This window comes from Falsirhodobacter sp. 1013 (assembly GCF_051195255.1).
Classification (GTDB): domain Bacteria; phylum Pseudomonadota; class Alphaproteobacteria; order Rhodobacterales; family Rhodobacteraceae; genus Falsirhodobacter.
In genome coordinates this window covers 1-54,318 of the sequence record NZ_JBNJLK010000013.1, presented here as the reverse complement: position 1 = coordinate 54,318, position 54,318 = coordinate 1, and the positions used below count along the sequence as shown (strand labels likewise).

57 protein-coding genes and 1 tRNA gene (1 of these 58 only partly in view) are annotated in these 54,318 nt (G+C 66.1%); 27 read left to right on the top strand and 31 right to left on the bottom strand.

The genetic code is table 11. The features are described from left to right. A protein-coding gene (gltA, locus tag ACSHZY_RS15145) for a citrate synthase (protein ID WP_435170521.1) crosses the window boundary here: on the top strand, positions 1–1,216 show its 3' portion. The gene continues 71 nt to the left of window position 1, outside the view; only the last 1,216 of its 1,287 coding nucleotides appear in the window; its start codon lies off the left edge, out of view; the stop codon is at positions 1,214–1,216. Positions 1,217–1,247: 31 nt separating this feature from the next. Here the strand turns inward: gltA and ccmE are convergent, their stop codons facing one another. From ccmE to ACSHZY_RS15130, 3 genes are read right to left on the bottom strand one after another with little or no spacing between them, the layout of a single operon-like run. Further along, a complete protein-coding gene (gene ccmE, locus ACSHZY_RS15140; protein ID WP_435170520.1) occupies positions 1,248–1,688 on the bottom strand; it encodes a cytochrome c maturation protein CcmE in 441 nt (146 codons plus the stop codon). Between the two features lie 24 nt (positions 1,689–1,712). Continuing rightward, the gene (argC, locus tag ACSHZY_RS15135) at positions 1,713–2,741 is read right to left on the bottom strand and encodes an N-acetyl-gamma-glutamyl-phosphate reductase (protein ID WP_435170518.1); all 1,029 of its coding nucleotides are present in this window, start codon (positions 2,739–2,741) and stop codon (positions 1,713–1,715) included. Positions 2,742–2,768: 27 nt separating this feature from the next. Continuing rightward, the gene (locus tag ACSHZY_RS15130) at positions 2,769–3,581 is read right to left on the bottom strand and encodes a glutamate racemase (RefSeq protein ID WP_435170516.1); all 813 of its coding nucleotides are present in this window, start codon (positions 3,579–3,581) and stop codon (positions 2,769–2,771) included. Positions 3,582–3,719: 138 nt separating this feature from the next. On the opposite strand from ACSHZY_RS15130, the gene ACSHZY_RS15125 reads away from it, so the two are divergent. From ACSHZY_RS15125 to grxD, 4 genes are all read left to right on the top strand, one after another. Further along, complete coding sequence (locus tag ACSHZY_RS15125; protein ID WP_271976226.1) at positions 3,720–4,616, top strand: LysR family transcriptional regulator; 897 nt, start codon at positions 3,720–3,722, stop codon at positions 4,614–4,616. Positions 4,617–4,842: 226 nt separating this feature from the next. Continuing rightward, positions 4,843–6,999, top strand: coding sequence for a phosphoribosylformylglycinamidine synthase subunit PurL (gene purL, locus ACSHZY_RS15120; protein WP_435170514.1), 2,157 nt, complete (start codon positions 4,843–4,845; stop codon positions 6,997–6,999). 73 nt (positions 7,000–7,072) lie between these two features. Beyond that, the gene (locus ACSHZY_RS15115; RefSeq protein ID WP_435170512.1) at positions 7,073–7,312 is read left to right on the top strand and encodes a BolA/IbaG family iron-sulfur metabolism protein; all 240 of its coding nucleotides are present in this window, start codon (positions 7,073–7,075) and stop codon (positions 7,310–7,312) included. 97 nt (positions 7,313–7,409) lie between these two features. After that, a complete protein-coding gene (grxD, locus tag ACSHZY_RS15110) occupies positions 7,410–7,778 on the top strand; it encodes a Grx4 family monothiol glutaredoxin (RefSeq protein ID WP_435170510.1) in 369 nt (122 codons plus the stop codon). 28 nt (positions 7,779–7,806) lie between these two features. Here the strand turns inward: grxD and ACSHZY_RS15105 are convergent, their stop codons facing one another. From ACSHZY_RS15105 to ACSHZY_RS15095, 3 genes are read right to left on the bottom strand one after another with little or no spacing between them, the layout of a single operon-like run. Further along, positions 7,807–8,136, bottom strand: coding sequence for an MliC family protein (locus ACSHZY_RS15105; protein WP_435170508.1), 330 nt, complete (start codon positions 8,134–8,136; stop codon positions 7,807–7,809). After that, entirely contained in the window at positions 8,133–8,507 is a 375-nt protein-coding gene (locus tag ACSHZY_RS15100) for a cell division protein ZapA (RefSeq protein ID WP_435170507.1), read from the bottom strand. Before ACSHZY_RS15100 ends, ACSHZY_RS15105 begins: the two co-directional genes overlap by 4 nt. Next, on the bottom strand, positions 8,500–8,904 hold the full coding sequence (locus ACSHZY_RS15095) for a hypothetical protein (RefSeq protein ID WP_435170505.1): 405 nt from the start codon (positions 8,902–8,904) through the stop codon (positions 8,500–8,502). The genes ACSHZY_RS15100 and ACSHZY_RS15095 overlap by 8 nt, the downstream gene beginning before the upstream one ends. Positions 8,905–9,026: 122 nt before the next feature. Between ACSHZY_RS15095 and tkt the strand changes: the two genes are divergently transcribed. Beyond that, positions 9,027–11,081: a transketolase gene (tkt, locus tag ACSHZY_RS15090; RefSeq protein ID WP_435170504.1), complete on the top strand. Its 2,055-nt coding sequence runs from the start codon at positions 9,027–9,029 to the stop codon at positions 11,079–11,081. A gap of 15 nt (positions 11,082–11,096) precedes the next feature. Here tkt and ACSHZY_RS15085 read toward each other — a convergent pair whose 3' ends face one another. Further along, positions 11,097–12,032, bottom strand: coding sequence for a DUF808 domain-containing protein (locus ACSHZY_RS15085; protein ID WP_435170502.1), 936 nt, complete (start codon positions 12,030–12,032; stop codon positions 11,097–11,099). Between the two features lie 180 nt (positions 12,033–12,212). Between ACSHZY_RS15085 and gap (ACSHZY_RS15080) the strand changes: the two genes are divergently transcribed. From gap (ACSHZY_RS15080) to ACSHZY_RS15065, 4 genes are all read left to right on the top strand, one after another. After that, positions 12,213–13,217: a type I glyceraldehyde-3-phosphate dehydrogenase gene (gene gap, locus ACSHZY_RS15080; RefSeq protein ID WP_435170500.1), complete on the top strand. Its 1,005-nt coding sequence runs from the start codon at positions 12,213–12,215 to the stop codon at positions 13,215–13,217. A gap of 12 nt (positions 13,218–13,229) precedes the next feature. After that, positions 13,230–13,370, top strand: coding sequence for a hypothetical protein (locus ACSHZY_RS15075; RefSeq protein ID WP_435170498.1), 141 nt, complete (start codon positions 13,230–13,232; stop codon positions 13,368–13,370). 67 nt (positions 13,371–13,437) lie between these two features. Beyond that, the gene (gap, locus tag ACSHZY_RS15070; protein ID WP_435170496.1) at positions 13,438–14,439 is read left to right on the top strand and encodes a type I glyceraldehyde-3-phosphate dehydrogenase; all 1,002 of its coding nucleotides are present in this window, start codon (positions 13,438–13,440) and stop codon (positions 14,437–14,439) included. 76 nt (positions 14,440–14,515) lie between these two features. Beyond that, positions 14,516–14,719, top strand: a complete 204-nt coding sequence (locus ACSHZY_RS15065) for a DUF3072 domain-containing protein (protein WP_435170494.1) — start codon at positions 14,516–14,518, stop codon at positions 14,717–14,719. 9 nt (positions 14,720–14,728) lie between these two features. Here ACSHZY_RS15065 and lepA read toward each other — a convergent pair whose 3' ends face one another. Further along, positions 14,729–16,528: a translation elongation factor 4 gene (lepA, locus tag ACSHZY_RS15060; RefSeq protein ID WP_435170492.1), complete on the bottom strand. Its 1,800-nt coding sequence runs from the start codon at positions 16,526–16,528 to the stop codon at positions 14,729–14,731. Between the two features lie 175 nt (positions 16,529–16,703). On the opposite strand from lepA, the gene ACSHZY_RS15055 reads away from it, so the two are divergent. After that, positions 16,704–17,003: a hypothetical protein gene (locus tag ACSHZY_RS15055; RefSeq protein ID WP_435170490.1), complete on the top strand. Its 300-nt coding sequence runs from the start codon at positions 16,704–16,706 to the stop codon at positions 17,001–17,003. 67 nt (positions 17,004–17,070) lie between these two features. On the opposite strand, the gene rpmB is transcribed toward ACSHZY_RS15055, so the two are convergent. Then, on the bottom strand, positions 17,071–17,358 hold the full coding sequence (gene rpmB / locus ACSHZY_RS15050) for a 50S ribosomal protein L28 (protein ID WP_435170488.1): 288 nt from the start codon (positions 17,356–17,358) through the stop codon (positions 17,071–17,073). Between the two features lie 158 nt (positions 17,359–17,516). Between rpmB and ACSHZY_RS15045 the strand changes: the two genes are divergently transcribed. From ACSHZY_RS15045 to ACSHZY_RS15030, 4 genes are read left to right on the top strand one after another with little or no spacing between them, the layout of a single operon-like run. Then, entirely contained in the window at positions 17,517–18,218 is a 702-nt protein-coding gene (locus ACSHZY_RS15045) for a DUF3108 domain-containing protein (protein ID WP_435170487.1), read from the top strand. Between the two features lie 51 nt (positions 18,219–18,269). After that, on the top strand, positions 18,270–19,571 hold the full coding sequence (gene hisD / locus ACSHZY_RS15040; protein ID WP_435170485.1) for a histidinol dehydrogenase: 1,302 nt from the start codon (positions 18,270–18,272) through the stop codon (positions 19,569–19,571). Continuing rightward, the gene (locus ACSHZY_RS15035) at positions 19,568–19,993 is read left to right on the top strand and encodes a UPF0262 family protein (RefSeq protein WP_435170483.1); all 426 of its coding nucleotides are present in this window, start codon (positions 19,568–19,570) and stop codon (positions 19,991–19,993) included. Before hisD ends, ACSHZY_RS15035 begins: the two co-directional genes overlap by 4 nt. Continuing rightward, positions 19,990–20,445 (top strand): low molecular weight phosphatase family protein, encoded by a 456-nt coding sequence (locus tag ACSHZY_RS15030; protein WP_435170481.1) that lies wholly within the window; start codon positions 19,990–19,992, stop codon positions 20,443–20,445. Before ACSHZY_RS15035 ends, ACSHZY_RS15030 begins: the two co-directional genes overlap by 4 nt. Here ACSHZY_RS15030 and ACSHZY_RS15025 read toward each other — a convergent pair. Next, positions 20,433–20,846 (bottom strand): GFA family protein, encoded by a 414-nt coding sequence (locus ACSHZY_RS15025; protein ID WP_435170479.1) that lies wholly within the window; start codon positions 20,844–20,846, stop codon positions 20,433–20,435. The two genes, ACSHZY_RS15030 and ACSHZY_RS15025, sit on opposite strands and share 13 nt — an antisense overlap. 109 nt (positions 20,847–20,955) lie before the next feature. On the opposite strand from ACSHZY_RS15025, the gene infA reads away from it, so the two are divergent. Genes infA through ACSHZY_RS15005 form a run of 4 tightly spaced genes read left to right on the top strand, consistent with a single transcriptional unit; the run spans position 20,956 to position 22,948 of the window. Then, on the top strand, positions 20,956–21,174 hold the full coding sequence (infA, locus tag ACSHZY_RS15020) for a translation initiation factor IF-1 (protein WP_045389309.1): 219 nt from the start codon (positions 20,956–20,958) through the stop codon (positions 21,172–21,174). 6 nt (positions 21,175–21,180) lie between these two features. Continuing rightward, positions 21,181–21,756 (top strand): Maf family protein, encoded by a 576-nt coding sequence (locus ACSHZY_RS15015; RefSeq protein WP_435170477.1) that lies wholly within the window; start codon positions 21,181–21,183, stop codon positions 21,754–21,756. After that, positions 21,753–22,781: a ribonuclease E/G gene (locus ACSHZY_RS15010; protein WP_435170475.1), complete on the top strand. Its 1,029-nt coding sequence runs from the start codon at positions 21,753–21,755 to the stop codon at positions 22,779–22,781. The genes ACSHZY_RS15015 and ACSHZY_RS15010 overlap by 4 nt, the downstream gene beginning before the upstream one ends. Further along, positions 22,778–22,948, top strand: coding sequence for a DNA gyrase inhibitor YacG (locus tag ACSHZY_RS15005; protein WP_435170473.1), 171 nt, complete (start codon positions 22,778–22,780; stop codon positions 22,946–22,948). Before ACSHZY_RS15010 ends, ACSHZY_RS15005 begins: the two co-directional genes overlap by 4 nt. Here the strand turns inward: ACSHZY_RS15005 and ACSHZY_RS15000 are convergent. From ACSHZY_RS15000 to ACSHZY_RS14975, 6 genes are read right to left on the bottom strand one after another with little or no spacing between them, the layout of a single operon-like run. Next, complete coding sequence (locus ACSHZY_RS15000; protein ID WP_435170471.1) at positions 22,945–23,922, bottom strand: bile acid:sodium symporter family protein; 978 nt, start codon at positions 23,920–23,922, stop codon at positions 22,945–22,947. The genes ACSHZY_RS15005 and ACSHZY_RS15000 overlap by 4 nt on opposite strands. A gap of 57 nt (positions 23,923–23,979) precedes the next feature. Further along, entirely contained in the window at positions 23,980–24,963 is a 984-nt protein-coding gene (locus ACSHZY_RS14995) for a c-type cytochrome (protein WP_435170469.1), read from the bottom strand. After that, complete coding sequence (locus ACSHZY_RS14990; protein WP_435170467.1) at positions 24,960–25,529, bottom strand: cytochrome c oxidase assembly protein; 570 nt, start codon at positions 25,527–25,529, stop codon at positions 24,960–24,962. Before ACSHZY_RS14990 ends, ACSHZY_RS14995 begins: the two co-directional genes overlap by 4 nt. Then, on the bottom strand, positions 25,526–25,936 hold the full coding sequence (locus ACSHZY_RS14985) for a hypothetical protein (RefSeq protein ID WP_435170466.1): 411 nt from the start codon (positions 25,934–25,936) through the stop codon (positions 25,526–25,528). The genes ACSHZY_RS14990 and ACSHZY_RS14985 overlap by 4 nt, the downstream gene beginning before the upstream one ends. A 7-nt stretch (positions 25,937–25,943) precedes the next feature. Beyond that, positions 25,944–28,490, bottom strand: a complete 2,547-nt coding sequence (locus ACSHZY_RS14980; RefSeq protein WP_435170464.1) for a cbb3-type cytochrome c oxidase subunit I — start codon at positions 28,488–28,490, stop codon at positions 25,944–25,946. Beyond that, positions 28,487–29,485 carry a cytochrome c oxidase subunit II gene (locus tag ACSHZY_RS14975; protein WP_435170462.1) on the bottom strand — a complete coding sequence of 333 codons (999 nt, stop codon included), beginning with the start codon at positions 29,483–29,485 and terminating at the stop codon, positions 28,487–28,489. Before ACSHZY_RS14975 ends, ACSHZY_RS14980 begins: the two co-directional genes overlap by 4 nt. 95 nt (positions 29,486–29,580) lie before the next feature. On the opposite strand from ACSHZY_RS14975, the gene ACSHZY_RS14970 reads away from it, so the two are divergent. Continuing rightward, positions 29,581–30,558 carry a serine hydrolase domain-containing protein gene (locus tag ACSHZY_RS14970; RefSeq protein ID WP_435170460.1) on the top strand — a complete coding sequence of 326 codons (978 nt, stop codon included), beginning with the start codon at positions 29,581–29,583 and terminating at the stop codon, positions 30,556–30,558. A gap of 78 nt (positions 30,559–30,636) precedes the next feature. Here the strand turns inward: ACSHZY_RS14970 and ACSHZY_RS14965 are convergent, their stop codons facing one another. Next, complete coding sequence (locus ACSHZY_RS14965) at positions 30,637–31,710, bottom strand: acyltransferase family protein (RefSeq protein WP_435170458.1); 1,074 nt, start codon at positions 31,708–31,710, stop codon at positions 30,637–30,639. A 455-nt stretch (positions 31,711–32,165) separates the two neighbouring features. Next, positions 32,166–32,252 (bottom strand) — tRNA-Leu (locus ACSHZY_RS14960). Positions 32,253–32,356: 104 nt separating this feature from the next. Between ACSHZY_RS14960 and lipB the strand changes: the two genes are divergently transcribed. Both lipB and ACSHZY_RS14950 read left to right on the top strand, forming a co-directional pair. Continuing rightward, positions 32,357–33,055 carry a lipoyl(octanoyl) transferase LipB gene (lipB, locus tag ACSHZY_RS14955; protein WP_435170533.1) on the top strand — a complete coding sequence of 233 codons (699 nt, stop codon included), beginning with the start codon at positions 32,357–32,359 and terminating at the stop codon, positions 33,053–33,055. 36 nt (positions 33,056–33,091) lie between these two features. Next, positions 33,092–34,357, top strand: a complete 1,266-nt coding sequence (locus ACSHZY_RS14950; RefSeq protein WP_435170456.1) for a cbb3-type cytochrome c oxidase subunit I — start codon at positions 33,092–33,094, stop codon at positions 34,355–34,357. Here ACSHZY_RS14950 and ACSHZY_RS14945 read toward each other — a convergent pair. Further along, complete coding sequence (locus ACSHZY_RS14945; protein WP_435170454.1) at positions 34,354–34,539, bottom strand: DUF3008 family protein; 186 nt, start codon at positions 34,537–34,539, stop codon at positions 34,354–34,356. The two genes, ACSHZY_RS14950 and ACSHZY_RS14945, sit on opposite strands and share 4 nt — an antisense overlap. 77 nt (positions 34,540–34,616) lie before the next feature. Next, a complete protein-coding gene (locus ACSHZY_RS14940) occupies positions 34,617–35,072 on the bottom strand; it encodes a GatB/YqeY domain-containing protein (RefSeq protein ID WP_435170452.1) in 456 nt (151 codons plus the stop codon). Between the two features lie 132 nt (positions 35,073–35,204). Here ACSHZY_RS14940 and carA point away from each other — a divergent pair, with 132 nt between their 5' ends. Beyond that, the gene (gene carA / locus ACSHZY_RS14935) at positions 35,205–36,356 is read left to right on the top strand and encodes a glutamine-hydrolyzing carbamoyl-phosphate synthase small subunit (protein WP_435170450.1); all 1,152 of its coding nucleotides are present in this window, start codon (positions 35,205–35,207) and stop codon (positions 36,354–36,356) included. A gap of 52 nt (positions 36,357–36,408) precedes the next feature. Further along, positions 36,409–38,250: a glycosyltransferase gene (locus tag ACSHZY_RS14930; RefSeq protein ID WP_435170448.1), complete on the top strand. Its 1,842-nt coding sequence runs from the start codon at positions 36,409–36,411 to the stop codon at positions 38,248–38,250. Here the strand turns inward: ACSHZY_RS14930 and ACSHZY_RS14925 are convergent. Continuing rightward, a complete protein-coding gene (locus ACSHZY_RS14925) occupies positions 38,247–38,882 on the bottom strand; it encodes a GntR family transcriptional regulator (protein WP_435170446.1) in 636 nt (211 codons plus the stop codon). The two genes, ACSHZY_RS14930 and ACSHZY_RS14925, sit on opposite strands and share 4 nt — an antisense overlap. 109 nt (positions 38,883–38,991) lie before the next feature. On the opposite strand from ACSHZY_RS14925, the gene ACSHZY_RS14920 reads away from it, so the two are divergent. Further along, positions 38,992–39,654, top strand: a complete 663-nt coding sequence (locus ACSHZY_RS14920; RefSeq protein ID WP_435170444.1) for a pyrimidine 5'-nucleotidase — start codon at positions 38,992–38,994, stop codon at positions 39,652–39,654. After that, the gene (locus ACSHZY_RS14915) at positions 39,644–40,810 is read left to right on the top strand and encodes a UbiH/UbiF family hydroxylase (RefSeq protein WP_435170442.1); all 1,167 of its coding nucleotides are present in this window, start codon (positions 39,644–39,646) and stop codon (positions 40,808–40,810) included. The genes ACSHZY_RS14920 and ACSHZY_RS14915 overlap by 11 nt, the downstream gene beginning before the upstream one ends. Here ACSHZY_RS14915 and ACSHZY_RS14910 read toward each other — a convergent pair. Together ACSHZY_RS14910 and ACSHZY_RS14905 are read right to left on the bottom strand one after the other, a co-directional pair. Beyond that, positions 40,807–41,262: an Lrp/AsnC family transcriptional regulator gene (locus ACSHZY_RS14910; protein WP_435170440.1), complete on the bottom strand. Its 456-nt coding sequence runs from the start codon at positions 41,260–41,262 to the stop codon at positions 40,807–40,809. The two genes, ACSHZY_RS14915 and ACSHZY_RS14910, sit on opposite strands and share 4 nt — an antisense overlap. Continuing rightward, positions 41,259–41,714, bottom strand: a complete 456-nt coding sequence (locus ACSHZY_RS14905; RefSeq protein WP_435170438.1) for an Lrp/AsnC family transcriptional regulator — start codon at positions 41,712–41,714, stop codon at positions 41,259–41,261. Before ACSHZY_RS14905 ends, ACSHZY_RS14910 begins: the two co-directional genes overlap by 4 nt. A 128-nt stretch (positions 41,715–41,842) precedes the next feature. Here ACSHZY_RS14905 and ilvC point away from each other — a divergent pair, with 128 nt between their 5' ends. Continuing rightward, a complete protein-coding gene (gene ilvC, locus ACSHZY_RS14900) occupies positions 41,843–42,865 on the top strand; it encodes a ketol-acid reductoisomerase (protein ID WP_271976166.1) in 1,023 nt (340 codons plus the stop codon). A gap of 202 nt (positions 42,866–43,067) precedes the next feature. Here ilvC and glmM read toward each other — a convergent pair whose 3' ends face one another. The 8 genes from glmM to ACSHZY_RS14860 form a co-directional block, all read right to left on the bottom strand. Continuing rightward, positions 43,068–44,408, bottom strand: a complete 1,341-nt coding sequence (gene glmM, locus ACSHZY_RS14895; protein ID WP_435170436.1) for a phosphoglucosamine mutase — start codon at positions 44,406–44,408, stop codon at positions 43,068–43,070. Next, positions 44,405–45,379, bottom strand: a complete 975-nt coding sequence (folP, locus tag ACSHZY_RS14890) for a dihydropteroate synthase (protein ID WP_435170434.1) — start codon at positions 45,377–45,379, stop codon at positions 44,405–44,407. The genes glmM and folP overlap by 4 nt, the downstream gene beginning before the upstream one ends. A 36-nt stretch (positions 45,380–45,415) precedes the next feature. Next, a complete protein-coding gene (locus tag ACSHZY_RS14885) occupies positions 45,416–46,165 on the bottom strand; it encodes a dihydroneopterin aldolase (protein ID WP_435170432.1) in 750 nt (249 codons plus the stop codon). A 19-nt stretch (positions 46,166–46,184) separates the two neighbouring features. After that, complete coding sequence (locus tag ACSHZY_RS14880) at positions 46,185–46,796, bottom strand: cell wall hydrolase (RefSeq protein WP_435170430.1); 612 nt, start codon at positions 46,794–46,796, stop codon at positions 46,185–46,187. 121 nt (positions 46,797–46,917) lie between these two features. Beyond that, the gene (locus ACSHZY_RS14875; RefSeq protein ID WP_435170428.1) at positions 46,918–49,494 is read right to left on the bottom strand and encodes a putative PEP-binding protein; all 2,577 of its coding nucleotides are present in this window, start codon (positions 49,492–49,494) and stop codon (positions 46,918–46,920) included. Positions 49,495–49,540: 46 nt separating this feature from the next. Further along, entirely contained in the window at positions 49,541–51,805 is a 2,265-nt protein-coding gene (glyS, locus tag ACSHZY_RS14870) for a glycine--tRNA ligase subunit beta (RefSeq protein ID WP_435170426.1), read from the bottom strand. Between the two features lie 12 nt (positions 51,806–51,817). Then, on the bottom strand, positions 51,818–52,738 hold the full coding sequence (locus tag ACSHZY_RS14865) for a glycine--tRNA ligase subunit alpha (protein ID WP_435170425.1): 921 nt from the start codon (positions 52,736–52,738) through the stop codon (positions 51,818–51,820). A 53-nt stretch (positions 52,739–52,791) separates the two neighbouring features. Then, positions 52,792–54,270 carry a TrkH family potassium uptake protein gene (locus ACSHZY_RS14860; RefSeq protein WP_435170423.1) on the bottom strand — a complete coding sequence of 493 codons (1,479 nt, stop codon included), beginning with the start codon at positions 54,268–54,270 and terminating at the stop codon, positions 52,792–52,794. Positions 54,271–54,318 lie beyond the last annotated feature (48 nt).

The window sequence follows — 54,318 nt, the reverse complement described above, 5'->3', positions numbered from 1 at the left end:
ACCGGACGTGCTCGACATCCGCAAGCTGTATAGCGAGCTGGACGTGTTCACCTACGATCCCGGTTTCACCTCCACCGCATCCTGCGACAGCTCCATCACCTTCATTGATGGCGACAAGGGCGAACTCCTGCACCGCGGCTACCCGATCGAGCAGCTGGCCGAACAGTCCTGCTTCCTCGAGGTGTGCTACCTGCTGCTTTACGGCGACCTGCCTTCCAAGGCGGCGATGGAGGAGTTCCGCACCACGGTCACGCGCCACACGATGGTGCATGAACAGATGCACAACTTCTTCCGCGGCTTCCGCCGCGACGCGCACCCGATGGCGACGATGGTCGGCGTCGTGGGCGCCATGTCGGCCTTCTATCACGACTCCACCGACATCACGGACCCGCACCAGCGCGAGGTGGCCTCGTTCCGCCTGATCGCCAAGCTGCCGACGATCGCCGCGATGGCCTACAAATACGCGATCGGCCAGCCTTTCGTGTATCCGCGCAACGATCTGGATTACGCGTCGAACTTCCTGCACATGTGCTTCTCGGTCCCGGCCGAACCCTATGAGGTCAACCCGGTTCTGGCCAAGGCCATGGACCGCATCATGATGCTGCACGCGGATCACGAACAGAACGCGTCGACCTCCACCGTGCGTCTGGCGGGATCCTCGGGCGCGAACCCCTTCGCCTGCATCGCGGCAGGCATCGCCTGCCTGTGGGGCCCGGCCCATGGCGGCGCGAACCAGGCCTGCTTGGAGATGCTGCGCGAGATCGGCACCGTCGACCGCATCCCCGAATTCATCGAGCGCGCGAAGGACAAGAACGATCCCTTCCGCCTGATGGGCTTCGGCCACCGCGTCTACAAGAACTTCGACCCGCGCGCGAAGGTCATGAAGGAATCGGCCGACGAAGTGCTGGAGCTGATGGGCATCCACAACAACCCGACGCTGCAGGTCGCGAAGGAGCTGGAGCGGATCGCGCTGGAGGACGACTACTTCATCTCCAAGAAGCTGTATCCGAACGTGGACTTCTATTCGGGCATCATCCTGGACGCGATGGGCTTCCCCACGTCGATGTTCACGCCGATCTTCGCGCTGTCGCGCACGGTGGGCTGGATCAGCCAGTGGAAAGAGATGATCTCGGACCCGTCGCTGAAGATCGGCCGTCCGCGCCAGCTGTATACCGGCCCGGCGCGTCGCGACTACACGGATCTGGAAACGCGCTAAATCAAAGGACCGGCACAAGGGCCGGTCCTTTTCATTTCGGAGCCTCGTAGACGCCCTGTTCCTTCAGGGCGTTCACAACTTCCTTCGGCATGTACGTCTCGTCATGTTTGGCCAGGATCTCGGTGGCGACGAAGGTGTTACCTTCCATCTTGCCGGTGCCGACCACGCCCTCCCCTTCCCCGAACAGGTCGGGCAGCACGCCGGTGTATTGCGCGGGCACCAGCACCGATCCGTCCGTGACGTTGAAGGTGATCGCCTCCCCCTGGCCGCGGATCAGGCTGCCTTCCGCGACCAGCCCCCCAAGGCGAAACACCTCGCCGGGCTTCGGCGGATCGCTCAGCACCTGGCTGGGGGAGCGGAAGAAGTTGATGCCCGATTGCATCGACCAGCCGACAAGCGCCGTCGATGCCGACAAGGCGACGAAGGCCAGCGCAATGATCTGGATGCGCCGGCGTTTTTTCAGACCCTTCATGGTGTCCCCAAAGGTGGCTCGTGATCAGGGGAAGACGGGGGCCAGCGTCAGTCCGGCGGTTTCCTCGATCCCCAGCATCAGGTTCGCGTTCTGCATCGCCTGACCGCTGGACCCTTTGCACAGGTTGTCGAGGGTCGCAACCACCAGCGCGCGTCCCGGAATGCGATCGCCGATCACACCGATGTGCACATGGTTCGACCCGCGCACGTCATGGCTGGACGGCAAGGTGCCGAAGGGCAGGACGTGGAGGAAGGGCTCCGCAGCGTAACGATCGGCAAGCGCCTTGTGGATCGCCGCAGGCTCCCCCCGCACATAGACGTCGGCGAGGATGCCGCGGTTCATCGGCACGAGGTGCGGCGTGAACTGGATCAGGACCGGGCGGCCCGCCAGCTTCGAGAACTCCTGATCGAACTCCCCCAGATGGCGATGCTTTCCACCTGCGCTGTAGGCGCTGGTGCCTTCCGACAGTTCGGCGTGCAGAAGGTTCTCCTTCAGGCTGCGCCCGGCACCGGACACGCCCGCCTTCAGGTCCATCACGATCTCGTCCAGATCGATCACGCCCGCCTCGATCAGCGGGCGGACGGCGTACTGGCCAGTGGCCGCGTTGCAGCCCGTGCCGGCGACCAGACGCGCGGACCGGATGTCGTCGCGATAGAACTCGGTCAGGCCGTAGACGGCTTCCTTCTGCATCTCCTCGGCGGCGTGGGGCTGACCGTACCACTTCTGGTATTCGGCCGGGTCGCGCAGGCGGAAGTCGGCGGACAGGTCCACGATCTTCAGATCACGGGGCAGTTCCTTGATCACGGCCTGCGAGGTCGCGTGCGGCAGGGCGCAGAAGGCCAGATCGACGTTCGAAAAGTCGATCTCCTCGATCTTCTGCAGCTTCGGCAGGTCGAGGTGGCGCAGGAAGGGAAACACCTCGGCCATGGCCATGCCGGCCTTGCGGTCGCCCGACAGCGCCACGATCCGCATCGACGGATGGGTGGAGATCAGGCGGACCAGTTCCGCCCCCGTGTAGCCGGAAGCGCCAAGAATGGCGATGCGATGGGTCATGGGATGTCCTTTCTGTCGCGCGATCGGTCAGGCGGCCTCGAACCGGACGCCGCGCCGCAAGAACTGCGTGGCGTGGGCGGACACGCTGTCGGGGTTGCCGGTCGTCAAATAGCGGCTTTCGGTGCCCGCGCCAAGAAATTCGGGACGGCGCGCAAGGTAGTCGTCCAGCGCCGCCGCCACGAGGTTGGGCTGCGAGAAAACCGCGACCTCCGCCCCCAGCGCCTTCTGGAACACCGTTTCCATCAGCGGATAATGCGTGCAGCCCAGAACGGCGGCGTCCGGGCGCGGCATGCGGCGCAGCAGCGCCTCCACATGGCTTTTCACCAGCGCCTCGGCCAAGATCTCGTCCCCCGCCTCGATCGCGTCGACCACGCCGCCGCAGGGCTGCGCCTCCACGTCGACGCCGATGGCGCGGAACGCGAGTTCGCGCTGGAAAGCGCGGCTGGCGACGGTCGCAGGGGTCGCGAACAGGGCCACGTGCTTCACGGCCACTTCGCGCGGCGCGGTGTTGTCGCCCCATTGCCGTTCGGTCAGCGCCTCGATCAGCGGGACGAACACGCCCAGCACGCGCTTCTCCGGCGGGATCCACGTTTCCTGCATGCGCTTCAGTGCCGCAGCCGAGGCGGTGTTGCAGGCCAGGATCACCAGATCGCACCCTTCGTCCCACAGCCGTTCCACGGCGCGGGTCGTCAGGTTGTAGATGTCGTCGGCGTCGCGCACGCCATAAGGGGCATGGGCGTTGTCGCCCAGATACACAAAGGGAACCTGCGGCATCCGGCGTTGCAGCGCGTCCAGCACCGTCAGCCCGCCAAGCCCCGAATCGAAGACGCCCACGGCCATCGCATCTCTCCCCTTCCGTCACCTTCCGGTATGGCTAGTCGTCTTGCCGCAGCCTGTCCATGGGCGGTTTCCAGCCATGTTCTGTTTGCAACTCTGCCATGCCACGCTTAGATGGACGACGAGGCCAAGGAAACGATAATGGACTGGGACAAACTTCGCATCTTTCACGCGGTTGCCGATGCGGGCAGCCTGACACATGCGGGGGACACGCTGCATCTGTCCCAATCGGCGGTCAGCCGGCAGATCCGCGCGTTGGAAGAAAGCCTGAACGTCACGCTGTTCCACCGCCACGCGCGCGGCCTGATCCTGACGGAACAGGGCGAACTGCTGTTTGACGCCACCAGCGCCATGGCCAAGCGTCTGGACGCCGCCGCCGCCCGCATCCGCGACAGCGAGGACGAGGTGTTCGGCGAGTTGCGCGTCACCTCCACCATCGGTCTGGGCACGATGTGGCTGGCCCCGCGTCTGGTGAACCTTTACAAGAAGTACCCCGCGCTCAAGATCGACCTGATGCTGGAGGAGCGGGTGCTGGACCTGCCCATGCGCGAGGCCGACGTCGCGATCCGCATGAAGGAGCCGAGCCAGGCCGACCTGATCCGCAAGCGGCTGATGACGATCCGGATGCAGCTTTACGCCTCCCCCGATTATCTGGAACAGCACGGCACGCCCACCACGATGGCCGATTTCAGCCGCCACCGGCTGATCTGCCAGCATGCGGGCACCCCGCAGGTCAGCGCCGGCGCCGCCCTGATCGCGGAGCTGATGAGTCATGACATCCCCTCCACCCTGACGGTGAACAACTATTTCGGGGTGATGCAGGCGGTGCTGAACCATCTTGGGATCGGCGTCCTGCCCGACTATCTGGCCGCGGAATTCCCGCATCTGGTGCGCGTCCTGCCCGAGGTGTCGTCGAACGACGTGCCGGTCTTCCTCGCCTATCCCGAGGAGCTGCGCCATTCCAAGCGCGTGGCGGCCTTCCGCGACTTCATCACGGAAGAGATCATCGCCTACCGCAAGAAGCTTCAGGACAGCTAGTATGCACTTGGCGCATAGCTGATATGCGCCAATATGTTTCCAATTTGCTTGCGAAATAAGCAGGGTCTTTTTAAATCAGTATGCGAAGGCGGCGGTCCGTGATCGCTGCTTTCATACCTCCCTGTTGGACTTAGGCCGGGCTATGCCCGGCTTTTTTTTCGCACCTTCCCTAGACGCCGCTTTCGCCTTATGACGCGGGCCAAATCCCCAGCGTCCGAGGAAAGCCATGTCCGAGCCCACCATCACGCCCGAGCTGATCGCCGCCCATGGTTTGAAACCGGACGAATACGACCGGATCCTCGACATCATCGGACGGGAGCCGACCTTCACCGAACTCGGCATCTTCTCGGCGATGTGGAACGAACATTGCTCCTACAAATCCTCCAAGAAGTGGCTGCGCACGCTGCCGACCACCGGCCCGCAGGTCATCTGCGGCCCCGGTGAGAATGCGGGCGTGGTGGATATCGGCGACGGTCAGGCCGTCATCTTCAAGATGGAGAGCCACAACCACCCCTCCTACATCGAGCCACATCAGGGCGCGGCCACCGGCGTGGGCGGCATCCTGCGCGACGTGTTCACCATGGGCGCGCGCCCCATCGCGGCGATGAACGCGCTGTCCTTCGGCGTGCCGTCGCACCCCAAGACCAGCCATCTGGTGAAGGGCGTCGTGGAAGGCGTGGGCAGTTATGGCAACGCCTTCGGTGTGCCGACGGTGGGCGGAGAGGTCCGCTTCCACAAGGCCTATAACGGCAATTGCCTCGTGAACGCCTTCGCCGCCGGTCTCGCCGACACGGACGCGATCTTCTACTCCGCCGCCTCGGGCGTCGGCATGCCGGTCGTGTATCTGGGCGCCAAGACGGGGCGCGACGGCGTGGGCGGCGCGACCATGGCCAGCGCCGAATTCGACGACACGATCGAGGAGAAGCGCCCGACCGTGCAGGTCGGCGATCCCTTCACCGAAAAACGCCTGCTGGAAGCCTGCCTTGAACTCATGGCCTCGGGCGCCGTCATCTCCATCCAGGACATGGGGGCCGCCGGTCTGACCTGTTCCGCGGTGGAGATGGGCGACAAGGGCGGCCTTGGCATCCGGCTGGACCTGAACAACGTCCCGCAGCGCGAAACGAACATGACCGCCTACGAGATGATGCTGTCGGAAAGCCAGGAGCGCATGCTCATGGTGCTGAAGCCCGAGATGGAGGACGAGGCCCGCGCGATCTTCGTGAAATGGGATCTGGACTTCGCCATCGTGGGCGAGACGATTCCCGAGGACCGCTTCCTGATCGTGCACAACGACACGGTCATGGCCGACCTGCCGCTGTCGAAGCTGTCCTCCTCGGCGCCCGAATACGACCGCCCGTGGGTGGCCACGCCCGCCGCCGCCGCGATGGAGCCGGTTCCGGCCATCGACCCGATCGAGGGGCTGCGCGCGCTCATCGGCTCGCCGTCCTACGCCCACAAGGCGTGGGTGTACGAACAGTATGACAGCATGGTCATGGCCGACACGATCCGTGCGCCGGGTCTGGGCGCAGGCGTGGTGCGCGTGCACGGAACGCAGAAAGCGCTGGCCTTCACGTCCGACGTGACCCCGCGCTACGTCAAGGCCAACCCCGTCCAGGGCGGTCGTCAGGCCGTGGCCGAGGCGTATCGCAACCTGACCGCCGTCGGCGCGAAGCCGCTGGCCACCACCGACAACATGAACTTCGGCAACCCCGAGAAGCCCGAGATCATGGGCCAGTTCGTTGGCGCCATCCAGGGCATCGGCGAGGCGTGCATCGCGCTGGACATGCCGATCGTGTCGGGCAACGTGTCGCTCTACAACGAAACCGACGGTCAGGGCATCCTGCCGACGCCGACCATCGGCGCCGTGGGCATCCTGACGCTGGACGAACTGATCGCGGGTCAGCCGCAGGACGGCGACCTGATCGTGGTGATCGGCCAGACGACCGGCCACATGGGCCAGTCTGCCGTTCTGGCCGAACTTCTGGGCCGCGAGGATGGCGACGCCCCGCATGTGGACCTGCTGATGGAGCGTCGGAACGGCGAGTTCCTGCGCGCCAACCGCGGCCTGTTCAATGCAGCAAGCGACCTGTCGGATGGCGGCCTCGCCCTCGCGGCGTTCGAGATGGCGGAAGGTGCGGGCCTCGGCCTCGACATCTCCTTCGCCGAAACGGGCGCGCTGTTCGGAGAGGATCAGGCCCGCTATCTGGTGGCGATCGACCCGTCGGACATTCACGCGTTGAAGGCGGCGGCGGACAAGGCCGGCGTCTGGCTAGACGTGGCCGGCACCTTCGGCGGCGACACCGTGCGCTTTGACGAGGCGCAGGCGCCGCTGGCCGAACTGTCGGCCCTCTACCGTTCGGCGTTCGAGGCTGCGGTCGCCTGATCCCTGGCCCCGCCTTCTTGCGCATGGCAGGGGGCGGGGCTACATCAAGGGGGACTAGCCAAAGGACACTCCCATGCCCATGGAAGCCCACGACATCGAAGCCCTGATCCGGGAAGGTTTTCCGGATGCGAAGATCACCATCACGGACCTTGCCGGCGACGGCAACCATTGGGCAGCCGAGGTGGTGGATGAAAGCTTCAAGACCATGAACCGCGTGCAGCAGCAACGCGCCGTTTATGCCAGCCTGAAGGGCAAGATGGACGGATCGAACGGCGAGTTGCACGCCTTGGCGCTGACCACCAAGGCGCCGTGATCCCGGCGGCCCCGCCGCGGGGCCGTGCCGGATTTAGAACAGATGCGGCAGCAGGGCCGCGCCGACCGCCGGGCACCGACCGGCAAGGCAGAAAGGGATGAAGATGACCGCACAGGAACAGATCCGTCAAACGATCGACACCAACGACGTCGTGCTGTTCATGAAGGGCACCGCGCAGATGCCGCAATGCGGCTTTTCCAGCCGCGTGGCGGGCGTGCTGAACTACATGGGCGTGGCGTTCAAGGACGTGAACGTTCTGGCCGATCCGGAGATGCGCCAGGGCATCAAGGACTTCTCCGACTGGCCCACGATCCCGCAGCTTTACGTGAAGGGCGAATTCGTCGGCGGCTGCGACATCATCACCGAGATGACGCTGTCGGGTGAACTGGACACGTTGTTCGCCAACAACGGCATCACCTACGATCAGGACGCGGCCGACAAGATCCGTCAGGCCAACGCCGAATAAGGAAAAGCCCCGGTCACCCGGGGCTTTTTCAATTCCGGGTGCAGGAGGTCAGTTCGACCTCCTCCCCTTTTTCACCGTCATGCCACAGCAGCGTCGCGTCGGGCCCCTTGGTCCACCAGACGTAATGCGACCCGTCCGACGGCCAGCCATAGCGCGCGCCCGAAGCGGAAGGCTCCACCTGCAGCGTGATCTGGCTGCCTTCCACGTTCAGCACTGCGACCGACAGATCCTCGGCGTTCACATAGGTGACCGGCACCTGCACACCGCGATCGCAGGTGTAGGAGCCGTTGTCGAACGTCGTTTCGGCCTGCGCCGCGACCGGCAGCAGCAGCGAAAGGATCAGGGCGACGCGCTTCATGATGCGGCGCGCTCCTCGATCCGGGCGGCCACGGCCTCGGCCCGCGCGGCGAGTTCGGCCATCGTTTCCACCACCACCGGCGGGATCACCGGAACCTCCACCCGCTCGGGCGGCGGAGCAGGACGGTTCTGAAGCTCGTGCAGGGTGTGACGGGTGTTGGTCAGCTCCTGCTCCATCGTGATGGTCTTGTCGGCCAGCATCAGGCCGGCCATCAGCAGCATCCGGTCGGCGGGCATCCGGCCGATTTGCGCCAGAAGCGCGTCGGCCTGTTCCGACAGATGCCGGGCGGCGGACCGCAGGAACTGTTCCTGCCCGTCCTGGCAGGCCACGGTGAAGGTCTTGTTGCCGATGACGATGTCCAGATCAGCCATGCTGCACCTCTTCCGCCTTGGTCACGTGCGGCACCAGCGCCGCCAGCACCGCGTCCAGCTCGGCCCGGTCCGACGCTCGCAGGGCGCGCAGGCTTTCCACCTCGGCAGCCGAGGTGTCGCCCCGCATCTCGGACAGCTGCTCGTGCAGCTCTCCGGCGGCGGAACGCAGGGTCTCCAGCTGTTCGGTCAGGCTCGCCACCTCGGCCTCCAGCGCCGCGATGCGGGCGGCGGAGCGTTCCTTCACGACGCGCAGGCGTTCGGCCAGCTGGGCATTGACCTCCCGCTCCTCCTCCACGGCCCGCGACCCGGTCGCGTTGCCCTGCAACCCTTCGGCCGCGGTTCCGATCCGTTCCAGCGCCCGGGAAATCCGACGCTCAAGCTCTACCAGATCCTGCATCCAGCCTCCTTCTTTCCGCGCGAATCGGGGTTCGCGCCGTCTTTCGCCAAGTGTAGCGCGTATCCACGCGGGATTTAGCCCCCCAATCCCCCGGCGCGCTTGATCTTGCCGCCCCGGCTGATATGGACAACCCATCCCATCGAACAAAAGGAGCGCGCGCTTTGGATCTTCCCACCCTGCGCCGAGAGCACCCCGAGCACTGGTCGAAAGCCGTCGCCATCCGCACCCTGACGCTGGACGCCGTCGCGGCCGCGAATTCCGGCCATTCCGGCATGCCGATGGGCATGGCCGACGTCGCGACCGTGCTGTTCGAAAAGCACATGAAGTTCGATGCGGCCGATCCCCAATGGCCCGACCGCGACCGCTTCATCCTGTCGGCCGGTCACGGGTCCATGCTGCTCTATTCGCTGCTGCACCTGACCGGCTATGCCGACATGACGCTGGAGCAGATCAAGAACTTCCGCCAGTGGGGCGCCATCACCGCGGGCCATCCCGAATACGGCCATGCCGGCGGGATCGAGATGACGACCGGCCCGCTCGGTCAGGGCCTTGCCACCTCGGTCGGGTTCGCCATCGCCGAGGCGCATCTGGCCGCGCGCTGGGGCAAGAAGATCGTCGACCACTTCACCTATGTCATCGCCGGCGACGGCTGCCTGATGGAGGGCGTGAGCCAGGAGGCCATCGGCCTTGCCGGCCGCCTGAAGCTGTCCAAGCTGATCGTGCTGTGGGACAACAACGACATCACCATCGACGGCAAGGTGTCCTTGTCGGACGTGACGGACCAGAAGGCCCGCTTCGCGGCTTCGGGCTGGGACGTGTTTGAATGCGACGGCCATGATCCCTCCGACATCGACCGCGCGATCACGGCGGCCAAGGCCTCGCCCCGCCCCGCCATGGTGGCCTGCACGACGAACATCGCGCTCGGCTCCTCGGCGCAGGACACGTCGACCGGTCACGGCGCGCTGACGGACGCCAAGCTGATCGCCGACACCCGCACCGCCTATGGCTGGGAGCATGGCCCGTTCCAGATTCCGGCCGACGTGAAATCCGCGTGGGAGGCCATCGGCCAGAAGGGCGCCGCCACCCATGCCGAATGGAAGGCCCGTCTGGGCGCCCTGTCCGAAGCCAAGCAGCTGGAATTCGCCCGCCAGTTCGCCGGCGACATGCCCAAGCGTCTGCCCGCCGCGATCCGCGCGCTGAAGAAGACGATCACGGAAAAGGCGCCGAAGCTGGCCACGCGCCAGGCGTCGGAGATGGCGCTGGAAGCGATCAACCCGATCGTCACCGAAACCATCGGGGGTTCGGCCGACCTGACGAAGTCGAACAACACCAAGACCGCCGACATGGGCGTGTTCGACACCGACACGCCCAAGGGCCGCTACGTGTATTACGGCATTCGTGAACACGGCATGGCGGCGGCGATCAACGGGATCACGCTGCATGGCGGGCTGCGCGCCTATGGCGGCACGTTCATGGCCTTTACCGACTATGCCCGTCCCTCCATGCGTCTGGCCGCCCTGATGGGCATCCCGAGCGTGTTCGTGATGACCCACGATTCCATCGGTCTGGGCGAAGACGGCCCGACCCACCAGCCGGTCGAACATCTGACGATCAGCCGCTCCACGCCCAACACCTGGGTGTTCCGCCCTGCTGACGCGGTCGAAGCGGCCGAGGCTTGGGAACTGGCGCTGACCACGAAGACCACGCCGTCGGTCATGGCGCTGTCCCGTCAGGGCGTGCCGACTCTGCGTACCACGCACAGCCAGCGCAACCTGACCGCGCAGGGCGCCTACATCCTGGCGGAATCGACTCGCAAGCGTCAGGTAATCCTGATGGCCACGGGAACCGAGGTTGCCGTGGCCATGAAGGCGCGCGAACTGCTGGAAGCCCAAGGCATCGGCACCCGCGTCGTTTCCGTCCCGTGCATGGAGATCTTCGCCCAGCAGGACGAGGCCTACCGCCGCAAGGTCCTGCCCCCCGGCCCCGTCCGCGTCGCGATCGAGGCGGGCGTCCGCATGCCGTGGGACCGCTGGCTTCTGGGCGAGCGTGGAACCGAGAAGAAGGCCGGCTTCATCGGCATGACCGGCTTCGGCGCCTCCGCCCCGGCCGAGCGCCTGTATCAGGAGTTCGGGATCACGGCCGAGGCGACGGTCGAAAAGGTGAAGTCGCTTCTGTGACCTTGAAGGCCGCCCTTAGTGGGCGGCCTTTTTCATGAAGGGATGCGTCACCGCGACGATGATGCCACCCACGACCAGCGCGATGATCCCGTCGCAGACCGCCGCCACCAGCCAGACCACGAAGCCATGCGCCACGCCCACGGCGTTCGCGGCCGCCTCGGCCCAGTGGTGGATGGTTTCATAGGGCGCCTCCCAAAGCGTTTCATGCAGGCCGTGCGTCAGGATGTTTCCGCCGACCCACAGCATGGCCAGTGTTCCGACGAAGGCCAGCGCCGACAGGAAGACGGGCATCCCCCGCACCAGCGCCATCCCGAAGCCGCGCATCCCCGGCGAACGTTTCGCCATCCCCAACCCGATGTCGTCGATCTTCACCAGCAGGGCCACCACGCCATAGACGCCCAGCGTGACGCCGATCCCAACCACGGCCAGGGCGATCGCCTCGACCCAAAGGCTGTCATTCTCGATCTGGCTCAGCGCGATGGTCATGATCTCCGCGCTCAGGATGAAATCGGTCTTGATGGCGCCGGTGACCTTCTGTTCCTCCAGCTTGGCGGGGTCCCGGGGGGTGTGGTCGGCGTCGGCCTTGGCGTCGGTGCCGGGGGCCAGCATGTGCAGCACCTTCTCGGCCCCTTCATAGGCCAGATACGCGCCGCCGACCATCAGGAGCGGGGTGATCACCCAAGGCAGGAAGGTTTGCAGGATCAAAAGCGCGGGCAGAAGAATCAGGATCTTGTTCTTCAGCGACCCCATGGCGATCCGCCCGATCATCGGCAATTCGCGCGACGCGTCAATCCCGGTGACATAGCGGGGGGTCACGGCCGTGTCGTCGATGACCACGCCGGCGGCCTTCGTCCCCGCCTTTCCGGCGGCGGCCGCAATGTCGTCAACGGAAGACGCCGCCACCTTGGCGATGCCCGCCACGTCGTCCAACAATGCGAGAAGTCCGCTCATGACCTTGATACCTCTGTAGAAATCCTTCGCCTTATCTGGCCCTGCGGCCGGACAGGGGCAAGCGAACCGTTAGCGCAATCTTCCATGTTTGCGTTAACATACTGAAAACGCACGGTTTTTGCTTTTACCTGACGGCCGGAGCGCTTACATTCCCGACAACATCGCAAAAGGATCGGGTTCATGACCATCACGGTTGGCATCAACGGTTTCGGACGGATCGGGCGCTGCACGCTGGCGCATATCGCGCAGTCGGGCCGGAACGACATTCAGGTGGTGGCCGTGAACGCGACCGGGCCGGTGGAAACAAACGCCCACCTGCTGAAATACGACTCGGTGCATGGCCGGTTCCCGGGCACCGTGCGGGTGCGCGACGGGATGCTGGATCTGGGCGGTAGCCCGATCCGCATGATGTCCACCTATGATCTGGGCGCGCTGGACTGGGACGGCGTGGACGTCGTTCTGGAATGCACGGGCAAGTTCAACGACGGCACCAAGGCCAAGGCGCATATGGAACGCGGGGCCAAGGCGGTCCTGATCTCCGCCCCCGCCAAGAACGTGGACCGCACCGTGGTGTACGGCGTGAACGACCGTGACCTGCTGCTGTCCGACCGGATGGTGTCGAACGGGTCGTGCACGACGAACTGCCTCGCGCCCTTGGCAAAGGTGCTGAACGACGCCATCGGCATCGAATCGGGCATCATGACCACGATCCACTCCTATACGGGCGACCAGCCCACGCTGGACCGCCGCCACGACGACCTGTATCGCGCCCGCGCCGCCGCCATGGCGATGATCCCCACCTCCACCGGCGCCGCGAAGGCGATCGCCGAGGTTCTGCCCGAGCTGAAGGGCAAGCTGGACGGGTCGGCCATCCGTGTGCCCACGCCCAACGTGTCCGCCGTTGACCTGACCTTCGTGGCGAAAAAGGACGTGACCGTGGCCGATGTGAACGCCGTCGTGGCCGAAGCCGCCGCCGGCGCCATGGGCAGCGTCCTGTCCTACGATCCGGAACCGAAGGTGTCGATCGACTTCAATCACACGCCCTTCTCGTCTATCTTCGCGCCTGACCAGACCAAGGTCATCGGCGGCCGCACCGTCCGTGTCCTGGCGTGGTACGACAACGAATGGGGATTCTCCTGCCGCATGGCCGACGTGGCCGCAGCGATGGGGCGGCTCCTTCACTGAAAAGGGGCGCACGTGACGAACAGGATTGCACTTTGGCTGGCCGCGGTGATCACCGCGGCCATTTGCCTTGATCTGGCGCTGGGCCTTGGCGGCGTGCCGTTCCTGATGCGGCGGTTTCTGAAGCTGATCGACTGGCTGCAATTCTGGCGCTGAGGGTTCGCCCTTGCCACATGCGGCTTTCGCCCCCATGTTAGCGCCAACGCTAACTGGGAGAGAGCGCATGTCCGTAAAAGTTGCCATCAACGGCTTCGGCCGTATCGGGCGCAATGTCCTGCGCAGCATCATCGAATCCGGCCGCACCGACATCGAGGTGGTGGCCATCAATGATCTGGGTCCGGTCGAAACGAACGCCCACCTCCTGCGGTTCGATTCGGTGCACGGCCGTTTCCCGTCCGAGGTGATCACCACCACCGACACCATCGACGCCGGCCGCGGCCCGATGCAGGTGACGGCCCTGAAAAACCCCGCCGAACTGCCTTGGGGTCATGTGGATGTGGTGCTGGAATGCACCGGCATCTTCACCGCCCGTGAAAAGGCCAAGGTCCATCTGGAAAGCGGGGCGAAGCGCGTGCTCGTCTCCGCGCCCTCCGACGGGGCCGACAAGACCATCGTTTATGGCGTGAACCATGACAGCCTGACCAAGGACGATCTGGTCGTCTCCAACGCCTCTTGCACGACGAACTGTCTGTCGCCGGTGGCGCAGGTACTGAACGACGCGATTGGCATCTCCAAGGGCTTCATGACGACCATCCACTCCTACACCGGCGATCAGCCGACGCTGGACACGATGCACAAGGACCTTTACCGCGCGCGCGCGGCGGCCCTGTCGATGATCCCGACTTCCACCGGCGCGGCCAAGGCCGTGGGGCTGGTGCTGCCGGAACTGAAGGGCAAGCTGGACGGCGTGGCGATCCGTGTGCCCACGCCCAACGTCTCGGTCGTGGACTTTGTGTTCGAAGCCGCCCGCGACACCACGGCCGAGGAGATCAACGCCGCGATCCGCGAGGCCGCCGACGGTCGGCTGAAAGGCATCCTCGGCTACACCGATGCGCCGAATGTCAGCTCCGACTTCAACCACGATCCGCGGTCGTCCATCTTCCACATGGACCAGACCCGCGTCATGGAAGGCCGAATGGTGCGCATCCTGACGTGGTACGACAACGAATGGGGCTTCTCCAACCGCATGTCGGACACGGCGGTGGCGATGGGCAAGCTGATCTAACCGGCTGCGGCACCTTCGGGGCGGAACCTTTTCCGCCCCATCGGGTTGGTGAACATTCGATGAACACGAGGGCATCATGGACAACCCAAAATCGCATCCGACCGGCAACGCCGAAAAGAATCCCGAAGACTGGGTAACGGGCGATGAGCCGATGACCGGCGCGCAGGCCAGCTACCTCAAGACGTTGAGCGAGGAAGCCAAGACCGACTTCGACGAAACGCTGACCAAGGCGCAGGCCAGTGAACGGATCGACGAATTGAAAAAGGAAACGGGGCGCTAGGCCCCGTTTTCAGCTGTCCATCTTCAGGGCGCTGATGAAGGCTTCCTGCGGAATCTCCACCTTGCCGAACTGACGCATCTTCTTCTTGCCGGCCTTCTGCTTTTCCAGAAGCTTCTTCTTCCGGGTGGCGTCGCCGCCATAGCATTTCGCCGTCACGTCCTTGCGCATCGCCGACAGGGTTTCCCGCGCGATCACCCGCCCGCCGATCGCGGCCTGAATCGGGATCTTGAACATGTGCCGCGGGATCAGGTCCTTCAGCTTTTCGACCATCGCCCGGCCGCGCGATTCCGCCCGGTCGCGGTGCACCATGATCGACAGCGCATCCACCGGTTCGTCATTCACGAGGATGGACATCTTCACCAGATGATCCTCACGATACTCCGAAATCTGGTAGTCGAAGGATGCGTAGCCCTTCGTCACCGATTTCAGGCGGTCGTAGAAGTCGAACACCACCTCGGCCAGCGGCAGGTCATAGACGACCATGGCGCGGCTGCCGGCATAGGACAGGTCCACCTGGATGCCGCGGCGGTCCTGGCATAGCTTCAGGATGTCGCCAAGATATTCGTCCGGCACCATGATCGTGGCCTTGATGCGCGGCTCCTCGATATGGTCGACATAGGTCAGGTCGGGCATGTCGGCGGGGTTGTGCAGCTCGCGCACCTCCCCGTCCTTCATGTACAGCTTGAAGACCACGGACGGCGCCGTAGTGATCAGGTCCATGTCGTATTCACGTTCCAGACGGTCGCGGATCACCTCAAGGTGCAGCAGCCCCAGGAAGCCGCAGCGGAAGCCGAAGCCGAGTGCTGCCGACGTCTCCATCTCGTAGCTGAAGGAGGCGTCGTTCAGGGCCAGCTTCTCGATCGCGTCGCGCAGATCCTCGAAATCGTTGGCGTCCACGGGGAACAGGCCGCAGAACACCACGGGCTGCGCCGGCTTGAAGCCCGGCAGCGCCGTGTCGGTGCCCTTGCGTTCGTGCGTGATGGTGTCCCCCACCCGCGTGTCGCGCACCTGCTTGATGGAGGCGGTCAGAACACCGATCTCGCCCGGTCCAAGCTCGGCGATGTCGACCATCGCGGGCTTCAACACCGCCAGCTTGTCGATGCCGTAAATGGCGCCGGTCTGCATCATCTTCACCCGGTCGCCCTTGCGGATGACGCCGTCCATGACGCGGATCATGACGACCACGCCCAGATAGGGGTCGTACCACGAATCGACCAGCATCGCCTTCAGCGGCGCGTCGCGTTCACCCTTCGGCGCGGGAAGACGCGTCACGATCGCCTCCAGCACCTCGGGAATGCCCATGCCGGATTTCGCGCTGATCGGGATCGCGTCCGAGGCATCGATGCCGATCACATCCTCGATCTGGGCCTTCACACGGTCGGGTTCGGCCGCCGGAAGGTCGATCTTGTTCAGCACCGGCACGATGTCGTGGCCCGCGTCGATGGCCTGGTACACGTTGGCCAGCGTCTGCGCTTCCACGCCCTGCGACGCGTCCACGACCAGAAGCGACCCCTCGACGGCGCGCATCGACCGCGACACCTCATAGGCGAAGTCGACGTGGCCGGGGGTGTCGATCAGGTTCAGGATATAGGTGTGGCCGTCCTTCGCCGGATACTCGATCCGCACGGTGTTGGCCTTGATGGTGATGCCCCGCTCACGCTCGATGTCCATGCTGTCCAGCATCTGGGCCTTCATGTCGCGTTCGGCCACCGTCCCCGTCAGCTGGATCAGCCGATCTGCGAGGGTGGATTTACCGTGGTCGATATGCGCCACGATGGAGAAGTTGCGGATGCGATCAAGCTGGGTCATGGCGCGCATATGACCATGAAACAAAGGCCGGTCAATGGCCTTCGCATAAGGTCACATCCGCGCGAGGGTTCGCGGGGCCGCCGCGCGCAGGTTGAAGAATCGCGATCCCGCTCCATAATCCTGCCGCAATACCGTCAGGCGGCATCAGACCGCCCCATCCGAACGAGGCTGACAGATGAAAAAGATCACTCTTGCCATAGTCTTGGGGGCAAGCCTTGCCGCCTGCGCAGGCTCGGGCCCCATAAAGCGCGCTTGCCTCGACACGGATCGTGGGTCGGTCCGGTCCTCCACCTGCAGCTGCATCCAGCGTGCGGCCGACGCGACGTTGAATGGCAGCGAACAGCGGCGGGCGGCGTCCTTGTTCGGCGATCCGGAACGGGCGCAGGCCGTCCGCCTGTCCCGCACCAGCGCCGACAACGCGTTCTGGAAACGCTACAGCCGCTTCGGGGAAACCGCGCAGGCGCAGTGCCGTTGAACGGCCGCGCCAAAAGCAAGGGCCCCGCCGATGGCGAGGCCCGATCTTTCCGGATATCGACGCGGGATCAGGCGGTTGCCTGAGCTTTCGCGATTTCTTTCTTGATCTTCAGCGCGTTGACCGACAGCTCGTCGTCCTTGGCTTTGGCCAGGAATGCGTCCAGACCGCCGCGGTGATCGACGGTGCGCAGGGCGGCAGCCGAGATGCGGAACTTGAACGACTGACCCAGAACGTCCGAGATCAGCGTGACGTCGTTCAGGTTCGGCAGGAAGCGACGACGGGTCTTGTTGTTCGCGTGGGAGATCTTGTTGCCCGTCATCGGGCCCTTACCGCTCAATTCGCAGACGCGCGACATGATGTTATCCTTCAAACATGATGGGCACCGCCAAAAGGCAGCGCGCCGAAAATCCGTTGGGCGTCCTTAAGCGCAAAGCCCCCCGCCGTCAAGCGGCAAGCGACATGGCCACGGCGCATCGCTGGCATATATAGGGCGGAACGCCGAAAGGACATGCCATGCTGAAGATCCTCGCCCTTCTGACACCGCTGCTGCTGGCCTTGCCTGCGCAGGCGGAAACCGCCCTTTACGGGCTGACGATCCGGGGCGTCAGCGCCGGCACCCTCCAGATCAACGGAGAGGTCACGAACAACCGCTATGCCGTCAGCGGGTCGCTGCAAAGCGGCGGACTGGTCGGCATCCTGCGCAGCATTCGCTATGACGCCTCCTCGCAAGGGCGCGTGGTGGGGGATCGCTTCGTGCCGTCGGCCTACTCCGAACGGTCCGACAACAACGGCCGCACCCGCAGCGCCACGATGGAATACCGTTCGGGCGTGCCGCAGGTGAAGGCCTACGATCCGCCGCGCAAACCCGACGAGGATGACGTGAACCCCGCCACCCAGGGCGGCACGGTGGACACGCTGACGGCGCTTTACGCCGCGCTGCGCGATGTGCCGGCCGGTCAGGAATGCGGAAGGTCGCTGCGCCTCTTCGACGGCCGCCGCGCGACGGAGGTCGCCTTCTCGCAGCCCCGCCGCCAGAACGGCACCACCACCTGCAACGGAGAGTTCCGCCGCATCGCCGGCTATTCCGAGAAAGAGATGGCGGAAAAACGCGTCTTCCCCTTCACCATGACCTACAAGCCCGCCGGCAAGATGATGCGCGTCACCGAGATCCGCACCGACACCCTGTATGGCGCCGCACGCCTGACCCGGCGCTGAGCCTTGAGGGGGCGCGGCCCCCTTGCTATGCGTCAGGGAAAGGAGACCGCGATGCCCCAGTTCCTGTCCACCCGCGACGCCGATTTCGAACAGGCCTTCACGGCCCTTCTGGGCATGAAGCGTGAAGACAGCCCGGACGTGGACGCCGTCGTGGCCGACATCATCGCCGATGTGCGGGTCCGGGGCGATGCGGCGGTGATCGAACTGACCTCGCGCTTCGACCGGCTGGACCTGACGCCGGACACGCTGGCCTTCACCCCCGAGGAGATCGAGACCGAGATCGCCAAGGTCTCGCCCGAGGATCGGGCGGCGCTGGAACTGGCCGCCGAACGCATCCGCGCCTATCACGCCCGCCAGATGCCGGAAGATCAGCGCTGGACGGACGCTTCCGGCGCCTCGCTGGGCTGGCGGTGGACGCCGGTGTCGGCCGCGGGGCTTTACGTGCCGGGTGGGCTCGCGAGCTATCCCTCCTCGGTCCTGATGAACGCGATCCCGGCCAAGGTGGCGGGGGTGGAACGGCTGGTCGTCACCTGCCCCACCCCGGACGGCGTGGTGAACCCGCTGGTGCTGCTGGCGGCTTCCATCGCCGGGGTGGATGCGGTGTATCGCATCGGTGGCGCGCAGGCGATCGCCGCGCTGGCCTATGGTACCGCCACGGTGCAGCCGGTCGACAAGATCACCGGGCCGGGTAATGCCTTCGTCGCGGCCGCGAAACGCCGCGTCTTCGGCAAGGTGGGCATCGACATGATCGCGGGCCCGTCGGAAATCCTCGTCATCGCCGACGCCGACAACGATCCCGACTGGATAGCGCTGGACCTGCTGAGCCAGGCCGAACATGACGAAAGCGCCCAGTCCATCCTGATCACGAACGATGCCGGTTTCGGCCGCGCGGTGGCCGAGGCGGTGGAAGCCCGCCTGCAAACGCTGGAACGCCGCGCCATCGCCCGCAAAAGCTGGGACGATTTCGGCGCCGTCATCGTGACCGACGATCTGGCGCAGGCCGCGGCCCTGTCGAACCGCGTGGCCCCCGAACATCTGGAACTTTGCGTGGCCGACCCCGAAGGGCTGGCCGACCGCATCACCCATGCCGGTGCGATCTTCCTCGGCGCCTGGACGCCCGAGGCCATCGGGGATTATGTCGGCGGCCCGAACCACGTCCTGCCCACCGCCCGCTCGGCCCGCTTCTCCTCCGGCCTCTCGGTCATGGACTTCCTGAAGCGCACCACGCTTGCCCGCATGACGCCGGAAGCCCTCGCCACCATTGGCCCCGCCGCCGAACGGCTGGCGATCTCGGAAAGCTTGGAAGCGCATGGCCTGTCGGTGCGGGCGCGGCTGGACCGGCTGAACCGATGACCCGGCTGTCGCATATCGAAATCGACGCCGCCGCGGACGACGATTCGCGCATGGCCATCTCGGACCTTCTGCAGGACAACGCCTTCACGGTGCCGGACATCGAAGGCCCCTACCGCCTGCGGCTGGCGATGGTCGACCGGCGCATCGCATTTGCCGTGACCTCGGCCGTCGCAGCGCGTGAGTTCCACCTGTCGCTGGGTCCGTTCCGCCAGATCCTCAAGGACTACACCCAGATCTGCAACGCCCTGACCGAAGCGCAGGGCCGCATGCCCCCCAACCGGATCGAGGCGATCGACATGGCCCGCCGAGGCATCCACAACGAAGGCGCGCGCCTGTTGCAGGAACGTCTGGACGGCAAGGCCGATGTGGATCTGGACACGGCGCGGCGGCTGTTCACCCTTCTGTGCGCGATGCAACGATGAACGGATTTCCCACGGCCATCCTGTTCTGCTGCGACCACAACGCCGTCCGGTCCCCCATGGCGGAAGGGCTGATGAAGCAGCTTTACGGCAAGAACAGCTATGTCCAGTCCGCGGGCGTGCGCAACGACATGGACATCGACGGCTTCTCCATCGCCGTCTGCCACGAGATCGGTGTGGAACTGGACCGTCACCGGGCCCGCTCGTTCGAGGACATGCGCGACTGGGGGGAGGAGATCTCGGGCTTCGACCTGATCATCGCCCTGTCCCCCGCCAGCCATGAGGTCGCGCAGCGCCTTGCCACCTCCCACCCCGTGGATGTGGAATACTGGCCGATCCAGGACCCGACGGCGAAGGGGGAGAACCGGGACACGAAGCTGGACGCCTATCGCCAGACGCGCGACCAGATCCGCAGCCGCATCCTTGCCCGCTTCGGCGAACCTCAGTCCCGCTGAAAGATCAGCGTGCCGATCCGTCCGGCGCTGTTCCCGTCCGACGGGTGGTTCACGCCGTCCATCACCGGCACCTCGGCCAGATCGAAGGGGCTGACGCCGTCCAGACAGGCCAGGTTCACCCCGTATTCGTTCGGCGAAGACCGGCGCTGGTGATGGGTGTAGATGCCGCAACGCGAACAGAACCAGTGCTTCGCCGCGCCCGTGTTGAACTGGTAAAGGGTCAGAAGTTCCTGCACCTCCAGACAGGTGATGCCGTCCAGTTTCGCCGAAACCGCCACCGCCCCGCGCATGCGGCACAGCGAACAATCGCAGCGGCGTGCGCTGGAAAAACCGCCCTCCAGCGTGACGCGGAAGCGCACGGATTTGCAGTGGCAGGCCGCGTCAAGGATCTGCGGTGTCATGTCTCGTTCGCCTCCGAATCGCTTTCCCTCTTGAAAAAAATGATTTCCGGGCGCATCTAACCGCGCAAGCCCCGTGTTTTGCGGGGCGCAATTCTTTTTCGGAGACAGCATGGCCAAGGAAGACATTCTCGAGTTCCCGGGTGTCGTTAAGGAACTGCTGCCCAACGCGACATTCAAGGTCGAACTCGACAATGGCCATGAACTGATCGCGACGATGGCAGGCAAGATGCGCAAGAACCGGATCCGGGTTCTGGCGGGCGACAAGGTTCAGGTCGAAATGACCCCCTACGACCTGTCCAAGGGTCGCATCAACTACCGGTTCAAGTAAGGCCCGATGCGCCTGATCCTCGGCTCGGCCAGCCCGCGGCGGAAAGAGCTGCTGGCGCAGCTTGGCGTCACGCCCGACGCCATCACCCCGCCCGACATCGATGAAACGCCCCTGAAGGGCGAGCTTCCCCGCCCTTATTGCGCGCGGATCGCCAAAACCAAGGCCGAAGCGATCGTGGCGGGGGCCGAGGATGTCGTGCTTTGCGCCGACACCACCGTCGCGCTGGGCCGCCGGATCATGGGCAAGCCCGTCGACAAGGCCGAGGCGGCGCAGTTCCTGATCGCGTTGGGCGGACGCCGCCACCAGATCATCACGGCCGTCGTCGTGCGCCGGGACGACCGCCTCTGGACGCGCGAGGTCGTGAGCCAGGCCAAGATGAAGCGCCTGTCGGACGTCGAATTGAACGCCTACCTCGATTCCGGCGACTGGCAGGGCAAGGCGGGCGGCTACGGCATCCAGGGCGCCGCCGGGGCGTTCATCCCCTGGATCGAAGGCTCCTTCACCGGTATCGTCGGCCTGCCCTTGGCCGAAACCGCACAGCTTCTGGCCGCCGCGGGCTGGCCTGTCTGGAGATCCGCATGATCGGTCGCGTCATCCATCTGGATCAGGTCCGGGGCCGTGAGGCCGCGGCGCTGGTCGTCGACGGCCAGCTTCAGGACCTGCTGATCGCCCCGCCGGACGACACCGTCCTGCCTGGCTCCATCTTCCGCGCGATCGTGGACCGGCCCGTGAAGGGTCAGGGCGGCGTCTTCGTCCGCCTGCCCGAAGGCTCCGGCTTTCTGCGGCAGGTGTCGGGGCTGGCCCCCGGCCAGCGCGTGCTGGTGCAGGTGTCCGGCACGGCCGAGGCGGGCAAAGCCATTCCCGTCACCACCCGCCTTCTGTTCAAAAGCCGCTTCTGCATCGTGACGCCGGGCGCGCCCGGCCTCAACGTCTCGCGCCGCATCCGGGACGAGGCGCTGCGCGAGGAACTGACCGCGCTGGCCGAAGCCGGCATGGCGCGGTCCGAGGATGGCCTCATCCTGCGGTCCGCCTGCGAACATGCCGGGGATGAGGCGATCGCCGAAGACATCGCCGCCACCCGCGCGCTGGCCGAGGCGGTGCAGGCCGACGTGAACGGCGATCCGGAACTGCTGGTCGATGGCCCCTCCCCCCACGAATCTGCCTGGCGCGACTGGGGCGATGTGGAACCCGACGAGGTGACCGAGGGCGCCTTCGCCGAACAGGGCGTGCTGGAGATGATCGACGCCGTGCTGGACACGACCGTGCCGCTGGCGGCGGGCGGGTCCATGGTGATCGAAACCACCCGCGCCCTTGTGGCGGTGGATGTGAACACCGGGCCCGACACCTCCCCCGCGGCGGGGATGAAGGCGAACGTGGCCGTGGCGCGCGACCTGCCGCGCCAGTTGCGCCTGCGCGGCCTTGGCGGGCAGATTGTCGTCGATTTCGCGCCCATGTCGAAGAAGGACCGCGCGACGCTGGATCAGGTGCTGCGCGCCGCGTTCAAGGCCGAACCTTCGGAAACCAGCCTTGTCGGCTGGACCGCAATGGGCCTGTACGAGATCGTGCGCAAGCGCGATCGCCTCCCCCTGACCGAGGCGCTGGCATGAAGTGCCCGATCTGCGGCCGGCCGGCGGACCCGGCCTACCGTCCCTTCTGTTCCAAACGCTGCGCGGATGTCGATCTGGCCCGCTGGCTGAACGGCAGCTACGCCATCCCCACGACCGAGGATGAGCCGCCGGTGGGCGACGACGACGAGCCGCCCATCCGCCATTAAGCCGGAACGGCGGCGTGGCGCTGCGCCAAGCGCTGCGCCACCACCGCGCAGACAAGAAGCTGCGTCATGTGGAACATCATCAACGGCAGGACGGTCGTCCCGATCACGGCGGCCGGAAACAGGGCCGCGGCAATGGGCAGCCCGCTGGCCAGACTTTTCGTGGACCCGCAGAAGAACAGCGCCGCCTGATCGGGCGCCGTCAGGCGGGCCAGCCGCCCCATCCACAGCACCCCGACCATGGCGATCGCCAGGAAGACGCAGATCACCGCGAACAGGATCACCAGCGTGACCGCCGGGATCAGGTGCCAGATGCCCGCCACGGTGCCCGCGCTGAAGGCTGAATACACGATCAGCAGGATCGACCCGCGATCGACCACCATCGTCAGCGCCTTGTGGCGGCGCACGAAGGCCCCCAGCCACCGGCGCAGCAACTGCCCGATCACGAAGGGCAGCAGAATCTGCACCGCGATCTTCAGCACCCCCCCGCCGGTGATCACGCCCCCGCCCTGATGCAGCACCAGCGCCGCCAGCGCGGGCGTCAGCACCACCCCGATCAGGTTCGACAACGAGGCCGAACAGATCGCCCCCGACACGTTCCCCCCCGCCATGCCCGTGAACGCGATGGAGGAGTTGATCGTGGACGGCAGCACCGACAGGAACAGGATGCCCACGGCCAGCTGATCGCCCAAGACGGGCCGCAGCAGCGCCGCAAGGGTCACGCCCAGGATCGGGAAGAAGGCATAGGTCGCGACGAAGCTTGTGCCTTGCAGGCGCCAGTTGGTCATGCCGGCCCAGACCTCGGCCGCGTTCATGCGCACGCCGTAAAGGAAGAACAACAGCGCCACCGCTCCCCAGGTGACATAGCCGAGGATCTCGGCCCCCATCCCGCGCACGGGCAGAACCGCCCCCAGCACCACCATGCCGATCAGAAGCAGCATGTAGCCGTCGATCCCGAAGCGTTTCAAAAAGGCCATGTCTTTATCCCCGACTGTCCGAACCGGCATAGCGGGACCGCGCGGGGTTGCCCAGCCTCATGGCAGGGCCGAGAAGTAATCGGCCAGCACGTCGATCTCGGCGTCCGTCAGGCCTTGGGCGGCGGCCGCCATCAGCGCCGCCCGTTCGGACCCGCCCCGCACCCCGTCGCGCCACAGCCACAGCTGCGTTGAAAGGTAGTCCCGCGACTGGCCGTTCAGGGTCGGAATTTCGGGATTGTCGTTGCCGGCGCCGTGGCAGGACAGGCAGCTTGGCACATCCCCACGCCCCTGCGCCGCGATTGGCGGCGGGTTGGGCGTGGCCGGACGGGGCGCGGTCGTGCCCACGCGTTCGGCAAAGGCGGCGTATCGGTCCGGCGACATGACCGTTGCCGCCTGCGCCATGATCCCGCTGGGGCGCGCTCCAAGGCGATAGGCGTGCAGGGCCTCCTCGATATAGGCGGGCGAGAGGATATCCAGCCGTGGGATGCGGCGGTTGCCCCCGTCATGGCACCCGCTGCAATAGCTTTCACCCCCCGTCAGCGCGGCATAGCCTTCGGCGTCCATGCCCTGCTGCACGGCCCGCAGGAAAGCCACGACGGACCAGACCTCGTCCTCGCGCGCGGCGGCGGGCCAGCCGGGCATCCCGCTCATCTTCACGCCCTCATGCACGATCCAGTGCATCTCGGCGGCGGTCCACGATTCGACCGCGCGTTCCAGCTGCGGCGGCTCCGGCTCCATCCAGGCGATGGTGGCGGGCGCGACCTCTCCGGGCGAGGCGTGGCACATCGCGCAGGCGCCGTCGTAATGGCGCGCGCCCAGTTCGATCAAGGCGGGGTCCGACAGGTCGGGCACTTCGGAGTTCGCCGGAGCCCGCATCGCCACCGCGTTTTCGAACGTCGTGTGCAGCACCCATTCCGTGACCGGCCAGTGCCCTTCATGCGCGGAGGTGTTGTAAAGGCCAAACCCCACCACCGCCCCGCCCCCGGCCGCCCCAAGGCCCGCCAGCACGGCCACCACCGTCAGAATGCCACGGAACGTCATGCGGTTCTCCCGTCGTTCAGGACCTGCGACACGCGCCACAAGCCTCCTACCAGATAGATTGGCGTGCCCACCGCCAGCATGATCATCCCGCCCAACTGCTGGCCCGACAGCGATGGGACGGTGCCGCACCATTCGGCGTAAAGATCACGCGGGGCGAGGATCATCAGCGCGCCCAGCAACGTCATGTGCATCGAAGTGAGCAGAAGCCCCCCCGCCCCCGCCAGCGCCTGCTGCGGCCCCCGCCGGTCCAGGCACGCACCCCAGATCAGGCAGCCCACCACCAGGAAGCTGGCCTGTTCGGCCATGAACAGCGGCAGGTGCCGATAGGCCGCGCCATGCGCCGCCGGCAGGTGCCAGCCCCAGACCATCGCGAATTCCAGCGCCGTGGCCAGCACCGGTGGCACCGCCATCGCCCGCCCAAAGCCCGGAAAGGCCAGCACCAGAAGGGGCGCGGCCACGGCCACCAGCACCATGTGCCGCAGCATGTGGGCCGGAAACGCACCCAGCCACGCCTCCCACGGCGGGGCCCAGGCCAGAACGAGGGACAGAAGGGCCAGCGCCTTCATCGGCAGGTGCTTATGAAGATGGCGGGCATCGACACATAGATCACCCCGATGGCCGAGATGATGCACAGCAGAAGCGCCGCATGGCCCAGGAATTCGTGCCGTCCCTCGGGGTGGGACAGATCCTCCATGTCGTTCTCGCGCGGCTTCCAGCGGCGGACGGAACGCCAGGCCAGCCAGCCGATGAACCCCAGCGCCAGAACCGTCAGACCCGCGATCGACAGGCGTGCGACCGTCACGCCTTGCGCTTCGCCGAACTTGGCGCACCACACCGCGGTGCCGCCATAGGCCAGCACGAAATGCACCGCCCATGTGGTGGGGGCGAGCGTGATCCACCAAAGCGCGTTGCTTTCCTCGAAGAACTCGTACTCGTCCTGCCGGCCGTCGCTTTGGGTTTTCGGATCGGACATCGTCACCTCACAGGATGCGGGGGGCCGGGCCGATCACGGCGGTGGCCACCAGGACGGTCAGGACGTGGAAGTGCCAGAACAGAGTGACGTTCCACAGATCGGCGTCGTGGTCCGGGTCCAGCTTTCCGAACAGGCTGCCCGCAAGGCAGTAAAGCTGCATCAGGATGCCCAGCCCCGCATGGGCCACGACCCAGATCACGATGGCGCAGACCGTCGCCGGATAGGTGTGGGCGGAGGGGGTCAGCCCCATCACCGACAGGATCAGGGTTGTCATGGCCGCGCCTGCCAGCAGCGGCCCCGCCACAAGGCAGATCCGCGCCGGGTTGACGTGGCCGCGCCGGTTCAGCTCCCTCGCCCCCACGGTCAGGGCCCAGGACAGAAGGATGGCGCCCGTGGTCAGCGCGACCAGCAAGCCATCGGCATGTTCCGCCCCCACGGGCGGGAAGTCCGGCCGCGCGGTCCAATAGAAGAAGAACCCGAAGATCAGGCTGGCGAAGGCGGTCGAATCCCCCAGCATGGTGATCCACATCGCCCACCACCCCACCGCCGAGGCGCCCGAGGCATAGGTCGGCAGCGACAGGCCGAGGCCCACATCCTTCATCTCCTTTTCCGGCTTCCGCGCGGTGGAGGTCCAGAGCCAGTAAAGGATGCAGACGACGGCGAAGGCCCCGGCCACGATGGCGGGCGTGTACAGGTGGAAGGTCGGCAGGATGAAGGCCGCCCCCGTGAACACCGCCGCCCACAGCGTGACCCAGGCGTCGCCCGTCACCCGCTGCACCTGCACCGGCCGCGCATCGATGACGGAGGTGACCATCGTTTCCCGCAGACCTTCCGGCGCGTCGGGCAGGTAATAGCGGCCGGCGTCCATCCGCTCCACCAGCTTCGGCTGGTCCCACAGGGGATAGCGCGAGGTGATGTAGGGGATGGACCGCACGCCCCAGTCTTCCCCCGTCAGGGTGTCAGTCCATTCCAGCGTGCCCGCCCGCCAAGGGTTGCGGTGGTCCAGCTTGCGCTTGCCCGGCCGCAGCAGGTCGATCAGGAAGATCAGGAAGCCCACGGCAATGATGAACGCCCCGACCGTGGAGATCAGGTTCAGCCAGTTCCACCCCAGATCCCCGGGATAGGTGTAGACGCGGCGCGGCATCCCCTTCAGCCCGGTCAGGTGCATGGGCAGGAAGGTCAGGTTGAAGCCGCCGAAGATCAGCCAGAAGGCCCATTTCCCCGCCTTCTCGGACAGGTAGGTCTTCATGAAGAAGGGATGGAAATAGTAGATCCCGGCAAAGACCGGCAGCACCATCCCGCCGAACAGCGTGTAGTGCAGGTGCGCCACGATGAAGTAGGTGTCGTGCACCTGCCAGTCGAAGGGCGCGATGGCGATCATGACGCCCGTCAGGCCGCCGGCGGTGAAGATGGCCAAGGCCCCCGCGATCCACAGCATCGGCAGGCTGATCTTCACCCGCCCCACCATCAACGTGGCCACGAAGACGAAGATCTGGATGCCGGTGGGGATCACCACCGCCTCGCTCGCGGCCGAGAAGAAGCCGAGCGAGATGTTCGGCAGCCCCGTGGTGAACATGTGGTGGACCCACAGGCCGAAGGACAGGAACCCCGTCCCCACGGCCGACAGCACGATCCACGAATACCCGACGATGGGCCGCTGCGCGACGGTCGGCACGATCATGGCCGCGATGGCGATGGAGGGCAGGAAGACGATGTAGACCTCCGGATGGCCGAAGATCCAGAACAGGTGCTGCCATAGCATCGGATCGCCGCCGCGCGTGGCGTCAAAGAACGGCCAGTCCAGCGCGCGTTCCAGTTCGAACAGCAGGTCGCCCGCGATCAGGGGGGGAAAGGCGAACAGGATCATCCCGCCCACCACCAGCACGTACCACGCGTAAAGCGGCATCATGTTGATGCGCATCCCCGGCGGACGGCATTTCAGCACGCCCACGATCAGTTCGACCGCGGCGGCGATAGAGGCCACCTCGATGAACGACAATCCCAGCAGCCAAATGTCGGAGCCCGGACCCTCGGCCTCGGTCGCCAATGGCGGATACATGAACCAGCCGGAATTGGGCGCCACGTCGAACAGCACCGACCCCATCACGAAGATACCGCCGATCAGGAACGACCAGTAGCCGAAAGAGGACAGTCGCGGGAACGGCATGTCCCGTGCGCCCAGGAAGGCGGGCAGCAGCAGGATCGCCATCGCCTCGAACAGCGGAACGGCGAACAGGAACATCATCGCCGTGCCGTGCATGGTGAAGAACTGGTTGAACCGGTCCGCGTCCAGGAACTGCATGTCGGGATAGGCCAGCTGCACCCGCACCAGAAGCGCCAGGATCCCCGCCAGCAGCATGAACGCAAAGCAGGTCAGCGAATACCACTTCCCGATTTCGGAGTTGTTGACCGACATGAGGTAGCGGAAACCGGTCTTGGTCTTCCAGACCTTGGTCAGGCTGTCGGCCTGCCGTTCCTGCACCTCGGTCGGGACGGGCTCGGCCAGCATCTCCTCGGTGGGGGGGTAGATGCCCTGGGGGCGCCGGTCGATCATTTCAGTCCCTCAAGGTAAGCGGCCAGATCGGCCAGCTGCGGGCCTTCCAGCCAGTCGTAGGCGGGCATGGCCACGGCCGGTTTGATGTCGCCCGTGTGGGCGATCCAGTTCACGAGATCGTCGCGCGTGACCTCCATGATCCCCGCGCCAAGCGACTCGCGCGAGGCGAGGTGGGTCAGGTCCGGCCCGACGAGGCCTTCGAAGTCGGTGCCGCGCACGGCGTGGCACGCGCCGCAGCCCTCGTCGCGGAACAGCGCCTCGCCGCGCTGCGCCTCGGGCGTGGCGGGCGGGAGGGCGGGCGCGGCCTCCGCCTCCAGCCAGCCGGTGAAGTCTTCGGGCGTCAGGATCACCGCCTCGAACGCCATCAGGGCGTGGGACGGGCCGCAGAACTCGGCGCATTGGCCGCGATAGACGCCGGGCGTTTCGGGGCGCAGCGTCATCCGCGTTTCGCGCCCCGGGAACATGTCCATCTTGCCGCCCAGCGCGGGGATCCAGAACGAGTGGATGTACTTGTTCGCGTCCAGCAGCAGTTCGGTGCGCTGGCCCGTGGGCAACCGGATCTCGTTCGCGGTGACGATGGGGGCGGTGGCCCCTGCGGGCCAGTATTCCACGCGCCACCACCATTCCTCGGCCCGGACCTTCACGACCAGCCCGTTGCCATCGGCGCGCATGTGCGGCATCATCGACAGGCCGTAGGCCAGAAGCGTTCCCACCAGAACCGTGGGGAAGATCACCCCGCCCCCGATGATCAGGCGGTTGGCATAGCGCTCCGGCCAGTCGCGCGGTCGGATTCGGGTCACGAAATAGAACATGCCGTTCAACGCAGTCCACAGCAGGACCGCGCCCACCAGCATGACGATCCACAGGTCGCGCAGCCAGGCCGCATCCTCACCCGCGGGGGAAAGGGCCGATTGCCGGCCCGAGCATCCGGCCACGGCCACCAGAAGCGCAAGCGCCCCCAGCCGTCGTCCCAGTTCCGCCAAGCTGCGTGTCATACGTTGCTGCCTCACCAATGCGTGATGCAACCTTATGGCGCCACCGGGCATAGTCCAGAGAGTGTTACATTTTGTCCCATTTCCCCTGAGGTCCGATGCACCGCCGCACCCTGCTGGCCGCCTTGGGCGGTGCCCTTGCCTTGCCGGCCCTTGCCCAAGGCGCCTTCCAGGCGACACGCCGGGCCGCCTCAGGCCTCGACCAGCTGAACAGCCTGATCGTGGCGCGAAACGGACAGGTGCTGCTGGAGGAGACGTTCCGCGGCCCGCCCACCGACCGCCCGGTCAACGTGAAGTCGGTGTCCAAGACGCTGGTGGCAGCCGCAACGGGGGCCGCGATCGACCGCGGCCTCCTGACGTTGGACACCACGCTGGCCGAGGCCATTCCCGACCTGATCCCCCCGGCCGCCGATCCGCGCACGGGGAACATAACGGTCGAGGATCTGGTGACACTGCGGGCCGGGCTGCAACGCACGTCAGGACCGAATTACGGCGCGTGGGTGTCCAGCCGCAACTGGCTGTCCTTTGCCCTGTCACGCCCGTTCGAAGCCGAGCCGGGAACCCGGATGCTGTATTCGACCGGGTCGTTCCACATTCTCGGCGCGGTGATCGCACGGCGCGCCGACGTCCCACTGCTGCAGGTCATGCGCGACTGGATCGGTGGCCCGCTGGAGATCCAGATTCCCGCCTGGACGCGCGACCCGCAGGGATATTACCTGGGCGGCAACGAGATGGCCCTGTCCCCCCGCGCGATGCTGCAATTCGCCGAAATGGCGCGCACCGAGGGCGGCAAGGTCCTGTCGGCGGACTGGATGCGCGCCTCGCTGATCCCGCGCACACGGTCACCGTTTTCCGGCCTCGACTATGGCTATGGCTGGTTCCTGGGGCAATTGGCGGGCACAGGAATGGCGCTGGCGCGGGGCTATGGCGGCCAGATCATCGCCATCTTCCCCGAGGAGAAGGCCAGCGTCGTCATCACCTCCGATGCGACACGTCCTGCCCGCAGCGAAGGCTATTTCGCTGACCTGATGGCGCTGATGGAACAACGGATCCTGCCAGATCTGCGCCAAGTTTGAAGACGAAACACGTCGTACATTCTGGCGCCTTAGGCTGAGACCAAGCCCGAAGCTCAACGTGAACGCAGTTGTACGCCTTTAAGAGCGAAGGCTCTGCAACTTGAGCCGCATCGCGGAGACTGCCATGCTGAGGCGACGGGAGGGCAAGGCAAAGACCGCGTTCTCGGGCAGCATCCGAAGAGCAAGAGCGGCAACAGTGGACAGTGCAAGCGTGACAGCGAACATGATCGCAAGAGCGACATCACCGTAATCGTGCAGGATTGAAGGCTGCACGACAGGGAAAACGGCAGCGATCAGAAATTGATGGAGGAGGAAAAGCTCCAGCGAGCGCATTCCCATAAATGCGAAGAAGCGCCCGATGCGAGGAACCTTCGGCAGCAGATACTGCAAGGCATATACGGCGGCGAATGCTGCCGGAACGGACAGCGCCAGACGGCAGAGATCGGTAGATCCCTCCATCTGCTTGAGAATGTAGTAGCAGCCTGCCCATATCACGACAGCCAGTAGCAAGCCGATGAGGCGTCCGGTGCGCGGCCTGATCAACTGGTCTGCAAAAACGAAGCCGATCGTGAAAAACAAGAACCCCCTCAGGCCTAGGTTCCACACCACTTGGCCGATACCGGCCGGAAGATCGACGTGCCGGTTGACGAACAGCGCCACGACCGAAAGCAAAACCGCAAGAAGAAGGGACGCCACCTTGCCTATCCCTCTCAACGCCATGGCCAAGGCAGCAAGGATGGCGATCGTGTAAACAAACCACATGTTGCCGATAGGTGCTATGAGCAGCAACTGCAACGTGCTGATCCTCCCCGGTTCCTCCCACCATGGATAAAGGTCGATGCCCGAGAGCAAAGTGCCGGCCGCGGCCCATCCCCACAGTGCAGCCACCCAAAGGGTCCAAGCGAGTCGCTTTCTCAGGAACCAGTTCCACCCACGCACGGACGCTGATGCGAACAATATGCCGGAACACAAAAAGAACGCCGGCATGCGAACAAGGCCGACGAAAGTATCCAGCGTGTAGATGGGGAGGATGAATCCATGTCCCGTGCCCTCAACCAAGGCTGCAGTGGCAAGATAGCAGTGATGGAAGATGACAAGGCAGATCGAGACGCCGCGAAGCTCATCCAGCCAAGATTCACGACGAGAAACCATTCAAATCGTCCGGAAACAACAAAGACATCGGCCTCCTTGGTACAGAAACGCGAACCGGGTCAAGCACCTAATCGCACTTTTCAAAGCCGATAACCCACCCAGAACGTCATACCGCCTTCGTGTCAGCCTGCGTCTTTTGACATGATCACAGCGACTGGATGGACCTGTTCTGCCTCGAGGGGCTTGCAAACCGTTCGCGGAGTTCGAAACTGTGACCGAAGCGCCCCGGATGTGAAAGGCGAGCTTCTTGAACATCTGGCACGACTTGAACCAATGACGGGATCACTGGTTTCTTACGATCGGCTCCTAAGCCCACCGGACATCTGGCGCCGGACACGGGAAGAATATCTTCTTCGATCAGGATCTTCGTCCATGGCACGTACCAAGCGAACATATTGAGAAGACGAAAGCGAAAAGCCGCGCAACCCACTAGGGCACGCGGCTTTTCAAAATATTGGTGCGGTCAAGAGGACTCGAACCTCCACGGGAGTTACCCCACAGCGACCTCAACGCTGCGCGTCTACCAATTCCGCCATGACCGCACAGTCTTGACTTGGTGACGGGCTTGTAGCCGAGCAGACGCGCGTTGAAAAGCGGATTCTTGCGTCGATTTCACGATTGTAACCGCACCCGCTTTCGCCCATGTCTGCCCCAGCAGACAAGAGGGCTTTCCATGGACTGGACCCACCTTCCCGGCCATGCCGATTACATCAAGACCTTGGCCGCGATGGAGGATCGGGTTGCCCGCATCGCGCGCGGCGAGGCGGAGGAAGCGGTGTGGCTTCTGGAACATCCACCTCTTTACACCGCCGGGACTTCGGCCAATGCGGCCGACCTCGTGGCACCCGACCGCTTTCCCGTATTCAACGTCGGGCGCGGCGGGCAATATACCTATCACGGGCCCGGCCAGCGCGTCGCCTATGTCATGCTGGACGTCGGGGCTCGGGGCCGCGATGTGCGCCGTTTCGTGTGCAGCCTGGAAAACTGGGTCATCGACACGCTTTCCGAATTCGGCGTGAAGGGGGAGCGGCGCGCAGGGCGTGTGGGGGTCTGGGTCGTTCGCCCCGACAAGCCCCCCGGCCCCGACGGCGCGCCCCGCGAAGACAAGATCGCAGCCATCGGCGTAAAGTTGCGCCGCTGGGTCAGCTTCCACGGCATCAGCCTGAACGTGGAGCCTGACCTGTCGCATTTCGACGGGATCGTGCCCTGCGGGATCCGCGACCATGGCGTCACGAGCCTGGTCGATCTGGGGCTGCCGGTGACGATGGCCGATGTGGACACGGCGCTGATGGCGACCTTCCCCCGCCACTTCCCCGTGTTGAACCTGACCGCCACGGGCGTATAATCCTTGGCAGCCCGCCAGCCAGATACGGAGAGCCTTGTGGCCAGACTGACCTTCGCACCACGCCGGATCGGGGCCCTGTTTCTGGTCAGCTCCACCTTGGGCGCCATCCTGTCGCTAATCGTGACGGGGCAGTTGCGCATGGGGGATGCGGGGGAACCGGCATGGGCCATGCTGTCCACGACGCACGGTCTGATGATGATGGCCTTCACGCTGATGCCCGCGTTGTGCGGCGGCCTTGGCCTGTGGCGCCTGCCCGCACAGGTGGGGGCGGACCAATCGGCCTTCCCGCGCATGGCGCTGGCCTCCTGGGCGATGCACGCTCTGTCGCTGGCTTTGGCGGCCGGGGCGATGCTGGCGGGATCGGCCACGGCCGGGCTGCTGGCGCTGGCCTTGGCGGGACTGTCCTCGCTGCTGATCGCGATCAACACGATCACCACCTTCCTGACGCACCGGCGCGACATGCCCCTGCCCCGGGTTCCGGTCTTCGCCTGGTCGCTGGCCATGACCTCGGCGCTGGTGCTTCTGGCGGTGCCCACGATCGCGGCCGCGGCGCTGCTTCTCGCCGTCCGCCCCCCGGTCCCGGTCGAGGATCTGCGCCAGACGGTCGCGGCGCTGGCGCATCCCTTGGTGTTCGTGCTGATCCTCCCCTCGTTCGGGATCATCACGGACATCGTGGAACGCTTCGCGCGGCGGCCGCTGGCCGCCAAGCCCGTGCTTCTGTCCGCCATGGGCGTTCTGGCGGGGCTGGGCGTGACGCTGTGGATGCAGGACCTCTATCACCCCACCTCCGGCGCGGGCGACGATGCCTTCTTCGGTGCCGCAGCCACGGCGATTCTCCTGCCGTCGCTGGTCATCCTCGGGGCATGGGCCGTGACGCTGGCGCAGGGCGTGCGGCAGGTCGGCTCCCCCCTTGTCTGGGCGCTTGCGTTCATGGCGCTGACGCTGGGCGCGGGTGCGTTGACGGCAGGTCAGGACGGGGTGGCACGCTTCCATTACGCTGCGGGCGTGGGGGCGGTCTTCGCGGCCTTTGCCGGCTTCTATCTTTGGCTGCCGCAGATGACCGCGCGGCGCGTGCCGGAGGGGTGGGCCATCCTGCACGCCGTCCTGATGTTCGTCGGCGCCAACCTGTCCTTCCTCGCCCCCATCTTCGGCTGGGCCGGGGCGGTGGAGGTGGCGGGCGCCGCCCTGTCCTTCGGGTCCTTTGCAGGATTCCTGGCCGTGACGCTCTGGTCGCTGCGCTTCGGGGCCATCACGCCCGCCCCTTGGGAGGCCGAGGCCCTGCCGGACGGCGTGCGCGTCTAAAGGGATTGTCGCTGCTGGTCCACGACATCGGGCGGCGCCATCTCTTCCAGTTCCGCCAGTGTCAGGGTGTCGTACATCGCGCGGGAGCGGCTGCTCAGCGCGCGCAGGGTCATCAGGCCGCGCCGCGCCGCAAGGGCCACGCCGGCATGTTCCGCGAAGTATTCAGCCTTGACCCGCGCCATGGCGCCCCTTCCTGCGATGCGATGGCCACAGTTTGGGCAACCCGGCCGCGCCGGGTTGGTTCCAGACGGGCGCAATTTTACCCCAGCCGCGCCTTCAGCAGCGCGCCCACGGCACCGAAATCCATCTGGCCCGTGTATTTCGCCTTCAACTCGGCCATGACGCGCCCCATGTCGCGCAAGCTGGTAGCGTCGGTCGCGGCGATGGCCTCGTCGACGGCGGTAGCCACTTCGGTCTCGGACAGGCGGCGGGGCAGGAACTCCTCCACCACCCGGATTTCGGACCGTTCCTTGGCGGCCAGTTCGGGGCGGTTGCCTTCGTCATAAACGCGGGCGCTTTCCTGGCGCTGCTTCACCATGCGGCCCAGCACGGCCAGGATGTCGGCGTCCGGCACGGCGTCCACGCCTTCGGCGCGGGCGGCGATGTCGCGGTCCTTGATCGCGGCATTGATCAGCCGCAGCGTGGACAACCGGTCGGCCTCCTTGGCGCGCATGGCGTCCTTCAGGGCGGCTTGCAGCTTTTCGCGGATGGTCATGAAGATACCTCTGGTGTTCAGGGGCGCAGGTTACCGCGCGGCAACGCGGGTGGAAACCCGCATGTTCCGCTTGACCCGAGCCCGCTCCCGCCATACGTAACGACCGTTTATCCAGAAATGAGGAGTCGCGCGATGGAGACGCAATCCAAACCCACGGCCTGCCTGGCGCTGGCGGACGGGACGGTCTTCTACGGTCGCGGCTTCGGCGCTGTGGGCGAGACGGTGGCCGAACTCGTCTTCAACACCGCCATGACCGGCTATCAGGAGATCATGACCGATCCGTCCTATGCCGGGCAGATCGTGACCTTCACCTTCCCCCATATCGGCAATGTCGGCACCACGGCCGAGGATGACGAGACGGGCGATCCCGTCGCCGCCGGCATGGTGGTGAAATGGGACCCGACCGACGCCTCGAACTGGCGCGCCACGCAGGAACTGACCGCCTGGCTGACCAGCAAGGGTCGCATCGGCATCGGCGGTCTGGACACGCGGCGCCTGACCCGCGCGATCCGGCAGCAGGGCGCACCCCATGTGGCCCTGGCCCACGATCCCGACGGCAATTTCGACGTGGCCGGTCTGGTGGCGAAGGCGCGCGCCTGGCGCGGGCTTGTCGGGCTGGATCTGGCCAAGGATGTGACCTGCGCCCAATCCTACCGCTGGGACGAAATGCGCTGGGCCTGGCCCGAAGGCTTCAAGACGCGCGAAGGTGCGGGTCTGAAGGTGGTGGCCATCGACTACGGCGCGAAACGCAACATCCTGCGCTGCCTCGCCTCGGCCGGATGCGACGTGACGGTGCTGCCCGCGACGGCCACGGCGGAGGATGTGCTGGCGCTGAACCCCGAAGGCGTGTTCCTGTCGAACGGCCCGGGCGATCCGGCCGCCACGGGCGAATACGCCGTGCCGATGATCCAGGGCGTGCTGGAAAAGGATGTGCCGGTCTTCGGCATCTGCCTGGGTCACCAGATGCTGGCGCTGGCGCTGGGCGCCAAGACCGTGAAGATGAACCACGGCCATCACGGCGCCAACCACCCCGTGAAGGACGTCGACACCGGCAAGGTGGAGATCACGTCCATGAACCACGGCTTCACGGTGGACAGCCAGACTTTGCCCACAGGCGTGCTGGAAACCCATGTCAGCCTGTTTGACGGGTCGAACTGCGGCATTCGGATGGACGGCAAGCCCGTCTTCTCGGTCCAGTATCACCCGGAGGCAAGCCCCGGCCCGCAGGACAGCTATCACCTGTTCGAACGGTTTGCCGAAGCGATGAAGGCCCGTCGCGCTTAACGCCTGATTAACCTTCCTGAACGATGCTTTCCGGCAAACGGAAAGCATCGTCATGAATGTCAGCCCGCTCGCCCATCGCCAACCCACGGAACGCGCACGCCCTGCCGGGCAGCCGTCCTTCACCGCACTTCTGCGCGGGGCCGATGGCGTGTCAAAAGCCGACGTCGAACGCGCCCGCGCCTTTTCGCTGGAACGGGGATGCAGCCTGCCTTTGGCCACGCTGCGGCTGCGGATCGCCCAGGCCGAGGTTCTGGCCTCCATCCTCGTGCGGCATTACGGCATGCGGTGGATCGATCCGCAGGCCCACGCGCCCGATCCGCGCCTGATCGATCAGGCGGGTCTGGATCTTTGCCTGCAGCACGGCCTGCTCCCCTGGCGGCAAAGCGGCAACGTGACGGTCGTCCTCGCCCCCCTGCCCGAGATTTACGAAGCGCATCGCGCCCACCTGACCGCCTGCTTGGGCCCTGTGGTCTGCGCCCTGGCCGATCAGGACGCGATCCAGGCGGCCCTTCTGGGCGCGCGGGGCCCGACCCTTGCGGCACAGGCCCAGTCGGCGCTGCCCGATGCCTTCAGCTGCCGCACCTGGAGCACGGCCGCCGTGCAACAGCCCCTGTTCCTGGGACTGATCGCGCTGGTGGGCATGACGATCCTATGGCCGGCGACGGTGCTGGCCCTGGCCTCCGTCTGGGGCATCCTGTCGCTTCTGGCCTGCGTCGGGCTGAAACTGGCCGCCGCCATCGCCGCGTCGCGCAACCTCCCACCGCCACCCATCGCCACCGTCGCGCGCTGGCCCACCGTGTCCATCATCGTCGCCCTGTACCGGGAGGCGGACATCGCCGAACGGCTGGTCCTGCGCCTGTCACGGTTGGATTATCCGCGCGACAAGCTGGAAATCCTGCTGGCGGTGGAGGAGCGGGACCACCTGACCCGCGATGCCCTGGCCCGCGCCGCCCTGCCCGACTGGATGCGGATCGTGGTGACGCCGCATGGCAAGCTGAAGACCAAGCCCCGCGCCCTGAACCACGCGCTGCGCTTCTGCCGCGGCAGCATCGTCGGCATCTTCGACGCCGAGGATGCGCCAGCGGCCGACCAGATCCGCCGCGTGGTCGAACGCTTTCACAGCGCGGGTCCAGACCTGGCCTGCCTTCAGGGCATCCTCGACTACTACAACCCGCGCACGAACTGGATCGCGCGCTGCTTCACCGTGGAATACGCCACGCTGTTCCGCGTGATCCTGCCGGGACTGCAGCGGATGGGCATGGCGATCCCGCTGGGCGGCACCACGCTTTATGTCCGGCGCGAGGTTCTGTCCGCCATCGGCGCCTGGGACGCCCACAACGTGACCGAGGATGCCGATCTGGGCATCCGCATCGCCCGCCACGGCTACCGGACCGAGGTGATCGGGACGGTCACGCAGGAAGAAGCCAACTGCCTTCCCGTGGCCTGGATCAAGCAACGGTCCCGCTGGCAGAAGGGCTACATGATGACGTGGATCGTGCACATGCGCGACCCCCGCCGGCTGTGGAGAGAGATCGGGCCCCGGGGATTTGCCGGCTTCCAGATCATGTTCTTCGGCGCGCTGTCGCAGGCGATCCTGGCGCCGGTGCTGTGGTCCTACTGGCTGCTGGCGCTGGGCCTGCCCCATCCGGTGACCGACACCCTGCCCGGCTGGTCGGTGATCGCGCTGGTCGCGATGTTCCTGCTGACCGAGGCGGTGAACATCACCATCGGCATCCTGGCCCTGCGCAAGACCGATCACCGGATGAACCCGCTTTGGGTGCCGACGCTGATCTTCTATTTCCCGCTGCTGACCTTCTCGGTGTACAAGGCGTTGTGGGAAATGGTGCGCCGGCCTTTCTACTGGGACAAGACCTCGCACGGGCATTTCGGCTAGCGCAGCTTCAACTCTCCCGCGTCGACCAGAAGCCGGGTTTCGAACGCACGAGAGATGTGCTTGCGCAACGCCTCGTCCGCGGCTTCGCCGTCGCGGGCGGCGATGGCGGCGACAATGGCCTCATGCTCGGCCATGGCCGATCCGTCGCGCCCTTCGGCGGCCAAAGATGTGCCGGCCATCAGCGCCATCGACCGCTGCAACAGGCCCAGCTGCTGCACCAGGAACCGGTTGTGCGACGCAAGGTGGATCTGCTTGTGGAACCGCCGGTTCGCCCGGCTGAGGAGTTGGGGATCCCCGCCGATCAAGGCCTTGTCCTCCTCGGCCATGCGGCGAAGGACGACGATCTCCTCGTCCCGGGCATGGCGGGCGGCCAGCCGCGCGGCCAGACCCTCCAGTTCCGAACGGACGGCATAGAATTCGGCCAGCTGGTTGTGGTCCAGCGCGGCCACGATCAGGCTGCGCCCGTCACGCACCAGCATGGACTGGGTTTCCAGCCGCTGCAGCGCCTCGCGCACGGGGGTGCGCGACACGCCCAGCCGTTCGGCCAGTTCCGATTCCACAAGGCGATCGCCGGGCTTGTAGGTCCCGCTTTCGATCGCGTTGATGATCAGCGAATATGCATCCTTCTGCACACCGGTCCCCTTCTGTGATCGCGGCATCTAGTCCCCTGCGGCAAAGTGTTGCAACCGCCCGACAGGTGACAGATTGCCGCGCCCCTGTCCGAAAGCTATCATCCCTTCCATGATTTCCAAGGACTTCCAGCATGTGCGTGCCTGGGTCTTCGACCTCGACAACACGCTTTACCACCCCTCGGCGCGTTTGTTCGACCAGATCGAGGTGAAGATGACCGACTGGATGATGCGCAGCCTGGCCCTTGGCCGGGAGGAGGCGGATCGGCTGCGGTCCTCCTACTGGCAACTGCACGGCACCACGCTGGCGGGCCTCATGCGCGAACATGACGTCGATCCCGTACCCTATCTGGCGGATGTGCACGACATTTCGCTCGCGCATCTGACGGCGGATGCGCTGCTGGCCCAACAGATCGGCCAGTTGCCGGGACGGCGCATCGTCTTCACCAATGGCACGGCCCCCTATGCCGAACGGGTGCTGGAGGCGCGGGGCCTGTCGGGCCTGTTCGACGCCGTCTATGGCGTGGAACACACCGGCTATCGCGGCAAGCCGGAGCGGGAGGCCTATGAGGCGATCTTCGCCGCCGACGGTCTGGATCCGGCCGAAGGCGCGATGTTCGAGGATGATCCGCGGAACCTGGCTGTTCCCCACGCCTTGGGCATGCGCACCGTGCATGTGGCCGAACTGGCGACCCCTGCGCCCCACATCCACCATCACACCGACGACCTGACCGCTTTCCTCGGGCGTCTGCTGGAGCCTGCCGATGGACACTGACATCCTCATCTCGGGCGGCGGCATTGCCGGGCTCACGGCGGCGGCGGCGTTTGGCAGCGCGGGCTATCGCGTGGTCTGCGTCGATCCGCTGGCCGACACCGCGGGCGACCAGCGTTCCACCGCCTTCCTGCAACCGGCCATTCCCGTGCTGGCGGCGGCGGGGCTGTGGGACCGGCTGTCCCCGTCCGCCGCGCCGTTGCAGGTCATGCGGATCGTCGACGCGGGTGGCCCCTCGGCCGAACCACGTCTGGCGAAGGAGTTCGACGCCGCCGAGATCTCGGACCAGCCCTTCGGGTGGAACCTGCCCAACGCCCTTTTGCGGACGGTGATGGCGGATCGGCTGAAGGATCTGCCCGACGTCACCCATCTGCGCGGCACCGGCACGCGTACGCTCGCCACCCGCACGTCACAGGCGCGCGTGACCCTGACGAACGGGCAGACGGTGACCGCGCGTCTGGTGATCGCCGCCGATGGCCGCGACAGCCCGATGCGTCAGGCCGCTGGCATTTCGGTGCGGACGACGCGCTTCGGGCAAAAGGCGCTGGCCTTCACCGTCCTGCACGACATCCCCCACAACAACGTCTCGACCGAGGTGCATCGCTCGGGCGGTCCCTTCACGCTGGTTCCGCTGCCAGACCGCGACGGGCGGCACGCCTCGGCAGTGGTGTGGATGGACGCGGGGCCGAAGGCCGAACGCCTGCGTGCCCTTTTGCCAGACGACTTTTCGGTTGCTGCCAGCGAACGCTCGGCCGGGGTTCTGGGGCCGCTGACCCTCGCCTCCCCAGTGGGGATCTTTCCGATCATTGGCCAGATCGCGGCGCGCATGTCGGGCGAACGTCTGGCCCTGATGGCCGAGGCGGCGCATGTGCTGCCCCCCATCGGCGCGCAGGGGCTGAACACCTCGCTCGCCGATCTGGCGGCGCTGCTGGATCTGGCCACACCCGCCACCTTGGGCGACGCGGCGATGCTGGACGCCTATCACCGCCGCCGCCATGGCGACATCCGTACCCGAGCCTTGGGGATCGAGGCGTTGAACCGCGCCTCCATGCTGTCCTGGCCGATGATGCGCGATCTGCGGGCGACGATGCTGGACACGCTTTATTCCGTGAAGCCGGTGCGGCGGGCGCTGATGCGCGCGGGCCTCGGCGGGCGCTAGATCGGGCCGGGGCGGCGTTCTTCAGTCAGAAGGACGTTCGCCTCCACCTGCCCCACGCCGGGCAGCGTCATGATACGGCGGCGCAGGATGCGTTCGAAGTCCCCGATGTCCCGGGCCACGACCCGCAGGCGGTAATCGAACAGGCCCAGCACGTGCTGCACGATCTGCACCTCGGGGATGGCCATCACCGCCCTTTCGAAATCCTCGAGGCTGACGCGGCCCTTTGTGGCCAGCTTGATGCCAAGGAACACCGTCACCCCGAAGCCCAGCGCCTGCCGGTCCACCACCACACGGCGCCCCGCAAGGATGCCCGCCTCCTCCAGCCGGCGGATGCGGCGCCAGGCCGCGGGCTGCGACAGGCCCAGCTTCCGGCCCAGCGCGCCGGCCGATTGCGTCGCGTCGGCGGCCAGTGCCCGCAGCAGGGCGCGGTCGGTGTCGTCCAGATCGATCATACCGGCAGCGCCTCCGCATCCTTGAGGGTGGAGATCAGCATCAGCGCCTCGATGTCGGTGATGTGCGGCAGGGTCAGGATGCGGGTGCGGTAGATCTCCTGCCAGTGGGTCATGTCGCGGGCGATGACGTTCAAACGCAGGTCCACGCGGCCGAGGAACGTCTCGATCGCCAGAACCTCGGGCACGCGGCGGGCGGCCTCGGTGAAATCCTCGAACGCGCGCGACACCGTCTTGTCGAGGGTGAAGCGCAACGACACCTCCACCCCATAACCCAGCGCGCGCCAGTCGATCACCGCCTCCTGCGCGCGGATGATGCCCTGCTCGGTCAGCCGCTCCACTCTCCTCCAGGCCGTGGCGGGCGCGATGCCGACGCGTTCCGCCAGCGTCGCGCTGGACTGTGCCGGATCGGCCAGAAGGTGGCGCAGAAGGCGGCGATCCGTATCATCCAGCATGAGTGTTCCATGTATCAGTCAAAACAGACATGACTTTATCATATGTCCGCCAATTTATGAAGTATTCGCAATCTCTCGGCGGCGCAAATCCGTATTCTGCCTGCGGAACGACCATCACGGAGAAGATCATGCGCGTTTATTACGATCGCGATTGCGACATCAACCTGATCAAGGACAAGAAGGTCGCGATTCTCGGCTATGGGTCGCAAGGTCATGCCCACGCCCTGAACCTGCGCGATTCCGGCGCGAAGAACCTTGTCGTGGCGCTGCGCGAGGGTTCGCCCTCGGCCAAGAAGGCCGAAGCCGAAGGCCTGAAGGTTATGGGCATCGCCGAGGCCGCCGCCTGGTGCGACCTGATCATGTTCACCATGCCCGACGAACTGCAGGCCGAAACCTACAAGAAATACGTGCATGACAACCTGAAGGAAGGCGCCGCCATCGCCTTCGCCCACGGCCTGAACGTGCACTTCGGCCTGATCGAGCCGAAAAAGGGCGTGGACGTCATCATGATGGCCCCCAAGGGCCCCGGCCACACCGTGCGCGGTGAATACACCAAGGGCGGCGGTGTGCCGTGCCTTGTGGCCGTGCATCAGGACGCGACGGGCCGCGCGATGGAACTGGCCCTGTCCTATTGCTCCGGCATCGGCGGCGGCCGTTCGGGCATCATCGAGACGAACTTCCGTCAGGAATGCGAAACCGACCTGTTCGGCGAACAGGCCGTTCTGTGCGGTGGCCTTGTGGAGTTGATCCGCATGGGCTTCGAGACGCTGGTCGAGGCGGGTTACGAGCCCGAAATGGCCTATTTCGAGTGCCTGCACGAAGTGAAGCTGATCGTGGACCTGATCTACGAAGGCGGCATCGCGAACATGAACTACTCCATCTCCAACACGGCCGAATACGGCGAGTACGTGTCCGGCCCGCGCATCCTGCCTTACGACGAAACGAAGAAACGCATGAAGGAGGTCCTCACGGACATCCAGACCGGCAAGTTCGTGCGCGACTTCATGCAGGAAAACGCCGTGGGCCAGCCGTCCTTCAAGGCCACCCGCCGCATCAACGACGAGCACCAGATCGAGAAGGTGGGTGAAAAGCTGCGCGCGATGATGCCCTGGATCTCCAAGGGCAAGATGGTCGACCGCGAGCGGAACTGACAAAGAAAGGGCGCCCCGCGGGCGCCCTTTTCATTTCCGTCCCGCCACGACCTTCGCCTTTGCGGGCGTGGCGGCCAAGGTGGCCACGACCATCGCCAGAAGGCTCAGACCCGCACTCAAGACGACAAGCGTTTCAAGCTGCATCCGATCGGTTCCTTTCGCATCTCCGAAAGAGCAACCAGCCGAAGAGGTAAAAAGTTCCTCAGGCCGCGTCTTCCACCGCCCGCACGATGCTGTCCACCACATCCGACAACAGTGCCGGGTCTTCGGCTTCGGCCATGACGCGGATCAAGGGCTCCGTCCCCGACTTGCGGATCAGCAGCCGTCCGTGCCCCTGCAGACGGGTTTCCGCATCGGCGATGGCGGACTGGACGGCCTGCGCCTTCAACGGCTCCCGTCCCGCCGCGTAACGGACGTTCTTCAGCATCTGCGGCACCGTGTCGAAGCTGTGGGTCAACTCGGACGCAGGCTTGCCAGAGCGAGCCATCTCGGCCAGGAACTGCAACCCGGCCACCAGACCGTCGCCGGTGGTGGTGTGGTCGGTCATCACGATATGGCCGGACTGTTCACCGCCCAGGTTGAAGCCCCCTTCGCGCATGCGCTCCACGACATAGCGGTCGCCCACCGGCGTCCGCTCCAACCGCAGGCCGCGACCTTGCAGGAACCGCTCCAGCCCGAGGTTCGACATCACGGTGGCCACCAGCGCGCCACCCTTCAGGCGGCCATCCTCGGCCCAGCGGGCCGCCAGAAGCGCCATAATCTGGTCGCCATCCGCCACGCGACCGTGCTGGTCGAGGATCATCACGCGGTCCGCATCCCCGTCCAGCGCGATGCCCACATCGGCGCCATGGGCCACGACCGCTTCCGCCGCCGCCTCCGGATGGGTCGACCCGCAATGCAGGTTGATGTTCTTGCCGTTGGGCGAGGTGCCGACGGGGATGACGTCGGCGCCCAGTTCCCACAACACCTCGGGCGCAGCGCGATAGGCGGCGCCGTTGGCGCAGTCGATCACCACCTTCAGCCCGTCCAGCCGCAACCCTTGGGGAAACGTCGTCTTAGCGTATTCCTGATACCGCCCGCGCCCATCCTCGATCCGCTTGGCGCGGCCGATGTCGGCGGGATCGGCCAAGGGGATGTCCGCGTGCAGAAGGGCCTCGATCTCCGCCTCCGCCGCATCCGACAGCTTGAAGCCGTCGGGACCGAAGAACTTGATGCCGTTGTCCTGATGCGGGTTGTGACTGGCCGAGATCATGACCCCCAGATCCGCCCGCATCGACCGTGTGAGGAACCCCACCGCCGGCGTGGGCACCGGCCCCAGCAGCAGCACGTTCATCCCCATCGACGTCAGCCCCGCGGTCAGCGCGTTTTCCAGCATGTAGCCGGACAGGCGCGTGTCCTTGCCGATCACCACGCGCGGCAGGGCCGACTTGCGCTGGAAATACTTGCCGGCGGCAAGGCCCAGCCGCAGCGCCACCTCGGCGGTCATGGGGGCCGTGTTGGCGGTGCCGCGCACCCCGTCGGTGCCGAAAAGCTTGCGAGTCATTTCATATCTCCCGTCGAGGCCATCCAGAGCGCCAGCGCCTGCCGCGTCGCCCCCACATCATGCACGCGCAGGATTTGCGCGCCTTGCGCCACGCCCGCCAGCGCCACCGCCACCGATCCGGGCATCCGGTCGGCCGGGGTTGCGGCGTGACCAATCCTGCCGATGAACCCCTTGCGGGACACCCCCAGCAGGATGGGGCAGCCGAGCCCGTGAAAGGCCGAAAGCCCGCGGATCAGGGCCAGGTTGTGCGCCATCGTCTTGCCGAAGCCGATCCCCGGATCGACCACGATGCGGTCTCGCGGGATGCCCGCCGCCTCGGCCACCGCAATGCGTTCGGCCAGATGGTCGTAGACGTCCAGCAGGACATCGGCATAGCGCGGATCGTCCTGCATCGTTTCGGGCGCGCCCTGCGCGTGCATCAGGCAGATCGAGGCGCCCATCCGCGCCACGGTGTCCGCCATGGCCGGATCATACAGCATGGCCGACACGTCATTCACCATCTCCGCGCCCGACGCTTCGGCCACACCCGCCTTGCGCGTGTCGATGGACAAGGGCCGGAGCCCGCGCAGCGCGTCCGTCACCGGGCGGATGCGCCGGATCTCCTCCTCCTCCGGCACAGTCTGCGCGCCGGGGCGGGTGCTTTCGCCGCCGATGTCCAGAAGGTCGGCCTCCTCGGCCAGAGCGCGGGCCTGCGCCACGGGATCATAGGTGCCACCGTCCGAGAAGCTGTCGGGCGTCGCGTTCACGATCCCCATCAGGCGCGGCACATCCCAGGTCAGGCCGTGCAGGGACGCGCGGGGGGCGGTCAGGCGCTCGCGCACCTCCTCCGGCAGGTCATGGGCCGCGATCATCTCGCGGCGGCCACGCTCCAACACTTCCACCCGGTCGAACCAGCACCAGCCCCCGGCAAGGGTCAGGGCGCCTGCGGGGCGGGAGGGGTCGGTCATGGCGATGGGGCGGTAACAGGTCATGCCGGCACTTCTAACCATGCCGCGGCCCAAGGCAAGTCAGCCCCGGACCACCATGATGCGGCTTTCCGCCGAAATGGTTTCAAGCGCCGTGATCGTTTCACAGCCCAACTGCTCGGCCAGCCAGACCGCCAGCGCGTCGGGTGCTGTTGAGGATGGCGGGTCCGCCGCCTCCAGCACCATCTTCGATGGGGCCCAGATCACCGCCAGCCCCTGACGCAGGGCCCAGTCCATTTCCGTCATCGTGCCGGCAACGGTCGTGCCGGGGCCTTGGCGCATCCAGGCCGCCTGCTCCACCGCAAGAAGGTCCAGCCGGCGCTGCGCCCGCGCGTCGCGCGCTGCCACAGGCGTTCCGGCCACGCAATTCACCGCGCCCGCCACGGGCTGCCCGCCGTGTCCCAGATAGACCACATGCGGGGGCGGTGTGTTCCGCGCGGTCAGCTCCACCTCGCCCCGGCGGCGGATCGCCCGGATGCCCAGCCGGAACGGGCCGCGGTCCAGCTTCTCGATCTCGATATGGACCGTGCGGGCCTGGGGATGCGCCAGAAGCCGGGCCGCGATGCCATCGGCCAGCGTTTCCAGCAGGGCCACGCGCCCCTCGGCCAGTTCGTCGGCGATGGCTTCCAGAATGCGGTCGTAAGACAGGATCAGGTCGACGTCATCGCCCGCCTGCACATGCGCCACCTCCACCTCCACGGCAAAGCGCAGGCGCTGGGGCCGGCCACGTTCCACCTCGAAGGCGCCAATGTCGGTTTCGACCACGTGGTCGCGCAGAAAGATCCGGTCCATGGCTCCGCCTAATCCCAAATCACTCGCGATAGAAGAGATGATCGCCGATCTGCACCGTCTTTGGAAGATGTGCGGCCCAGGATGGGCGCACGGCCGAGGTGTGGAAGTGGGTGGCGCCCCGCGTCAGAGCCCGTGGCGCGCCGGCCAGCATCACCGCCGCGATCTTGCCGGCCTGCTCGAACGCGGCCTGTTCCGTCACCGTTTCCGGCAGCCCGTCGCAGATGAAGCTGAACTGGCACGCCTTGCCGTCGGCCCCCTGCTTGACCACGTCGCAGACCGAGGACGGGTAGCCCGCCGTGTCAACGCGGTTCAGGATCACTTCCGCCACGGCGAACTGGCCTTTCAGCGGCTCTCCGCGCGCTTCGAAGTACAGGGCCTCGGCCAGGCACTTCCAGTTGTCGTCCAGGGCCACCTGCGGGTCCTGCGCGTCCAGCCATTCGGCATCATACCGGATCATGGGCAGCGCGGTGCGCGGCGACATGGACAGGGACCGGCCAAGGCTTTCGGTATAGGCCGCCCGTTGAACCGTGGCCTCCCCCGCGCGTGCCGTCTTCCATGGGTCCGCATTGGCCCCCATCGTGCCCGCCCACAGGGCCGCCGCAAAGGCCAGGCCCAGTCCTAACAGTCGCATGATGTCCGTCTCGCGTTGTTTCTCGCCGTGCGGCCGGACGCCCCTTCTGCCCATCTACGCACAACAGCGGGCGCAAATAGCGCCTGCGCGAACAAAAGTCCACACAGAGGGTTAAAGGAGGTTAACCATCGGCAAAGGGGCGCCGCATCTCGCCCGTGATCCAGTCACGCTCACCCACCGGCGTCACCCGTTCCGACAGCGCCAGATGCGCCGCCGCCAGCCGCGCCAAAGGCACCCGGAACGGAGAGCAGGAGATGTAGTTGAACCCCGCCTTGCGACAGAACGCGATGGAGTCGGGATCGCCCCCATGCTCTCCGCACAGCGACACGATCAGGTCAGGGCGGGCCTTGCGGCCGCGTTCGGCGCCGATCAGCAGAAGCTCTCCCACACCCTCCGTGTCCAGAACGTGGAAGGGGTCTTCGGGAAAGACGCGGCTTTGGATATAGGCGCCCATGAAGCGGCCCGCGTCATCGCGCGACAGGCCATAGGTCATCTGCGTCAGGTCGTTCGTTCCGAAGGACAAAAACGCTGCGTTTACCGCAAGATCGCCCGCCCGCAGCGCCGCCCGCGGCGTTTCCACCATGGCGCCCAGACGGTAGTCGAAGGCCGCCCCCGACTGCATCCGCACGGCCGAGGCGACGGCGTCGATGCGTGCGCGGACCAACTCCACCTCGCGCCGGGCCGAGATGAGGGGGACCATGATTTCCGGCACCACGCGGATGCCCTGACGAGCGCAATCCAGCGTCGCCTCGAAGATGGCGCGGGCCTGCATCTCGTAGATCTCGGGCCAGGCGATGCCAAGGCGGACGCCGCGCATTCCCAGCATCGGGTTGAACTCGGCCAGCGCTTCGGCCCGGCGGGTCACGTCGGACAGCGGACGGTCCAGCGCCTCGGCCAAGGCGCGCAGTCCTTCGCGCGTCTGGGGCAGGAATTCGTGCAGCGGCGGGTCCAGAAGCCGGATGCAGACGGGCTTTCCTGACATGATCGTGAACAGGCGGATGAAATCCTCGCGCTGCATTGGCAGAAGCCGCGCCAGAACCGCCGCCCGGTCGGTGGAGGTGTCGGCAAAGATCATCTCGCGCATGACCGTCAGGCGGTCTTCTTCGAAGAACATGTGCTCGGTCCGGCACAGGCCGATGCCTTCGGCATCGAAGCGGCGGGCCAGTTCGGCGTCCGTGGGCGTGTCGGCGTTCGCGCGGATGCCGATGTCCCGCCCCGCGTCGGCCCAGTCGAGCAGCGTGCGGAAGTTGTCGTCGAGCGAGGGGGACAGCATGTCCACGGCACCCGCCAGCGCTTCCCCCGTCGATCCGTCCAGCGTGATGATGTCGCCTTCCTGCAGGATGCGCCCGTCCGCCAGCGTCAGGACCCGTTCGCGCAGATCCAGCCGCAGATCGCCCGCGCCCACCACGCAAGGCACCCCGAGGCCCCGTGCGATCACGGCCGCATGGCTGGTGACACCGCCGCGTTCGGTCAGCACGCCGGCGGCGGAATGCATGCCCCGGATATCCTCAGGCGTGGTTTCGCGGCGGACAAGTATGCACGGCTCCCCCCGCGCGGCAAAGGTCTGCGCCGCGACCGAGGTGAAGGCGATCCGCCCCACCGCCGCGCCCGGAGAGGCGGCGATGCCCTTCACGATCCGGTCCCGCGCGGCGCGGGGATCGACCTGCGGGTGCATCACCTCGGACAGGTCGCGGGGCTTGATGCGCAGGACGGCTTCCTGACGGGGGATGACGCCATCTTCGGCCAGGGCCACGGCAATCCGGACGCCGGCGCGCGACGACCGCTGCACCCGGATCGCGTCCAGCACCGACAGATCGCCGTTCTCGATCGTGAACTCGATCTGCATCTCTTCGCGCAGATGGGCGCGGCAGCGGGCCCCGTGACGGATCAGGTCGGCGAAGATGTCGGGGGCCAGTTCCTCCAGCGAGGGGCCGCGGGCGTCGCGGGTCAGGTACAGCGCGGCATCGGGGGCCAGCGCCATGCCCCCCTGGCTCTGGTTGTGAAAGCGGCCGGTGATCTGCGCGCGACCGGTGGCCCCGTTCACGAACTGGATCACGCCCGAGCCGGACAGCCCCTGCCCCAGTCCCTGCGCCATCTGCTGCACCAGAAGCCCCAGCCCCGCATCGTCCGGTGCGCCCTTGGCGTGACGCAGCAGGCGGGCGCTTGTCCCCTCCCACGCGCGGGACATGGAACGGGTGACTTCCATCAGCTGGCGGGCGGGATCTTCGGGAAAAGGTTCGTCCGTTTCGTCGTGATAGGCGCGCAAGGCTTCGGCCAGATCGATGCCGTCAAACGCGTCGGGGTCCAGACGTGCGACGTGAATGGCATAGCTTTGCACGAAACGCAGATACAGCCGGTCGGCCGCCGTCTGCCCGTGCGACCGCACAAGGGATGCGTGGCGTGCCGCGTTCATGCCGATGTTCAGAAGCGTGGCGGGGCCGCCCCAGTCGGTCCCCTGCGGGCTGGGACGCACCGAAACCAGCGGCGCCGGCCCGAAGCGCGACAGGATGCGGGCGCAATCAATGGGCTGCCCCTGCGCGATGGCGCGCACCGTCGGAATGGGAAGCGCCACGGTCAGCGGCACCGGAATGTCCAGCCGGATCAGCCGTTGCAGGCATTTCGCCCGCCAGCCGTGCAGGGCCGCCGAGACGTTTTGCGTCGGCGTGACGGGGATATGGTCGTGAAGGGGCGCGTTCATCATCCAAGGATGATAGCTGCGCCCCGCCCTTTCGCCAATGGCTCGTTCAGTCGGCGATCTTCGTCAGGTCCGCCACCCGCGCGCAAGCCGAACGGATGCGGTGCAACAGGTTCAAACGGTTGCGCCGCAGGATCGGGTTCTCGGCGTTCACCTGAACCGCTTCGAAGAAGGCGTCGATGGGGCCGCGCAGCCCCGCCAGCGCCGACATGGCGGCGCCGAAATCCTCCGCCCCAAGGGCGGGGCGGATCTGCGCGTCGGCCGCGTCCAGTGCCGCGAACAGCGCCCGCTCCTCGTCGCCTTCGGCGAACTTGATGTCGGCGCCAAAGGAATATTCGACCCCATCCTTCGCCTCGGCCTGGTTCAGGATGTTGTTGGCGCGGCGGAAGCCTTGCAGCAGGTTGGTCCCATCCTCGGTCCCAAGGAAGGCCTGCAGCGCTTCGGCCCGGCGCACCAGCAGCGCCAGATCGTCATTGCCGGGCATGGCAAGGCAGGCGTCGATCACGTCATGCCGCACACCCTGATCGCGCAGGTAGACCTTCAGCCGGTCGTGGAAGAAGGAAAGAAGCTGGGCGGCCTCCCCTTCCTCAAACTTGCCACCGTGGATCGTAAGACGACGTCCTTCCTCAGTCGGCACGGCAACATCCCACTCCGCTTTGATCCGCTTCGACGGGCCGGTCGCGATGATGGTGTCACCCTCCTTCACGTCTGCCACGGCGTCGTTCAGGATCGCGATGCCGTGGTTCGCGAACACTTCTGCCAAACTCAACTGCAGTCCATTTTCCAGCACCAATCGGATCACGCCCAGCGCGGCGCGGCGCAGCGCGAAGGGGTCCTTCGACCCCGTGGGCTTTTCGTCGATGGACCAGAAGCCCGTCAGCGTGTCGATCTTGTCGGCCAGCGCCACCGCGACGGTGACGGGCGCCGTCGGCACCACATCGGACGGGCCCAGCGGCGAATAGTGCCACTGGCACGCCTCGGCCACTTGGCGGTCAAGGCCAGCGGCTTCGGCATAGTAGCGGCCCATCAAGCCCTGAAGCTCGGGAAACTCCCCCACCATGTCGGATTGCAGGTCGGCCTTGGCCACCTGCGCGGCCTGACGGGCCAGTGCCGCATCCGCGCCCACCCTCGGGGCCAGACGTTCGGCCAGATCGGCGATGCGGGCCACGCGGTCGGCCTGGCTGCCCAGCCGGTTGTGGAAGGTGACGCTGGCAAGGCCCGCGCCCATGCCCTCCAGCCCTTCGGCCTTCACGGCGCGCAGGTCGTTGTCCCAGAAGAAGCGCGCGTCCGACAGGCGGGCCGACAGCACCTTCTGGTTGCCCTTCAGGATCGTCGCGCCCTCATCCGCCGTCGTGCGGTTGGCGACGGTCACGAACTTCTCGATCCGGCCCGAGGGGGCGCGGACCGAGAAGAACTTCTGATGCTCCTTCATCGACGTCTGCAGAACCTCGGGCGGCAAGCCCAAGAACTCCTCGCCGATGGTGCCCATCAGCACCACGGGGCATTCGACAAGGCCGGCCACCTCGGCCAGCAGGCCCTTGTCCTCCACGACCTCCAGCCCCTGGGCGAAGGCGGCGGTGGTGGCGTCGTTCCAGATGATCGCCTCACGCTCGGCGCTGTCCAGCACGACATGGGCGCGCGACAGCTTGGCGCGGTAATCGTCAAAGGACGACACGGCGAAACGGCCAGGCGCCATGAAGCGGTGGCCTTCGGTCGTGTTGCCGGCCGTCAGGTGATCCACCGTCACCGGCACGACATCGCTGCCCGCTTCGGTGGTCAGCAGGCACAGGATCGAATGCAAGGGGCGCACCCAGCGGAGTTGCCCCGTGCCCCAGCGCATGGATTTGGGCCAAGGGAAGGTGCGGATGGTCCGCTCCACCACCTCGGCCACGATGTCGGTCGCCGGACGGCCGGGCTTCGCGACGCGGGCGAACAGCAGCTGGCCCTTCTTGTCGTCCCGCACCTCAAGCACGACACCGTTCAGGTGGACATGTGCGCCCGAAGGCTGGCCGGCCAGCGCCATGACGGGAGCAGCATCCGTGATCCCAAGGCCGCGCAGAAAGCCCGCCAGCGCCTGTTCGGGGGCGTCGGCCTTCGGGCCCTTGCGCTCCTCGTTCACGGTGGGGGATTCGGCGGTCAGCCCCTCGATCGCCAGAACCAGGCGGCGCGGGGTCGAAAACGCCCCGGCCGAGGCGTAGGTTAGCCCCGCCTCCACCAGACCGTCGGTGACCAGCTTTTGCAGATCGGCGCGCGCGCGGGCCTGCATGCGGGCGGGGATTTCTTCGGAGAAGAGTTCGAGCAGAAGATCGGGCATGTCAGGTATCCGTCAGTGGGAGGCGCCGGCGTCGGTCATCACGAAGGCATCGGCGCAGCGCTTGGCCAGCGCCCGCACCCTCCCGATATAGGCCTGCCGTTCGGTGACGGAGATCACGCCCCGCGCGTCCATGAGGTTGAAAAGATGGCTCGCCTTGATGCACTGGTCATAGGCGGGCTGCGACATGATGATCCGGCGGCCGGCCGCGTCCGTTTCCGGCGCGGCCAGGATGCGGTCGCATTCGGCCTCGGCGTCCACGAAATGCTGCAGCAGCATGTGGGTATCCGCCACGTCGAAGTTCCAGCGCGAGTATTCCTGTTCGGCCTGACGGAACACGTCGCCATAGGTCAGCGGCGTCGGGCTGGCCGGATCGTTGAAGGGCATGTCCATCACGTGATCGACGCCCAGCACGTACATGGCCAGACGCTCCAGCCCGTAGGTCAGCTCTCCACTCACCGGTTTGCAGTCATGGCCGCCGACCTGCTGGAAATAGGTGAACTGCGACACTTCCATGCCGTCGCACCACACCTCCCAGCCCAGACCCCAAGCGCCCAGCGTAGGCGACTCCCAGTCATCCTCGACAAAGCGGATGTCGTGCAGGGCCATGTCGATGCCGATCGCCTCCAGCGAGCCCAGATACAGCGCCTGAAGATCGGGAGGCGAAGGCTTCAGGATCACCTGATACTGGTAGTAGTGCTGAAGCCGGTTCGGGTTCTCGCCATAGCGCCCGTCGGTGGGCCGGCGCGACGGCTGGACATAGGCCGCCGCCCAGGGCTTGGAGCCGAGCGAGCGCAGCGTGGTCGCCGGGTGGAACGTGCCCGCCCCCACCTCCATGTCGTAGGGCTGAAGGACGGCGCAACCTCGCGATCCCCAATAGGTCATCAGCCGCAGGATGATCTCCTGAAAACTGCGGGGGGGCATGGTGGCGGTCATGACGGCTCCTTCGTTCGCGGTCCGCCATTGCATAGGCGGCACGGGGGGAGGCGTCAACGCATCCAGAAGCGCGGCATGAGAAGGACGTAGACGGTCAGAAGCTCCAACCGGCCCAGAAGCATGCCGATGATCATGATCCACTTGGCGCTGTCGGGGAAATCGGTCAGCGCGCCGCTGGGCCGCACGCCGGCCCCGAACACCGGCCCCACATTGGCGATGGAGGTCCAGGCCGCCGTGATGGAGGCCCGCACGTCCAGCCCCGTCAGCGACAGAAGCACGACCAGCACGCCGAAGGTCAGAAGGAACATCGTGAAGAACAGGATGACCGAATCCAGCACGTCGTGCGTCACGACCTTGCCCTCGTAGCGCACGGCGATCACCGCGCTGGGCGAACGCAGGCGCTTGATCTGCACCTTGATCGCTTCGAACAGGATCAGGTACCGGAACACCTTCACGGAACAGCCGGTGGAGGACGTGCACCCCCCGATCAGCCCCACGATGATGATGATCAGCAGCGGAAACGTGTCCCATTGCGACAGGTCGGTGCTGACGAACCCCGTGCCGGAGAAGGAGGAGGCGACGTTGAACAGCGCCTCGCGGAAGGCGGTGGGGGTGGAAACGTTGTCCACCCAGATGTGGTACACCGCGATGGCCAGCGCCGCGTACAGGTTCCAGCGCAGATAGGCCCGCACCTGCTGGTCGCGCCAGATCGGGGTGTAGTAACCCTGCATCATCTGCACATAGCGGATGAAGGGCAGTGTCGCGGCCAGCATGAAGAAGACGCAGGCGTATTCCAGCGGCCCCGAAAACACCCCGAAGGACGCGTCGTAGGACGAAAACCCCCCCGTCGACACCGTGGACAGCGCGTGCATCAGCGCGTCCGTGCCGTTCATCCCCATCGCGTTGTAGGTCAGCACGCAGGCGATCGTCATGCCCACATAGATGCGGATCAGCGCCGAGGAGATGTCCATCGCCCGCGGCAGGATCTTGCCCAGCGTGTCGAACCCTTCGGACTTGAAGAACTGCATGCCGCCGACTTTCATCACCGGCAGGAACAGCATGGCCACGATCACGATCCCCAGCCCGCCCAGCCAGTGCAGGATCATCCGCCACATGTTGATGCCGACGGGCAGGTCGTCCAGACCCACGAAGACGGTCGCCCCCGTCGTGGTCATCCCTGACACGGATTCGAACATCGCGTCGGTGAAGCTGGCCTGCGTGGCCCCCGCGACGAAGGGCAGCGCACCGAACAGAGGCAAGGCCACCCACACGCCCACCGTCAGCAGGAAGATCTGCTGAAGGGTCATGTTGCCCCGCGCGCCGTTGGCGCAGGCCAGCGCCACCAGCCCGCCCGTCACCATGGTCAGCAACGAAATCTGGAACAGGATCGGCCCCTGCCCGTCGCCGGCGAAGGCGTCGAAGACGACGGGCACCAGCATCGCCGCCCCCAGCGCCACGACCAGCAGGCCGATCACGTGGCCCACAGGCCGCAGATCGATCGCCGCCCTCCGTTCTCTTGCCTCTTCAGCCAACGTGGAACAGGGTTGCGAAGAGTTTCGGGTCGAGGCTGGCCTGGGCGA

Bases quoted from the DNA above. Each gene is read 5' to 3' on its own strand.
- ccmE (WP_435170520.1), bottom strand. From the start codon at position 1,688: ATGAAGGGTCTGAAAAAACGCCGGCGCATCCAGATCATTGCGCTGGCC.
- argC (WP_435170518.1), bottom strand. From the start codon at position 2,741: ATGACCCATCGCATCGCCATTCTTGGCGCTTCCGGCTACACGGGGGCG.
- ACSHZY_RS15130 (WP_435170516.1), bottom strand. From the start codon at position 3,581: ATGGCCGTGGGCGTCTTCGATTCGGGGCTTGGCGGGCTGACGGTGCTG.
- ACSHZY_RS15125 (WP_271976226.1), top strand. From the start codon at position 3,720: ATGGACTGGGACAAACTTCGCATCTTTCACGCGGTTGCCGATGCGGGC.
- purL (WP_435170514.1), top strand. From the start codon at position 4,843: ATGTCCGAGCCCACCATCACGCCCGAGCTGATCGCCGCCCATGGTTTG.
- ACSHZY_RS15115 (WP_435170512.1), top strand. From the start codon at position 7,073: ATGCCCATGGAAGCCCACGACATCGAAGCCCTGATCCGGGAAGGTTTT.
- grxD (WP_435170510.1), top strand. From the start codon at position 7,410: ATGAAGATGACCGCACAGGAACAGATCCGTCAAACGATCGACACCAAC.
- ACSHZY_RS15105 (WP_435170508.1), bottom strand. From the start codon at position 8,136: ATGAAGCGCGTCGCCCTGATCCTTTCGCTGCTGCTGCCGGTCGCGGCG.
- ACSHZY_RS15100 (WP_435170507.1), bottom strand. From the start codon at position 8,507: ATGGCTGATCTGGACATCGTCATCGGCAACAAGACCTTCACCGTGGCC.
- ACSHZY_RS15095 (WP_435170505.1), bottom strand. From the start codon at position 8,904: ATGCAGGATCTGGTAGAGCTTGAGCGTCGGATTTCCCGGGCGCTGGAA.
- tkt (WP_435170504.1), top strand. From the start codon at position 9,027: ATGGACAACCCATCCCATCGAACAAAAGGAGCGCGCGCTTTGGATCTT.
- ACSHZY_RS15085 (WP_435170502.1), bottom strand. From the start codon at position 12,032: ATGAGCGGACTTCTCGCATTGTTGGACGACGTGGCGGGCATCGCCAAG.
- gap (WP_435170500.1), top strand. From the start codon at position 12,213: ATGACCATCACGGTTGGCATCAACGGTTTCGGACGGATCGGGCGCTGC.
- gap (WP_435170496.1), top strand. From the start codon at position 13,438: ATGTCCGTAAAAGTTGCCATCAACGGCTTCGGCCGTATCGGGCGCAAT.
- ACSHZY_RS15065 (WP_435170494.1), top strand. From the start codon at position 14,516: ATGGACAACCCAAAATCGCATCCGACCGGCAACGCCGAAAAGAATCCC.
- lepA (WP_435170492.1), bottom strand. From the start codon at position 16,528: ATGACCCAGCTTGATCGCATCCGCAACTTCTCCATCGTGGCGCATATC.
- ACSHZY_RS15055 (WP_435170490.1), top strand. From the start codon at position 16,704: ATGAAAAAGATCACTCTTGCCATAGTCTTGGGGGCAAGCCTTGCCGCC.
- rpmB (WP_435170488.1), bottom strand. From the start codon at position 17,358: ATGTCGCGCGTCTGCGAATTGAGCGGTAAGGGCCCGATGACGGGCAAC.
- ACSHZY_RS15045 (WP_435170487.1), top strand. From the start codon at position 17,517: ATGCTGAAGATCCTCGCCCTTCTGACACCGCTGCTGCTGGCCTTGCCT.
- hisD (WP_435170485.1), top strand. From the start codon at position 18,270: ATGCCCCAGTTCCTGTCCACCCGCGACGCCGATTTCGAACAGGCCTTC.
- ACSHZY_RS15035 (WP_435170483.1), top strand. From the start codon at position 19,568: ATGACCCGGCTGTCGCATATCGAAATCGACGCCGCCGCGGACGACGAT.
- ACSHZY_RS15030 (WP_435170481.1), top strand. From the start codon at position 19,990: ATGAACGGATTTCCCACGGCCATCCTGTTCTGCTGCGACCACAACGCC.
- ACSHZY_RS15025 (WP_435170479.1), bottom strand. From the start codon at position 20,846: ATGACACCGCAGATCCTTGACGCGGCCTGCCACTGCAAATCCGTGCGC.
- infA (WP_045389309.1), top strand. From the start codon at position 20,956: ATGGCCAAGGAAGACATTCTCGAGTTCCCGGGTGTCGTTAAGGAACTG.
- ACSHZY_RS15015 (WP_435170477.1), top strand. From the start codon at position 21,181: ATGCGCCTGATCCTCGGCTCGGCCAGCCCGCGGCGGAAAGAGCTGCTG.
- ACSHZY_RS15010 (WP_435170475.1), top strand. From the start codon at position 21,753: ATGATCGGTCGCGTCATCCATCTGGATCAGGTCCGGGGCCGTGAGGCC.
- ACSHZY_RS15005 (WP_435170473.1), top strand. From the start codon at position 22,778: ATGAAGTGCCCGATCTGCGGCCGGCCGGCGGACCCGGCCTACCGTCCC.
- ACSHZY_RS15000 (WP_435170471.1), bottom strand. From the start codon at position 23,922: ATGGCCTTTTTGAAACGCTTCGGGATCGACGGCTACATGCTGCTTCTG.
- ACSHZY_RS14995 (WP_435170469.1), bottom strand. From the start codon at position 24,963: ATGACGTTCCGTGGCATTCTGACGGTGGTGGCCGTGCTGGCGGGCCTT.
- ACSHZY_RS14990 (WP_435170467.1), bottom strand. From the start codon at position 25,529: ATGAAGGCGCTGGCCCTTCTGTCCCTCGTTCTGGCCTGGGCCCCGCCG.
- ACSHZY_RS14985 (WP_435170466.1), bottom strand. From the start codon at position 25,936: ATGTCCGATCCGAAAACCCAAAGCGACGGCCGGCAGGACGAGTACGAG.
- ACSHZY_RS14980 (WP_435170464.1), bottom strand. From the start codon at position 28,490: ATGATCGACCGGCGCCCCCAGGGCATCTACCCCCCCACCGAGGAGATG.
- ACSHZY_RS14975 (WP_435170462.1), bottom strand. From the start codon at position 29,485: ATGACACGCAGCTTGGCGGAACTGGGACGACGGCTGGGGGCGCTTGCG.
- ACSHZY_RS14970 (WP_435170460.1), top strand. From the start codon at position 29,581: ATGCACCGCCGCACCCTGCTGGCCGCCTTGGGCGGTGCCCTTGCCTTG.
- ACSHZY_RS14965 (WP_435170458.1), bottom strand. From the start codon at position 31,710: ATGGTTTCTCGTCGTGAATCTTGGCTGGATGAGCTTCGCGGCGTCTCG.
- ACSHZY_RS14945 (WP_435170454.1), bottom strand. From the start codon at position 34,539: ATGGCGCGGGTCAAGGCTGAATACTTCGCGGAACATGCCGGCGTGGCC.
- ACSHZY_RS14940 (WP_435170452.1), bottom strand. From the start codon at position 35,072: ATGACCATCCGCGAAAAGCTGCAAGCCGCCCTGAAGGACGCCATGCGC.
- carA (WP_435170450.1), top strand. From the start codon at position 35,205: ATGGAGACGCAATCCAAACCCACGGCCTGCCTGGCGCTGGCGGACGGG.
- ACSHZY_RS14930 (WP_435170448.1), top strand. From the start codon at position 36,409: ATGAATGTCAGCCCGCTCGCCCATCGCCAACCCACGGAACGCGCACGC.
- ACSHZY_RS14920 (WP_435170444.1), top strand. From the start codon at position 38,992: ATGATTTCCAAGGACTTCCAGCATGTGCGTGCCTGGGTCTTCGACCTC.
- ACSHZY_RS14915 (WP_435170442.1), top strand. From the start codon at position 39,644: ATGGACACTGACATCCTCATCTCGGGCGGCGGCATTGCCGGGCTCACG.
- ACSHZY_RS14910 (WP_435170440.1), bottom strand. From the start codon at position 41,262: ATGATCGATCTGGACGACACCGACCGCGCCCTGCTGCGGGCACTGGCC.
- ACSHZY_RS14905 (WP_435170438.1), bottom strand. From the start codon at position 41,714: ATGCTGGATGATACGGATCGCCGCCTTCTGCGCCACCTTCTGGCCGAT.
- ilvC (WP_271976166.1), top strand. From the start codon at position 41,843: ATGCGCGTTTATTACGATCGCGATTGCGACATCAACCTGATCAAGGAC.
- glmM (WP_435170436.1), bottom strand. From the start codon at position 44,408: ATGACTCGCAAGCTTTTCGGCACCGACGGGGTGCGCGGCACCGCCAAC.
- folP (WP_435170434.1), bottom strand. From the start codon at position 45,379: ATGACCTGTTACCGCCCCATCGCCATGACCGACCCCTCCCGCCCCGCA.
- ACSHZY_RS14885 (WP_435170432.1), bottom strand. From the start codon at position 46,165: ATGGACCGGATCTTTCTGCGCGACCACGTGGTCGAAACCGACATTGGC.
- ACSHZY_RS14880 (WP_435170430.1), bottom strand. From the start codon at position 46,796: ATGCGACTGTTAGGACTGGGCCTGGCCTTTGCGGCGGCCCTGTGGGCG.
- ACSHZY_RS14875 (WP_435170428.1), bottom strand. From the start codon at position 49,494: ATGAACGCGCCCCTTCACGACCATATCCCCGTCACGCCGACGCAAAAC.
- glyS (WP_435170426.1), bottom strand. From the start codon at position 51,805: ATGCCCGATCTTCTGCTCGAACTCTTCTCCGAAGAAATCCCCGCCCGC.
- ACSHZY_RS14865 (WP_435170425.1), bottom strand. From the start codon at position 52,738: ATGACCGCCACCATGCCCCCCCGCAGTTTTCAGGAGATCATCCTGCGG.